The 57,671-nt window shown below is 43.0% G+C and carries 51 protein-coding genes (2 of these 51 only partly in view); 34 read left to right on the forward strand and 17 right to left on the reverse strand.

Annotated elements, in window-relative coordinates; genetic code table 11:
* From G5S32_RS20165 to G5S32_RS20215, 11 genes are all read right to left on the reverse strand, one after another.
* Nucleotides 1-1,386 carry the 5' portion of a tripartite tricarboxylate transporter permease gene (locus G5S32_RS20165; RefSeq protein WP_165313925.1) on the reverse strand. It extends 582 nt beyond the left edge of the window, so 1,386 of the gene's 1,968 nt are visible here — the first part of the coding sequence; its start codon is at nt 1,384-1,386; its stop codon lies off the left edge, out of view.
* 71 nt (nt 1,387-1,457) lie between these two features.
* On the reverse strand, nt 1,458-2,534 hold the full coding sequence (locus tag G5S32_RS20170) for a Bug family tripartite tricarboxylate transporter substrate binding protein (protein ID WP_165313926.1): 1,077 nt from the start codon (nt 2,532-2,534) through the stop codon (nt 1,458-1,460).
* A gap of 105 nt (nt 2,535-2,639) precedes the next feature.
* Nucleotides 2,640-3,701 carry an ABC transporter substrate-binding protein gene (locus G5S32_RS20175; protein WP_165313927.1) on the reverse strand — a complete coding sequence of 354 codons (1,062 nt, stop codon included), beginning with the start codon at nt 3,699-3,701 and terminating at the stop codon, nt 2,640-2,642.
* The gene (locus G5S32_RS20180) at nt 3,691-5,088 is read right to left on the reverse strand and encodes a sensor histidine kinase (protein ID WP_165313928.1); all 1,398 of its coding nucleotides are present in this window, start codon (nt 5,086-5,088) and stop codon (nt 3,691-3,693) included. The genes G5S32_RS20175 and G5S32_RS20180 overlap by 11 nt, the downstream gene beginning before the upstream one ends.
* Nucleotides 5,085-5,756, reverse strand: coding sequence for a response regulator transcription factor (locus G5S32_RS20185; protein WP_165313929.1), 672 nt, complete (start codon nt 5,754-5,756; stop codon nt 5,085-5,087). The genes G5S32_RS20180 and G5S32_RS20185 overlap by 4 nt, the downstream gene beginning before the upstream one ends.
* Nucleotides 5,757-5,866: 110 nt before the next feature.
* Nucleotides 5,867-6,700, reverse strand: a complete 834-nt coding sequence (locus G5S32_RS20190; RefSeq protein ID WP_165313930.1) for a class III extradiol dioxygenase family protein — start codon at nt 6,698-6,700, stop codon at nt 5,867-5,869.
* Between the two features lie 4 nt (nt 6,701-6,704).
* Nucleotides 6,705-7,058, reverse strand: coding sequence for a protocatechuate 4,5-dioxygenase subunit alpha (locus tag G5S32_RS20195; RefSeq protein ID WP_165313931.1), 354 nt, complete (start codon nt 7,056-7,058; stop codon nt 6,705-6,707).
* 9 nt (nt 7,059-7,067) lie between these two features.
* Nucleotides 7,068-7,937 carry an amidohydrolase family protein gene (locus tag G5S32_RS20200; protein WP_165313932.1) on the reverse strand — a complete coding sequence of 290 codons (870 nt, stop codon included), beginning with the start codon at nt 7,935-7,937 and terminating at the stop codon, nt 7,068-7,070.
* Nucleotides 7,938-8,016: 79 nt separating this feature from the next.
* Nucleotides 8,017-9,102 (reverse strand): 4-oxalomesaconate tautomerase, encoded by a 1,086-nt coding sequence (locus tag G5S32_RS20205; protein WP_165313933.1) that lies wholly within the window; start codon nt 9,100-9,102, stop codon nt 8,017-8,019.
* Nucleotides 9,095-9,769, reverse strand: coding sequence for a 4-carboxy-4-hydroxy-2-oxoadipate aldolase/oxaloacetate decarboxylase (locus G5S32_RS20210; RefSeq protein WP_165313934.1), 675 nt, complete (start codon nt 9,767-9,769; stop codon nt 9,095-9,097). Before G5S32_RS20210 ends, G5S32_RS20205 begins: the two co-directional genes overlap by 8 nt.
* 16 nt (nt 9,770-9,785) lie before the next feature.
* Nucleotides 9,786-10,811 (reverse strand): amidohydrolase family protein, encoded by a 1,026-nt coding sequence (locus G5S32_RS20215; protein ID WP_165313935.1) that lies wholly within the window; start codon nt 10,809-10,811, stop codon nt 9,786-9,788.
* A 154-nt stretch (nt 10,812-10,965) separates the two neighbouring features.
* On the opposite strand from G5S32_RS20215, the gene G5S32_RS20220 reads away from it, so the two are divergent.
* The 13 genes from G5S32_RS20220 to G5S32_RS20280 all read left to right on the forward strand — a co-directional run bounded on the left by G5S32_RS20220 (nt 10,966) and on the right by G5S32_RS20280 (nt 25,945).
* Nucleotides 10,966-12,195 carry a LysR family transcriptional regulator gene (locus tag G5S32_RS20220; RefSeq protein WP_165313936.1) on the forward strand — a complete coding sequence of 410 codons (1,230 nt, stop codon included), beginning with the start codon at nt 10,966-10,968 and terminating at the stop codon, nt 12,193-12,195.
* Nucleotides 12,196-12,332: 137 nt separating this feature from the next.
* Entirely contained in the window at nt 12,333-12,827 is a 495-nt protein-coding gene (locus G5S32_RS20225) for a hypothetical protein (protein ID WP_165313937.1), read from the forward strand.
* A 42-nt stretch (nt 12,828-12,869) separates the two neighbouring features.
* Nucleotides 12,870-13,820 carry a Gfo/Idh/MocA family oxidoreductase gene (locus G5S32_RS20230; RefSeq protein ID WP_165313938.1) on the forward strand — a complete coding sequence of 317 codons (951 nt, stop codon included), beginning with the start codon at nt 12,870-12,872 and terminating at the stop codon, nt 13,818-13,820.
* A 138-nt stretch (nt 13,821-13,958) separates the two neighbouring features.
* Nucleotides 13,959-14,993: a TRAP transporter substrate-binding protein gene (locus tag G5S32_RS20235; protein ID WP_165313939.1), complete on the forward strand. Its 1,035-nt coding sequence runs from the start codon at nt 13,959-13,961 to the stop codon at nt 14,991-14,993.
* 24 nt (nt 14,994-15,017) lie between these two features.
* Complete coding sequence (locus G5S32_RS20240; protein ID WP_165313940.1) at nt 15,018-15,611, forward strand: TRAP transporter small permease; 594 nt, start codon at nt 15,018-15,020, stop codon at nt 15,609-15,611.
* Nucleotides 15,611-16,906, forward strand: coding sequence for a TRAP transporter large permease (locus tag G5S32_RS20245; RefSeq protein ID WP_165313941.1), 1,296 nt, complete (start codon nt 15,611-15,613; stop codon nt 16,904-16,906). Before G5S32_RS20240 ends, G5S32_RS20245 begins: the two co-directional genes overlap by 1 nt.
* 12 nt (nt 16,907-16,918) lie before the next feature.
* Nucleotides 16,919-18,184 carry a 4-hydroxybenzoate 3-monooxygenase gene (gene pobA / locus G5S32_RS20250; protein ID WP_165313942.1) on the forward strand — a complete coding sequence of 422 codons (1,266 nt, stop codon included), beginning with the start codon at nt 16,919-16,921 and terminating at the stop codon, nt 18,182-18,184.
* A 31-nt stretch (nt 18,185-18,215) separates the two neighbouring features.
* Nucleotides 18,216-19,475, forward strand: coding sequence for a gallate dioxygenase (locus G5S32_RS20255; RefSeq protein ID WP_165313943.1), 1,260 nt, complete (start codon nt 18,216-18,218; stop codon nt 19,473-19,475).
* A gap of 168 nt (nt 19,476-19,643) precedes the next feature.
* Complete coding sequence (locus G5S32_RS20260) at nt 19,644-20,345, forward strand: response regulator transcription factor (RefSeq protein ID WP_165313944.1); 702 nt, start codon at nt 19,644-19,646, stop codon at nt 20,343-20,345.
* Nucleotides 20,338-21,747 (forward strand): sensor histidine kinase, encoded by a 1,410-nt coding sequence (locus G5S32_RS20265; protein ID WP_165313945.1) that lies wholly within the window; start codon nt 20,338-20,340, stop codon nt 21,745-21,747. Before G5S32_RS20260 ends, G5S32_RS20265 begins: the two co-directional genes overlap by 8 nt.
* Entirely contained in the window at nt 21,747-22,859 is a 1,113-nt protein-coding gene (locus G5S32_RS20270; protein WP_165313946.1) for an ABC transporter substrate-binding protein, read from the forward strand. The genes G5S32_RS20265 and G5S32_RS20270 overlap by 1 nt, the downstream gene beginning before the upstream one ends.
* Before the next feature lie 201 nt (nt 22,860-23,060).
* Nucleotides 23,061-23,999: a TAXI family TRAP transporter solute-binding subunit gene (locus G5S32_RS20275; protein ID WP_165313947.1), complete on the forward strand. Its 939-nt coding sequence runs from the start codon at nt 23,061-23,063 to the stop codon at nt 23,997-23,999.
* A gap of 11 nt (nt 24,000-24,010) precedes the next feature.
* Entirely contained in the window at nt 24,011-25,945 is a 1,935-nt protein-coding gene (locus tag G5S32_RS20280; RefSeq protein WP_165313948.1) for a TRAP transporter permease, read from the forward strand.
* A gap of 116 nt (nt 25,946-26,061) precedes the next feature.
* On the opposite strand, the gene G5S32_RS20285 is transcribed toward G5S32_RS20280, so the two are convergent.
* Together G5S32_RS20285 and G5S32_RS20290 are read right to left on the reverse strand one after the other, a co-directional pair.
* Nucleotides 26,062-27,330 carry an ABC transporter substrate-binding protein gene (locus tag G5S32_RS20285; protein WP_165313949.1) on the reverse strand — a complete coding sequence of 423 codons (1,269 nt, stop codon included), beginning with the start codon at nt 27,328-27,330 and terminating at the stop codon, nt 26,062-26,064.
* Nucleotides 27,331-27,437: 107 nt separating this feature from the next.
* Nucleotides 27,438-28,772: a glycoside hydrolase family 28 protein gene (locus G5S32_RS20290; RefSeq protein ID WP_165313950.1), complete on the reverse strand. Its 1,335-nt coding sequence runs from the start codon at nt 28,770-28,772 to the stop codon at nt 27,438-27,440.
* 495 nt (nt 28,773-29,267) lie between these two features.
* Between G5S32_RS20290 and G5S32_RS20295 the strand changes: the two genes are divergently transcribed.
* From G5S32_RS20295 to G5S32_RS20315, 5 genes are all read left to right on the forward strand, one after another.
* Nucleotides 29,268-30,413 carry a hypothetical protein gene (locus G5S32_RS20295; protein WP_165313951.1) on the forward strand — a complete coding sequence of 382 codons (1,146 nt, stop codon included), beginning with the start codon at nt 29,268-29,270 and terminating at the stop codon, nt 30,411-30,413.
* Nucleotides 30,414-30,750: 337 nt separating this feature from the next.
* A complete protein-coding gene (locus G5S32_RS20300) occupies nt 30,751-32,751 on the forward strand; it encodes an alpha/beta hydrolase-fold protein (RefSeq protein WP_165313952.1) in 2,001 nt (666 codons plus the stop codon).
* A gap of 23 nt (nt 32,752-32,774) precedes the next feature.
* Nucleotides 32,775-33,230: a hypothetical protein gene (locus tag G5S32_RS20305; protein ID WP_165313953.1), complete on the forward strand. Its 456-nt coding sequence runs from the start codon at nt 32,775-32,777 to the stop codon at nt 33,228-33,230.
* Between the two features lie 182 nt (nt 33,231-33,412).
* Nucleotides 33,413-33,781, forward strand: coding sequence for a VTT domain-containing protein (locus G5S32_RS21680; protein ID WP_343033185.1), 369 nt, complete (start codon nt 33,413-33,415; stop codon nt 33,779-33,781).
* Between the two features lie 160 nt (nt 33,782-33,941).
* The gene (locus tag G5S32_RS20315; RefSeq protein WP_165313955.1) at nt 33,942-34,310 is read left to right on the forward strand and encodes a DUF4405 domain-containing protein; all 369 of its coding nucleotides are present in this window, start codon (nt 33,942-33,944) and stop codon (nt 34,308-34,310) included.
* A gap of 53 nt (nt 34,311-34,363) precedes the next feature.
* Here the strand turns inward: G5S32_RS20315 and G5S32_RS20320 are convergent, their stop codons facing one another.
* Nucleotides 34,364-34,789: a DUF1090 family protein gene (locus G5S32_RS20320; RefSeq protein WP_165313956.1), complete on the reverse strand. Its 426-nt coding sequence runs from the start codon at nt 34,787-34,789 to the stop codon at nt 34,364-34,366.
* A 272-nt stretch (nt 34,790-35,061) separates the two neighbouring features.
* Here G5S32_RS20320 and G5S32_RS20325 point away from each other — a divergent pair, with 272 nt between their 5' ends.
* Nucleotides 35,062-36,828, forward strand: coding sequence for a tannase/feruloyl esterase family alpha/beta hydrolase (locus G5S32_RS20325; protein WP_165313957.1), 1,767 nt, complete (start codon nt 35,062-35,064; stop codon nt 36,826-36,828).
* Nucleotides 36,829-36,889: 61 nt separating this feature from the next.
* Nucleotides 36,890-37,684 carry a MerR family transcriptional regulator gene (locus G5S32_RS20330; protein WP_165313958.1) on the forward strand — a complete coding sequence of 265 codons (795 nt, stop codon included), beginning with the start codon at nt 36,890-36,892 and terminating at the stop codon, nt 37,682-37,684.
* A gap of 58 nt (nt 37,685-37,742) precedes the next feature.
* On the opposite strand, the gene G5S32_RS21660 is transcribed toward G5S32_RS20330, so the two are convergent.
* The gene (locus G5S32_RS21660; RefSeq protein WP_165313959.1) at nt 37,743-38,351 is read right to left on the reverse strand and encodes a sugar O-acetyltransferase; all 609 of its coding nucleotides are present in this window, start codon (nt 38,349-38,351) and stop codon (nt 37,743-37,745) included.
* Nucleotides 38,352-38,583: 232 nt separating this feature from the next.
* Between G5S32_RS21660 and G5S32_RS20340 the strand changes: the two genes are divergently transcribed.
* The 3 genes from G5S32_RS20340 to G5S32_RS20350 all read left to right on the forward strand — a co-directional run bounded on the left by G5S32_RS20340 (nt 38,584) and on the right by G5S32_RS20350 (nt 42,348).
* Nucleotides 38,584-39,591, forward strand: a complete 1,008-nt coding sequence (locus G5S32_RS20340; protein ID WP_207621643.1) for an alpha/beta hydrolase — start codon at nt 38,584-38,586, stop codon at nt 39,589-39,591.
* Between the two features lie 242 nt (nt 39,592-39,833).
* Nucleotides 39,834-40,574 (forward strand): recombinase family protein, encoded by a 741-nt coding sequence (locus G5S32_RS20345; RefSeq protein WP_165313960.1) that lies wholly within the window; start codon nt 39,834-39,836, stop codon nt 40,572-40,574.
* Between the two features lie 376 nt (nt 40,575-40,950).
* The gene (locus G5S32_RS20350; RefSeq protein WP_165313961.1) at nt 40,951-42,348 is read left to right on the forward strand and encodes an aminopeptidase P family protein; all 1,398 of its coding nucleotides are present in this window, start codon (nt 40,951-40,953) and stop codon (nt 42,346-42,348) included.
* Nucleotides 42,349-42,405: 57 nt separating this feature from the next.
* Here G5S32_RS20350 and G5S32_RS20355 read toward each other — a convergent pair whose 3' ends face one another.
* Nucleotides 42,406-43,329: a DMT family transporter gene (locus G5S32_RS20355; protein ID WP_165313962.1), complete on the reverse strand. Its 924-nt coding sequence runs from the start codon at nt 43,327-43,329 to the stop codon at nt 42,406-42,408.
* A 91-nt stretch (nt 43,330-43,420) separates the two neighbouring features.
* Here G5S32_RS20355 and G5S32_RS20360 point away from each other — a divergent pair, with 91 nt between their 5' ends.
* Nucleotides 43,421-44,329, forward strand: coding sequence for a LysR substrate-binding domain-containing protein (locus tag G5S32_RS20360; protein WP_165313963.1), 909 nt, complete (start codon nt 43,421-43,423; stop codon nt 44,327-44,329).
* A gap of 351 nt (nt 44,330-44,680) precedes the next feature.
* On the forward strand, nt 44,681-45,577 hold the full coding sequence (locus tag G5S32_RS20365) for a LysR substrate-binding domain-containing protein (protein ID WP_165313964.1): 897 nt from the start codon (nt 44,681-44,683) through the stop codon (nt 45,575-45,577).
* A 102-nt stretch (nt 45,578-45,679) separates the two neighbouring features.
* Here G5S32_RS20365 and G5S32_RS20370 read toward each other — a convergent pair whose 3' ends face one another.
* Nucleotides 45,680-46,336 carry a nitroreductase family protein gene (locus G5S32_RS20370; RefSeq protein WP_165313965.1) on the reverse strand — a complete coding sequence of 219 codons (657 nt, stop codon included), beginning with the start codon at nt 46,334-46,336 and terminating at the stop codon, nt 45,680-45,682.
* 200 nt (nt 46,337-46,536) lie between these two features.
* Here G5S32_RS20370 and G5S32_RS20375 point away from each other — a divergent pair, with 200 nt between their 5' ends.
* The 9 genes from G5S32_RS20375 to G5S32_RS20415 form a co-directional block, all read left to right on the forward strand.
* Nucleotides 46,537-46,944 carry a hypothetical protein gene (locus G5S32_RS20375; RefSeq protein WP_165313966.1) on the forward strand — a complete coding sequence of 136 codons (408 nt, stop codon included), beginning with the start codon at nt 46,537-46,539 and terminating at the stop codon, nt 46,942-46,944.
* A gap of 84 nt (nt 46,945-47,028) precedes the next feature.
* The gene (locus tag G5S32_RS20380; protein ID WP_425509213.1) at nt 47,029-48,408 is read left to right on the forward strand and encodes a TolC family protein; all 1,380 of its coding nucleotides are present in this window, start codon (nt 47,029-47,031) and stop codon (nt 48,406-48,408) included.
* Between the two features lie 13 nt (nt 48,409-48,421).
* Nucleotides 48,422-50,161, forward strand: coding sequence for an efflux RND transporter periplasmic adaptor subunit (locus G5S32_RS20385; protein ID WP_165313967.1), 1,740 nt, complete (start codon nt 48,422-48,424; stop codon nt 50,159-50,161).
* Nucleotides 50,158-53,295, forward strand: a complete 3,138-nt coding sequence (locus G5S32_RS20390; RefSeq protein WP_165313968.1) for an efflux RND transporter permease subunit — start codon at nt 50,158-50,160, stop codon at nt 53,293-53,295. Before G5S32_RS20385 ends, G5S32_RS20390 begins: the two co-directional genes overlap by 4 nt.
* A gap of 31 nt (nt 53,296-53,326) precedes the next feature.
* Nucleotides 53,327-53,908: a copper-resistant cuproprotein CopI gene (gene copI, locus G5S32_RS20395; RefSeq protein ID WP_165313969.1), complete on the forward strand. Its 582-nt coding sequence runs from the start codon at nt 53,327-53,329 to the stop codon at nt 53,906-53,908.
* Nucleotides 53,909-53,976: 68 nt separating this feature from the next.
* Nucleotides 53,977-54,552 (forward strand): c-type cytochrome, encoded by a 576-nt coding sequence (locus tag G5S32_RS20400; protein WP_165313970.1) that lies wholly within the window; start codon nt 53,977-53,979, stop codon nt 54,550-54,552.
* A gap of 53 nt (nt 54,553-54,605) precedes the next feature.
* Complete coding sequence (locus G5S32_RS20405) at nt 54,606-55,046, forward strand: DUF411 domain-containing protein (RefSeq protein ID WP_165313971.1); 441 nt, start codon at nt 54,606-54,608, stop codon at nt 55,044-55,046.
* A 291-nt stretch (nt 55,047-55,337) separates the two neighbouring features.
* The gene (locus G5S32_RS20410; RefSeq protein WP_165313972.1) at nt 55,338-57,107 is read left to right on the forward strand and encodes an ABC transporter ATP-binding protein; all 1,770 of its coding nucleotides are present in this window, start codon (nt 55,338-55,340) and stop codon (nt 57,105-57,107) included.
* Between the two features lie 41 nt (nt 57,108-57,148).
* A protein-coding gene (locus tag G5S32_RS20415; protein WP_165313973.1) for an ABC transporter ATP-binding protein crosses the window boundary here: on the forward strand, nt 57,149-57,671 show its 5' end (the start). It continues 1,205 nt past the right edge of the window; only the first 523 of its 1,728 coding nucleotides appear in the window; it begins with the start codon at nt 57,149-57,151; its stop codon lies beyond the right edge, outside the window.

A 57,671-nucleotide genomic window follows, 5' to 3' on the forward strand; every position in this document is an offset into this window, starting at 1 on the left:
TTTGTAAAGGAACGACCAGCCATCAAACTGTACGGCTTGGTAAAGATAGTTTTCCATCCCTGATGCTAAAACGTAACCAATCAAAAATGCAGGTCTTGGCCAGCCAAAGCGTTTAAGCAATATGCCAAGTACGCCCACTACGAATAACGCAGATAGATCGCTCAAATCTCGAGTTGCTTGGAACGCGGCAAAACAAATAACCGATATCATAAATGGTGCAAGTATCGCGTACGGAATGGTAGTCAGTCTCGCAACCCATTTTGACATCAACAAACATGCGCCTGCGCCTAGCACATTAGCTAAAGCCAACGACCAGATAATGGTATAAGTAACATCGAGATGGGTGCTGACCATTGATGGTCCTGGTTCCAAACCAATTAAGATCATCCCGCCAAGAAAAACTGCCATACCACCAGAGCCGGGAATACCAAATAGAATCGTTGGAATTAATGCACCACCTTCTTTCGCGTTGTTTGAGGATTCTGGTGCAATTACTCCTCTCACGTCACCTTTGCCGAAATTGCTTTTATCTTTACTAGTTTGAATCGCGTGACCGTAGGAAATCCAGTCAACAACACTGCCACCCAATCCTGGTAACGCGCCAACCATACAGCCAATACAAGCGCAGCGAAAAGCCAACCATTTATGAGCAATGAGATCTTTGACACCCGCAATCCAACCACCGCCTAGGCTAGAAGCTTCAGCAATCGACTTTCTCTGGCGAAGCAGTTCTACAATCTCAGGAATCGCGAAAATACCCAAGCCAACAACAACTAACGGGATGCCGTCCATTAGATATTCAATATTGAAATACAGGCGAAATTCACCTGTAGCTGGCGCGCCACCAATTGTGCCCAATAATAAGCCTAGACAGCAGGCAGACATCCCTTTTACTAAACTGTTCCCCGCTAACCCGCCAACCATACTTAGGCCAAGTAATGTCAGCATAAACAGCTCTGCAGAACCGAAAGCTAGAATCACTGGGCGTGCAATTAAAACGAATAGAGTAAGAACCAGAGCACCAAACAGACCGCCAAACAAGGATGCAGAAAAAGCGGCAGAAAGCGCGCGCGCAGCTTGCCCTTTCTTTGCCATAGGAAAGCCATCTAGTACTGTAGCTTGAGAGCCACTAGAACCGGGGATTCCCATCAAAACTGAAGTGAATGTGTCTGATGTAGGAATTACTGCCACTAAACCAATCAGCATAGCTAAAGCTGAAGTTACATCCATTCCATAAATAAAAGGCAGCAATAGAGATAAACCGGCAATTCCCCCCAAGCCAGGAAATATCCCTATTGCTAAACCTAAAACCACACCAACACAAAGAAAGAGCATATGCTCCATAGAAACAACTGCATAAAATGCAGACACAAATACATCAAACATGGTTGCACCTATAACGTACGAAATACACGATTTCACTCAATGTGAAACCGTGTATACAACAGCAAGAACAATTAAAATTTGACGTTATAGTTTTTCGTCAACCAACTTTGGATCCATGCTTTGTTTTCGTCTGACAGGCTGAAAATCATCTTCACGGCTGGTTCGATGCTTTTACCCACAATTTGGTCATAATCACCGATAGCATTACTTGCTTCTTCTTTGAAGCCTGGTTGACTGGCAATCTTAACCATAGTTTCACGGTAGGTGTTTAATGTATCTGCTGAAGCATCTTTCGGTAGGAACATAATCTTTTGTGCAGCAAAGCCAGCAATGAAGAAAGTTTTCCATACATCGTACACTTGGCCTTCTGGCTTCTTACCGTGAACCATTTCATACACTTCAGTGAAGGTTGGTAGGTCTGGGAAAGAAGGATCACGAACGATGTTGCCGTTGTCATCCAAAATACCCCAAGTTAGCAGCGGCAACGCTGTGCCTTGATCCACTAAAGGTTGAACTTTTTGAATGTAAGGAGCTGATGTTTGGTAGTCAATATTGACTTCGCCACGTTCAAATGCCAAGCGCCCTGCACTACGGTCCATACCAAAAACTGGTTTTATTTTTAGTCCTAACATGTCCATTGCGAGTAGTGGTACTAAATCCAGCGATGTTGGTCCCAAGCTTGGGAATGCTAGTTCCGTGTCTTTTAATTTTGCTAAGTCTTTTGCATCCCTAATCCCTAACTCCGGATTGATGTACAAAACACCGCCTGTTGGTGTTGCAAACACGGCTTGCCAGTCTTTAGGTTCGTAACGTGCACGTTTATCGCCAAGCAAATAGTAGAAAAGTGTAGAAGCTGTTGAGCCAAAGATGTTTGTACCATCGCTTTTTGCACGAGCGTCGAATTGGTTAGCACCGTTAATAGAGCCGCCACCAGGAATGTTCTTAATAACCACCGTCGGATTGCCAGGCAAAGACTCAGTCACCTTAGGTAAGAAAAAGCGTGCCCATACATCTGTGCCCCCTCCTTCTTTAAACGGAACGATCCACTCAACTCGTTCACCGGAGAAATCTTGTGCCATTGCAGTTGTTGATATTGTAGAGACAGATAAAGCTATGCCAGCAGCTAGCCCAAAAACTAGTTTGTTCATTGTAGACCTCGTTTCTTGTTTTATTATATTCGGTCGCATTTTAAGCAATGAACCTTGCAATAACCTTACTAAGAAACATTTTCCTAACATTGAATGTTTGACGCGTTAAAGCTTTAATGAGTTGTCCCATTCTTTAAGTAGCAAGCTTCTTTTTGCTTGATCCGTCAACAAAATCAGCGGTAAACCAAAAGTAATGGGGATCAAAGGACTGTGTTTTGAACGACGTAATTTATTAATAGCACTACTACTTGATGGCGCGATTCTTACAGGAATCAGACTTGATTGATTAGCGAGTATAGTCTGCCCTTTATCTGACAATAAATAATCAATAAAGGCGAAACCTTGATTTGGTCTCTGTGCCTTTTTAGGGACTAGCGCACTGCGCAATATGACAGACGTATAGTCAGAAGGCAGAATAACCGATAGCTGTGAATTCACCTCCGCCCATTTCGAGGCATATGAGCCGAGTACATTATACGCCACATAAATTTCTCCATTTGCTAATGCCTGCAACATACTGGTGCTGTTTGGATACAGTTTGGCACTGCGAGCGCCGAACACTTCTAACAATCGTCCGTACATTCGTGATTGCTGGCTGTCGTATGCCCACGTCAGATAACCAAGTCCAACCGTATCCATATCCAATAAACCGATCTTCCCATCGAAGGTATCACCTTTATCTCTAATTAAATCCAATAGCTCTTTACGGTTTGTCGGCAAAGGGAAATTGCCCAATACATTGTTGTTAATAGCTATAGCAACTGGTTCATAGGTAAAGGCAAAAACCTCATCTCGCCACGCCGCCCATTCGGGTAATTGACTGATATTGCTAGACTCATATTCCTTAGCAAAACCATCATTAACCAGTTTGATTTGCAGATCCATAGCAGGACTCATTAGTACATCAGGCCAATCACCAGTAGATTTGACGTAGTAGTCTAATTCTCTTGTACTGAACTCTTTATACAAGATGGTAAGGTTGGGATTCTCTCTCAAATATCCTTCGAATATGGGTTGTATGGCATCGAAATCTGCTGCGCCATAAATTTTAAGTTGGGTCTGTTTCGAACCTAAAGGATTTGGATTTTCAATATGGTAGATATCCTCCGCGACAGAGACACTGCTTAACGTAATCAAAAACGTTAGTACTATTGTTCTAACTTTCATATTCACTTTCTCGAGGAAAAGCCACTTCGACGATGAGTCCAGTTGGCGCATTATCTTTCAGACATAAACTTGCGTTATGGTGTTCTGCAATTTCTTTTGCAATGGCTAAACCAATCCCCGTTCCCGGTTGTAAGTTATTGCTCCCACGATAGAAATATTCCAATACTCGTTCTTTCTCTTCGTCTTTGATTCCCTCACCACTATCACGAACTTGCAGCAGGGCTTGCTTTCCGACACAAAGCAATTCAACCTCAACAACCGCATACTTTGGACTGTATTTAATTGCGTTCTCGAGTATGTTTCTAACCATCTGTCTCAATGCATATTCGTTACCATGTAACTTAAGTTCTAATCCTTCACTTAAATAAGCGATTTCAACTTCATCTTTAAGTGCCGTAATCGCAATATCTCGGCACACATCAACGACTAATGCTGAAAAGTGCACTTGTTGATTCTCATCACTCTGGAATCGATGGACTAAATCTGCACGACTTAATAGTTGAGAAATCATAATTGTGAGTTCATTGCTACACGACACAATGTTGCCTAGTTGTTCTTGCCTAGCTTTTTCATTGGTTTCTGTAAGTGCGCTTTGCGCTTCTAAACTAAGCCCAGCTAATGGTGTTCGAAGTTGATGTGCAGCTTCACTACTAAAACGCTTTAAGCGCTCTAATGTTAATTGAAGTTGAGCCATAAAGAAGTTGATAGAGCGAATTAGAGGCGTAATCTCTCTTGGAACAATAAGATTGATTGGTGATAGATCTACCGATGATCGCGAGTCTAGCTCTTTTCGAATCTGCTTTAATGGACGCAAAACAAACCAAACACCCATTAATATCAGCGACAGAGACACAACAAAAATCACAATAACAAACTGCACCACAAACAGACGCATTTCATGGGCAAGTTCTGCTCTTGCAAGTATGGTTTGCCCCAACGTCAGAATGATGTAGTTATCAAAATCGCTATCGAGCAAACGTTTTGTGACTTGAATAAAACGCGTCGCTTCACCGCTATAGTGAGCGTCATAGTATTGAATTTTAGCTTCTTTAACTTCGTCTGTATAAGGAGCCAAAGGAAGCTCAGGATAGCCTGTCAGCAATTCACCCGAGACCGTTTTGATTGAATAGAATGCCCGATCTTTTTTTGCCATAGACAACATTTCGAAGGCTGAGACAGGCAAATCAATCTCTATTTCTCCATCAACCAAATTGACATTTTCTGCCATTTGCAGCGCTGCCCCCATAAGTTGTCTGTCATAAGAGATGCGCGCTGCGCGCTCCCCGTAAAGCCCAGCAGACCAAAAAACTAAGCAACTCATGATGAAGAGCACCAATGCTGTTACTAACCAAATCCTCTGACGAATCGAATAGCTTTGCGCAATCATGGTGTGCTTTCCACAACGTAACCTAATCCGCGCAGTGTTCTTAAACTGAAGGTGGAACTCGATGAGAGTGATTTACGCAGTCTTGCAATATAGGTTTCTACCGCACTTGGACTTGGTGCATCGTCATAAGTATAGAGATGATCTAATATCGCGCCTTTACTCAATACCCTGCCCGTATTTGACAGCATTAAATCTAGTAACCGGTACTCAGTATGTGTAAGACTGACCGGTTCTTCGTTGATGAATACCGCGCAAGCCTGCCTATCAACGATCAGATCACCATGTTCAATTTTGTCATTTGCTAAGCCACGGCTTCTTCGGACTAAAGCACGACATCGAGCTTCTAGTTCTTCAAAATCAAAGGGTTTGGTGAGGTAATCATCAGCGCCCAAATTCAGTACGTTAACTTTGTCTTCCAATTGAACACGGGCAGTAAGGACTAATACAGGCGTAATGACCCCTCTTGCTCTAAGATGTTTTAAAACATCTCTCCCATCGATTTTAGGCATGTTGAGATCTAAAATGATGAGGTCATAAACCATTGACTTGAGAAATTGCTCCGCAATATGTCCATCTAGGGCAACATCCACTACAAACCCAAGCTTAGATATTTTGTTGGATATGGATTTAGAGAGAACTAGGTCATCCTCAGCAAGTAACACTCTCATAATTCAGTATCTCTTTATCTCGTCCGATGAAATTAAAGCGGTAATCCAGTAAAAGCCTTAACGCCGCTTACCAAATTCACCGCTTTACAGTTTGTTGTCGTATTTAATGGCTACTCAAGCAGCAGCAAACCAGCACCAGTATTGGAGATTGGAACATGGTAGTTGCTGTGTTTAACCTCTAAAGTTGGATTTAGCACACCGCGCATACCTAACCACATGATTAGCTCAGGCCCTTGTGAACCCGCTTGTTCAACGAGATCGCGAATCGATAATTTGGTCAATGCTTCAGGTTCATTTACGATTTTGTCCATGCAGTAAAGGTCGAACTCTTTATTAATAAAACCTGCACGCTCGCCATCCAACTGATGGGACAAACCGCCCGTCCCTAAAACAACGACTTTTAAGTCTTTGTCGTAGCTACGAACCGCATCACCGATCGCTTTACCCAAATCGTAACAGCGCTTTGGCGATGGCATTGGATGCTGCTCTACGTTGATACAAACAGGAATGATCTTCATATGATCATAATGATTACCCGGCCACATAAGTTGCATAGGTACAGTTAAACCATGGTCGACCTTCATCTCTTGGCATATAGTGATATCGAATTCGTTATCCACCAACTCATTACAGATATGCCATGCCATTTCCGATTCACCGTGAATGGTTGGAATAGGTTTAATACCCCAACCTTCATCAGAGTTGTGGTACTGCTCAGCAACACCAATAGCGAAGGTAGGCTTCTTATCGATGAAGAATTCTAAACCGTGGTCGTTGTAAAAGATGATCGCAACATCCGGTTGCTTCTCATTTAGCCACTGACGAACCGGCGGATAAGCATCAAAAAACGGTTTCCAATAAGGAGTTTGCTCTAGCCCTTCATCAATTGCGCGACCAATTGCGGGTATGTGTGAAGTGGTGATACCACCGAGTATTTGCGCCATGGTCTTATCTCCCTGCATCAACCAGTTTTTGTTTAAATGCTTCTAAACTCATTCCAGTTTGTAGAGCACCAATGTCTTGCATGTTCATGCCAAGCAAACCTGCAAATTTCGCGAGGTAGTAAATGTTGCCGCCTTCTTCAATTAGCTTTAGTACATCACGATCGTGTACTGCTTTCTTTTGCGCTTCTGTTAATCCGAAACGATCGCAATACGCCATTTCATCTTTAAAAAACTCTTCACGAGCTGATGCTTCGTTAAAGGTGTAACACATTTTGTTAAGCCCATAGCCTTTGCGAGCCATAGCGCCGTCGAAGAATGTAGTTCCGAATACAGGTACTTCGTTTTTTACGTAAGCCATAGCTGCCTCCTACTCCCAGTAAAGTTTCATCGGGTTATCAATAAGCAAGGCTTGTTGCAGTGCTGGCGTCGTTGCAATCTGTGGAATGACATCCACAAGATGACCATCATCCGGCATATGTGATTTCATGTTCGGATGCGGCCAGTCTGTTCCCCAAAGAACTTGGTTGGGGAATTTCTCGACCAACAACTTGGCGAAAGGAACCACATCGCTGTAATCCGGCGGCGTTTGAGTTAATCGTTCTGGGCAACTTACTTTTGTCCAAATCTGTGGATTATCCGCAAGCAGTTTTACAAACTTCTGGAAGTTAGGGTGATCAACACCTAAAGCAACATCAGGGCGCCCCATGTGATCGATAACAATTTGTGTATTCAACTCAACAAGGAATGGTGCTATGTCATCGAAATCCTGCGCCTCGAAATACACCACAATGTGCCATCCAAACGGTTTAATTTTGTCGGCAATACCTAAGAAAACTTCTTTTGGCGTTGCGTCGACTAAGCGTTTTACGAAGTTAAAACGAACCGCGCGAACACCCACATCGTGCATCTTTTGTAGTTCTTGCTCAGTAATATCAGGAGAGACCACAGCCACACCACGAGCAAGTTCGCCTGCATATTCTAATGCATCAATCAGCGCTGCGTTATCTGTACCATGACAAGACGCCTGTACAATCACGTTACGGCTGAATCCTAGATGGTCGCGCAGTGCAAACAACTGGTGTTTTGAAGCGTCACACGGTGTGTATTTTCGTTTAGGTGAATACGGAAATTGTTCGCCTGGTCCAAATACATGGCAGTGCGCGTCAACAGCACCCGCAGGCACCGAGAATTTTGGCTTACTCGGCTGTGGATGAAAAGGTAGGTAATCTTTATCCATGTTCTAAATCCTTCAGTTTTATAATTTTTATATGTTGATAGCGTCTACTGCACTTGCTAACCCATAAGCACAGTCAGGCTTAATGCCCGAACACAACACCATCAAACAATTTGCGCGCCGTTCTAAGTATCGCCGCGCTTTTCACGTTATTGGTTTCATCTAACTGCATCACCACGCTCAACTCTCCGGTCGGGTGCTCGATGCTTAAAGTCATTTTGTTTTCTAAAGAAAACGTAGATGCAGTTTGCAAATTGGCGATGCGTTCTGCCGGCGAACCTTCAAGCAAACATGCCGTAGCTACACTAACTGCACCAAGCACACCAATTGCGTCATGGCATCGGTGCGGAATAAAGGTGCGAGTATTCAGTGTTCCGCCCTGCGTCGCTGTACTAACAATACTTAGCTTAGGTACAGACAAAGCGCTCACATCACCAAGGTTCATCATTGGCCCCGCTTTTAATCTCAAGGCTTCCAGTTGCGAACGTAACTCTTTGTTTTCTTCAAGTTGTTGCGGCGATTCGTTACCACGTAACCCAAGTTCATCCGCAGCAATCACAATCACGGGCATACCGTTGTCAATCAGAGTGACATTAAGACCGTTAATCTCATCGACGGCGTTTCCAGTTGGGAGTAATGCCCCACAACTAGAACCGGCAGTGTCTTTAAATTCAATTTCGATTCGACTCGCAGTACCTGGTACGCCATCAATACGAGCGTCACCGCGATAATTCACTTTGCCATCTGGAGTTGGTACACGACAAACGGCGTATTGCCCAGTATTTTCCATGTAGACAGTGACATCGGTAACATCACCTGTAGCTGACACTAACCCTTTTTCAATCGCGAAAGGCGCAACTCCTGCAAGTATGTTTCCGCAGTTTTGCTTGTCGGTAACAATTGCTTGGTCGACAAACACCTGTAAAAACAGGTAATCCACATCTGCACCTTCACGTTCCGATGGTTTTACAACTGCGACTTTTGAAGTCAGGGGATTAGCGCCCCCCATCCCATCAATCTGTTTTACATCAGGCGAACCCATGATTTGCAGCAAGAATTCATCACGTTCGCTTTCTACTTGTGGCAAATCAGACGCCAAGAAGTAACCACCTTTAGATGTACCACCTCGCATCCACAAACAAGGCGCAGACAATGGATAATCAGACATATTTCAGACCTTCTTTTTCTAATCTGCCACGCATGTCGTATACATCAAGACCCAGTTCACCGTTGGCAAAACGAAGGCGTTTTTGCTCTTCAAAAGCTTCACGAGCACGCGCTGCTTTCAGCACTTCAACAGCCTCTTCACTGCGAACCACACACACGCCGTCATCATCTGCAACGATCACATCACCGGCATTAATAACTTCATCTGCGCAGACAATGGGCACATTCACTGAACCCAAAGTGGCTTTGATTGTACCTTGAGCAAAGATATGTTTTGACCACACAGGGAAGTTCATACCTTTGAGAACTCTTACATCACGCACACCTCCATCGATGATCAAACCTACGACACCGCGTGCCTGAGCAGAAGTCGCTAGTAAGTCACCAAAGAAGCCATGATTCGAAGGAGAAGTAGGCGCGAAAACAAGGATGTCACCCGGTTTACACTGTTCGATGGCAACGTGAATCATCCAGTTGTCACCGGCAGCACCAGAAATAGTGATTGCAGAGCCAGCTACTGATACATCGCTATAAATCGGGCGCATGTAATCAGCCAGAAGACCTTTACGACCTTGAGCTTCGTGAACCGTAGCAACACCACATTCAGCCAAACCGCGAATGGTTTCTTCGTCTACACGTTCAACGTTTTGTACAACTAAGTTTTTCATCGGATGTATCCCTTCGTTATGCTTTGTTGAGGATGGAATCTAAACGACTAAATACACGGCGAGCGTTGCCTGAGAAGATTTGCTCTTTCTCATCAAGGCTCAACTTGGTGTTTGCATCGATATAACGTTTAGTGTCATCAAAATAGTGACCTGTTTCTGGGTCGATACCACGCACTGCGCCAATCATTTCAGAAGCGAACAGAATGTTTTTCACTGGTAGAAGATCAAGCAGCAAATCGATACCTTTTTGATGGTACACACAGGTATCAAAGTAAATATTGTTCAACACAGATTCTTCCAACGGTGGCAAGCCCATGTCCTGAGCGATACCGCGGAAACGTCCCCAGTGGTAAGGCACTGCGCCGCCGCCATGAGGAATGATGATTTTTAACTCTGGGAAATCTTTGAATACGTCAGACATCAGCAATTGTGAGAACGCGGTAGTGTCTGCGCCTAGGTAGTGTGAACTTGTGGTGTGGAAACAGTTATTACAAGCCGCACTTACGTGAATCATCGCTGGAACATCAAGTTCAACCATCTTCTCGTATAAAGGATAGAAACTGCGGTCAGCAAGCGATGCATCTTTCCAAAAGCCACCCGTTGTATCTGGGTTCAAGTTACAACCAATGAAACCCATCTCTTCTACACAACGAACGAGTTCTGGAATCGACTTACTTGGTGTTACACCCGGTGATTGCGGTAACTGAGCAACAGGAGCAAAGTTATTTGGGTATAAGTCACACACACGGCGAATCAATTCATTCTGATGCTCAGTCCAGTAACGGCTTGTGTATTCGTTACCAATGTGGTGTCCCATCCAGCTCGCGCGTGGAGAGAAAATAGTGAGATCGGTGCCACGCTCACGTTGTAGACGCAGTTGGTTGCTATCGATACTTTCGCGGATTTCATCATCACTGATGTGCATCACGCCCTTTTCACCTTTATGAGTCGGGTCGCTTTTTAATGCTGCTTTTTGCTTATCTCGATACTCTCCTACTTGTGGCGGAGTCGTCGTGTAATGTCCATGGCAGTCAATGATCATACTTTATTAGCTCCCTGTTTCTGATCCATGCAAACTTTAATGAGTAGGTTCACAGTATTTACACTCAGTTAACTTTTTGCCATTTCATTTTGAAACAATGCTATTGAGTTTTGATATAGTCACCTTAACCAATCCATATAAAATTGCGCATGCCATGGAAAAAATACCTAACTTAAGACACCTCGTTGCTTTTATTGCAGTGGTAAAACATGGAAGTATTAATAAAGCATCGGAGAGTATCTTTTTATCTCAGCCAGCGATCACTCAAGCGCTGGCAAAAATCGAAAAACAATTGAAAACTGCGTTGTTTGAAAGAAAGACAGACGGTATGAGCCTAACAAAAGAAGGTGAGATATTTCGCTTTCGCGTAGAACGGGCACTGGACATCTTAAGCCAAGCCATCAAACGCAGTTATCACCTTGATAAGAAGACCGCTTCTACGCAAACCGCCAGCCTATTTGCAGTTACAACCACCCAGCTAACAGCCTTAGTTGCGGTATCTGAGGCTCAAAACTATTCAGCGGCTGGGCGCAATATAGGGATATCCCAATCATCCCTGTACCGAGCTTGCAAAGATTTAGAAGATTATTTAGGTTCGGTTCTGTTCGAAAAAACCAGCTTAGGCGTCAGCCCAAGTAAAACAGCGCAAAACCTGAGTCGTGATGTAAAGCTGGCATTTAATGAGATATATCAAGGCATTGCAGATATTAATGCCAACAATAATATTAGCTCAGGCAGTATCATTGTCGGCAGTTTGCCTCTTGCTCGAACTTGCATTCTTCCACAAGCTATCAATCAGTTTACTGAGCAATATCCAGACTTTAACGTCAGTGTGGTAGACGGTATTTACGAGGATTTACTCGACCACTTACGTCGAGGAGAAGTTGATATCATCGTAGGTGCGTTGCGCTTTCCCGTCCCTTCTTATGATGTCCATCAAGAAACATTGTTCTTTACTTCAAACGTCATCCTAGCTAGGAAAAATCATCCTCTAAGCCTGAAGAAAACGCCAATTACACTCGATGATTTGTGTGAATATGGCTGGGTAATATCAAGAACCAATACCCCAGGCAGAACTATGTTTGAACAGATATTCCAGCGTAAAGACCATACACTGCCAATTCAGATCATTGAAGCAAGTTCGCAAATGTTGGTTAGAGAAATTCTGATGGGGAGTGACAAACTTACTATGTTGCCAAAACATCAAGTCCACAGAGAATTAAGCGATCAACTGTTTGATATTATTGACTACGACACAGAGCAGAACAAACGGGCAATCGGTATTACCATACGCAAGAGCTGGCAAGGCACAACACCGCAGGAAGCCTTCATTTCAACCATTAGACAAATAGGTTTATCCCTCACTGACTTATTAGAAAAATAGATAGCCAATTCAATATTGGCTATTCAAATTTTGAATAGCCATTACTAATTTCCTATTTTCCCTCCTTCAATCCAATTGCTAATGTTTTGTTAACGCGAATTTACAGAATAAGAACCTACTCTTGATAAGGGACATGTATGCCAAAAATTTCACGACTAGCCTTCATCGGTTTTGGCAATACAGCAGAGTCGATGCTTAACCTTGGATTGAATAGACCAGACCGAGTAATCACAGCGTTTGATCCTTCCGCTTTGGAGTCAAAAACCTGTAAAGCACAATTAGAGCGATTCATTGTCTGTGGTGTTCAAGGTTGTTTCTCGGTATCGGATGCAGTGAACAGCGCGCATCTGGTTTTAGTCTCAGACGGTAATGTCGATTTGACCCCTTGGGTCAGTGAACTAGAACAACACATTAAACCTGGGCAGATCGTCGCGGATTTGAGAGCGCCATCTGAGCAAAAAAAACAACTTAAGAACGGTGTGGAAAACGTGAAAGGCATCTATATAGAAGGAGTGCTAAGCCAAGAGGACAATGCACTTGCTATTGATAGTCATCAGATTTCTATGTTCAAGGATATATTCAAGTCACTTGAATTTTTCCCGAGTAATATGGTTTTAAGCCAATCGAATTAAGTACTTAATGTTTAACTCAACAAGTAAATACAAGGAAACGTTATGAATATTTGTGTAGTCGGAGCAACTGGCGCATTTGGTAGTAAACACCTTGATGCTCTAAAGCAGATTGATGACGTAAAAATCAGCGCTCTCGTAGGTACAGAAGCCGACAAAATGGCAGCTTTAGGTGAGCAATACCCTGATGCCGCGATCTGTCATAACCTAACAGAAGCTCTACAACTTAATACTGTTGATGCTGTCATTCTTGCAACACCGACACAATTGCATGCAAGCCAAGCAATAGCGTGTTTAGAAGCAGGTAAACATGTATTGGTTGAAATACCTATGGCTGACAACGTTGAAGATTCACGTCGCCTAGTTGAAACGCAAAAACGTACAGGGCTTGTAGCAATGGCCGGCCATACACGCCGTTTCAACCCAAGCCATCAATGGATTCATAACAAAATCAAAGCCGGTGAACTGCACATCCAACAAATGGATGTACAAACCTACTTTTTCCGCAGAACCAATACCAACGCAAAAGGCGAGCCGAGAACTTGGACTGATCATCTGCTATGGCACCACGCTTGCCACACGGTAGACCTGTTCCAATACCAAACCGGTGAAGAATCGAATCGTTTACAAGCGATGCAAGGCCCTGTTCACCCTGAACTGGGTATCGCGATGGACATGTGTATTGGTATGAAAGTGCCATCGGGTGCGATTTGTACTCTTTCTCTTTCATTTAATAACGATGGTCCATTTGGCACTTTCTTCCGTTACATCTGTGAAGAAGGCACCTATATCGCTCGTTACGACGATCTTTACGACGGTTACGACAAACAAATTGATCTGTCAGGTGTGGCTGTATCAAACAACGGTATTGAGCTTATTGACCGTGAGTTCATCTCGGCAATTAAAGAGGGACGCGAACCAAATTCTTCAGTCGCACAGTGCTTAGGCGCTATGGAAACACTACATAAACTAGAACAACTATTACAAAACGACTGATAAATAAAAAATTTGCTCTTAATGGATATCCAATAAGAGATTAAACCAAAACAGAAACAAAGAGTCAGCCAACCGAAAACCGGTTTAACGCCTGTCTAGGTTGTAAAAATACACCAATAACAAAGTATGGATACGAACATGAATAAGATAACTACCCTAACCTACGCTTGCGCACTGGGTGCGATGTTGTCAGCTGGTACTGCTTCAGCTGCTGACGTAACACTTCGTTTTGGTCACTTCTGGCCAGCGGTTTCTGCTGCGCAAAAAGACATCTTCGAAAACTGGGCGAACCAAGTAAAAGAAGATTCTAAAGGCCGTATCAACGTGGAAATTTACGCCAGCGCTATGCTTGCTAAGCCACCAGCGCAATACGATGCAGTAAGCCATCAAATCATTGACGTAACGGCGACAGTACAAGGCTACACAGCTAACCGTTTCCCGCTTACTCAAGTGGTTGAACTCCCAGGTGTGGTGAAAAATGCTGCGCAAGGTTCTTGTGTAATTCAAACTCTTTATAACGAAGGTTTGATCGCTTCTGAATACAAAGATACCAAGCCGCTATTCCTGTTCACTCACGGCCCAGGCATGCTGCACACGAAAGGCAAAAAAGTTGAAAAGCCTGAAGATCTAGCAAACCTACGTATTCGCCGTCCAACTTCTGTAGTCGCAAGCTTACTTGAGAAATCAAAAGCACTACCTGTAGGTATGCCTGCTCCTGAATCGTACCAATCAATGCAACGTGGCGTGATCGATGGTGTAGCACTTCCATGGGAAGGCGCAACAGTATTCAAACTCAACGAACTTGCTGACAACCACACCGACATCGGTGGTCTTTACTCTCTATCTTTCATCGTGACGATGAACAAAGACGTGTACAACCGTCTGGATTCAGAGCTTAAAGCGGTTATCGACAAAAACTCTGGCATGGAATGGTCAATCAAATCTGGGCAATCTTTCGACCGTCTTGATGAAAAAGGTCGTATGGAAGCTGAGAAAATGGGCGACAACATCGTAACAATCAGTGACGCGCAAATGAAAGCAGACTGGAAACCAATGTTGGATTCAGTGACTCAAGAGTACATCCGCGATCTAGAAGCTAAAGGGTTGCCTGCACAAAAAGTTTACGACCGTGCTCTAGAGCTATCTAGCTCTAGCTGTGCAAACCCTGCTTAAACGTACGATGTTGGGAGTTACCTCATGACTGTACTCAAAAACTTCATCAATCGAATTGCATACGCCATGCACACGTGCAGCGGAGTACTGCTGATTGGAATGATGTTAGTCACTTTAGTAGATGTAGTGACACGTACACTATATGGTTTGAGTGATGGCAGCATAGCCCTCACATTTATAGGTGGTGTAGAACTGATTAAGTATGGCTTGTTGTTTACCGTACTCTTCACTCTACCCCAGTCTGTTGGTGACTCTCAGGTTATCGTTGACCTCTTTACAGAGCAAATGTCTGAGAGAACCAAAGTCTACTTAGAGTCTTTTTATCTACTTGGCTTTGCTCTGTTAGGAGCTGGTATGACTTACCGCTTTTACCTCGCCATTGAAGGCGCAGTTTTAAGCGGAGAAACAACTCAAGATCTGATGATTCCTATGCCATGGATTTATCGTGTAGTCGTTGTTGCTACTACTGTTCTAACACTTCGTTGTTTGATCATTACTTGGGATCTTATCCAAAATCATCACCACAACACTGAAGAAGGCAAATCACAGAAAGCTTCTTCTCAAGAAAAAGCTTCTTCTCAGGAAAAATCCCATCATCAACATAAAGAGGTGTTGTAATGGACGCATCAATGATCGGCTTCATCTGTATTGCAATCATGCTGATTTTGATTGCATTTAGAGCTCCAATTGCTCTTTCAATGGCAGTGACTGGCTTCGTTGGCTTTACTTCCATCGTCGCTTTCCAACCTGCGGTTGCGATTTTAGACAGCGCACCTTTTGATGCGCTATCCAACTACAGCTTCAGCCCAATTCCAATGTTTATTCTTATGGGCGTTTTTGCATCGAAAGCGCGTATGTCTCAAGAGCTATTTAATGGCGCGAAAACCATGTTTGGCTCATGGCGCGGTGGTATGGCTTTAGCGGCTGTCACTTCGTGCGGCATTTTCTCTGCGATTTCTGGCTCTTCATTGGCAACAGCAGCAAGTATGTCTCGCGTAGCATTGCCTGAAATGAAAAAGAACGGTTATTCCCCAGCGTTAGCTGCTGGCACACTCGCTGCCGGTGGTACGTTAGGCATTATGATCCCACCTTCTATCGCATTGCTACTTTACGCATTGATTACTGAACAATCCGTTGGCGACATGTTTATCGCTGGCGTAATTCCGGGGTTGCTAGGTTTGGCACTTTACTGTGTGGCGGTTGCTGTAACCGTATGGTTGTTCCCTCAGTTAGCAACACCGGGAGAGAAAACCACACTAATGCAAAAGATCGTTGGTTTGAAAGGTCTGCTGCCATTTAGCTTAATTTTCGCATCAATCATCACAGGTATTTACGCTGGTTTCTTTACCCCAACAGAAGCTGCGGCAATTGGCGCGGCACTAACCATGGTTATCGCCTTTGTTCGTGGCATGACTTGGGAAATGTTTAAAGATGCGGTCAATGAAACCTTATCTATCTCAGCAATGATCTTCTTTATGATCATCGGCGCGGAAATCTTTGGTTTCTTCCTATCTGTTTCGCGTATCTCTTACTCGCTAGTCGACTACGTAAACAGCATGAATCTGTCTCCTTATATGGTGCTGTTTGCTGTACTCATGCTGTTCATCCTATTGGGTTGTGTTATGGACAGTATTGCAATGCTGTTATTGACTGTGCCAGTGGTATTCCCGCTGATTCAAGCGGCAGGTTTCGACCCAATTTGGTTTGGTATCGTCGCCGTTATTACGGTTGAAGTAGGTCTGATTACACCGCCCGTTGGCATGAACGTCTTCGTTATTAAATCCTTAGACAAAGAGCTCAACATCGGTGACATCTTCAAAGGCGTTATTCCGTTTGTTATCTCAGACATAGTTCGCCTTGGCTTGTTGATCGGCTTCCCTTCACTGGCTTTAGCACTAATCCCGCATCTATAAATGGAGTTGGACATGAAAACCTTAACTACTAAAGTTGCCATCATCGGTGCAGGTCCTTCCGGTTTATTACTGGGTCAGTTGCTAGCGAAACAAGGGATAGACAACATTATCGTGGAGCGCACCTCTGAAGAACACGTTCTAGGACGCATTCGTGCAGGCATATTAGAGCAAGGCTTTGTTGATCTGCTGCGTGAATCTGGTTGTAGCCAACGCTTAGATGACGAAGGCATTGTTCACCACGGTTTTTACATCAGTGTCGAAGGTCGTAAAACTTACATCGATATTAAAAACCTTACCGACGGTAAAGTGGTGACCTGCTACGGACAAACCGAAGTAACACGTGACTTAATGCAAGCTCGTAAAGATTCACAGCAAATGAGTTTTTACTCCTCGCCAGTAACCAGCATTGATAACCCTGAGCAAGGCAAAGCGACTGTCTATTTTGAACACCAAGGTGAGCCTTATCAGATCGAATGCGATTTCATTGCAGGTTGTGATGGTTTCCACGGTGTGTCTCGTCCAAGCATTCCTACGGAAATACGCACCGAATACGAACGTGTTTATCCGTTCGGCTGGCTGGGATTACTCGCTGACACACCGCCTGTCTGTGATGAGCTGATTTACTGTAAACATTCACGTGGTTTTGCGCTTGCAAGCCAACGTTCTGAAACTCGCTCACGATACTATCTGCAAGTTCCTAACACAGAAAAGGTAGAAAACTGGAGCGATGAGAAATTCTGGGAAGAGTTAAAACGTCGCTTACCAGAACATGAAGCGCAGAAACTGGTTACAGGTCCAAGCCTAGAGAAAAGCATTGCCCCACTTCGCTCTTTTGTGTGTGAACCGATGCAGCACAACCAATTGTTCCTTGTCGGCGATTCTGCTCATATCGTACCGCCTACAGGGGCGAAAGGCTTGAACCTTGCCGCTTCCGACGTTGCGGCACTGTATCAAGCTCTAACCGCTTATTATTCGGGTCAACCACGTGAAATATTAAACCAATATTCCGAAGTGTGTCTTCGTCGCATTTGGAACGCAGAGCGTTTTTCATGGTGGATGACGAACATGCTTCATCACTTTGATGGCGACCAAAAGTTCCAACGTGCTTTCGTTGAGAAGATGGCAGATTCCGAGCTTGAGTTTTACTTACAAAATGAAGCGGGAATGAAGCTCATCGCAGAACAATACGTAGGCTTACCCTACGAACAAATAAAACCTGTACCTCAGCCCAACGCATCTATTGATGCAAATATAAAACAAGAAAAAATAAAACAATAAGGACCTTGCTACTAACAAGGAAATAGCAAATATGGCCAAACTTATCGGAGGCATTGGTGCCTCACATTCGCCGACTATCGGCTATGCCAAGGACAATAACAAAGACAACGATCCTGGTTGGAAACCGATTTTTACTGGTTTCCAAGTGGTTCAAGAGTGGGTAGAAAAGCAGAATATTGATGTGTTGTTTATGATCTTTAACGACCATATCACATCGTTCTTTTTTGACCATTACTCGCCTTTTGTACTGGGTGTTGATGATGAATACCGCCCTGCCGATGAAGGTGGTGGCGCTCGTAACTATCCAGCGGTTAAAGGTCACGTTGAACTCTCTCGCCACATTGCACAATCGCTTGTTGCAGATGAATTTGATCTATCAGTGTTCCAGAAAAAGCCTCTTGATCACGGCTGTTTCTCACCACTTTCGATGATTTCGCCTCAAGTAGATGGTTGGAAAGGTCACATCGTCCCGCTGCAAGTCGGTGTACTTCAATTTCCTATTCCTAATGCGAAGCGTTGCTACAAGTTAGGTAAGAGTTTACGTAAAGCGATTGAAAGCTTTCCAGATCCTGAACTACGTGTTGCTGTTGTGGCGACAGGGGGCTTATCACACCAAGTGCACGGTGAACGATGTGGGTTCAACAACGTCGAATGGGATCAACGCTTCCTTGAGTTGTTGGAACATGCGCCTGAAGAGTTAGTACAAATGCGTTTGGCTGAGTACGCAGAGCTAGGTGGTATGGAAGGCGCGGAAGTCATTATGTGGCTTATCATGCGTGGTGCGCTGTCTGACAAAGTTAGAAATGTTCATAGCTCCACTTACCTACCTTCAATGACTAACATCGCAACGGTTATCTTTGAAGATTTAGGCACAACCCCTACAGAGCAAGAACAGGAAGCGCATCGCGAGCACATAATTCACGAATTAGTGGGTGTGGAAAAACTAGAAGGTACTTACCCATTTGATCTTGCTCGTGCTCATAGTGCTTACCGTCTAAACGATTTCTTACACCGCTTGATTGAACCGCAGCACAGACAACGTTTCAAGTCAGAGCCACAAGCGCTGTTTGAAGAATACGGTTTGACTGCCCAAGAGCAAACTATGCTGACCGAACTGCAGTGGATTGAAATGATTCGCTATGGTGTGAGCTTCTTTATGCTGGAAAAACTCGGCGCTGTTGCTGGAGTTCCTAATCCTCATATCTATGCTTCAATGCGTGGTGAGGATATCGAAACTTTCCAAAAATCTCGTAATGTTTCGATGAACTATTCAGTGTCTGGCGGTAAGTAGGATCTGAATAAAACAAAGCGCAGGTCACAATCCACCTGCGCTTTGTGATTCAAGCTAAATTTCAATAGCTTGTCTAATCTTTGAATTTGTTCTTGTGCCAGCATCATATTAACCTTGCACTACAACGTTATATGGCTCCATCAAAAACAAATAGAAAGTGAGTTTTATATGCGCATATTAGTCATTGAGGACGACTCTGTACTAAGTGAAGCGATTACCTACCGAGTAAAGCGCCTTGGGCATGCTGTCGACCTTGCAACGACGGGTTCAAGTGCAGAAACGATGTTGCAACAACAACCTTACGACCTGATTCTGTTAGATTTAAACCTGCCTGATGCCAATGGCGCGACTATTCTCAACCACCTGCGCCAGCAGAAAGTTAACACCCCTGTTTTGGTGGTAACTGCTCGTGATCAAGTCGACGACCGCATTCAACTGCTTGATCTCGGCGCCGATGATTACATTACTAAGCCTTTTGATTTTGGTGAGTTAGAAGCACGCATCCGAGCCTTGTTACGACGCAGCCAAGGACAAGCTCAAGATGTGCTTGAATTTGGAAATGTCTGCTTTGACCACAAAAAGTGCGTCATTCGCATTGATGACCAAGAGTTTGAGCTAAAACAACGTGAGTTTAGATTGCTGGAAATCTTTATGGGTCATCCAACTCAGGTGCTGAGTAAAGAAGTGTTAATGGATCACCTCTATAGCTTTGATGAAAACCCTAGCCCTAACGTCATAGAAATCTACGTCGCGCGTTTACGTAAACTGTTAAGCCATAGCAATATCCAGATTCGAACCATTCGAGGTTTAGGCTACTTGTTGGAAAAACAGGTGCTAGAAAAGCAACTGCTGGAAAGACAGGATGGCTAAACGCAACACCTCTATTCGCCGCCAACTTTTTGTAATGACGTTTCTTGTTCTAACGCTTATCAATGGAATCGCGATATGGACTGCAACCCTTTATGCAAAAAAGGCAGCGAACGTTTCTTATGATCGTTTGATCCACGGTGCCGCATTACAAATCATCGAGAACATAAACTTACTAAATAGCCAGATAGTGGTTGATTTGCCCGTTTCTGCTTTTAAAACATTGGCCTTAGCGCCAAACGATCGTGCCTTCTATGCGGTTACAACCTTAGATGGTCTATTTCTCACTGGTTATAAAGATCTTCCTCAACCCTCTGAATTACCTTCTCCGATTGCCGTACAAAACAGTGCGCTACTTACACCCAAATATTACAACGCAGAATACAAAGGTAATGAGGTTCGCTTCATCACGCTGTCCAAACAGCTAATTGAGGCGGACAACAGTGAAAACGTTCTGGTCACACTTGGACAGACGACTCTTGCCCGAAGTCAGCTCGCGAATGAAATGGGTAGCTTCGTTATACAGTTTCTGATCGTGTTTTTTTGTGTCACCTTCTCATTGTTGATGTTCGGAATTTGGCGCGTTTTACGTCCGCTAAAATCGTTAAAGAAAGCCATCGATTCACGCCACTCAACGGAACTGACTCCATTGAATACGGATGTTCCGGTTGAAATTCGCCCATTATTGGAAACCATCAACTTCTTTATGTCTCAGCTCAATACCACCTTAGAGCGCCTTAAACGTTTCACATCAGAAGCTGCACATCAGTTGCGCACACCATTAGCAGGGTTAAACCTACAAGCACAAAACGCCTTAGTGGAAAAAGACGAACAAATTAGACAAAAGCAACTGTTAGACATCATTCAAAGTAGCTCATTGCTTTCAGAAACCGTTCATCACTTACTGAATGAAGCATCCGTTACACACAGACTAAGAAGCGAAGCCTTCACTATGATTTCATTAGACACCATCACCAAAGACGTGTGTCGAAGCCTAGTCATTTGGGCATTGGAATCCAAAGTTGAAATTGAGTATCTGGGCGAGATTGAAGCACACATTTTGGGTGATGAAGTGGCACTGACACAAATGCTGCGCAACGTAATAGAAAATGCGGTTAAATACAGCCCACAAAACAGCTTAGTGAAAGTCAGCTTATACAAAGATGAAGGTCGAATTTGTTTAAGTGTGGCAGACCAAGGTATCGGCATTTCCGATGAAGACAAACAGCACGTATTTGAGCGTTTTTATCGAAGTAAGCACAATCAAACAACAGGTACGGGAATCGGTTTGAGTATTGCCAAAGAAGTGGCGAACCACCACCATGCCCTATTCCTGCTTGAAGACAATCAGCCAACAGGCTTGATTATTAAAGTGCTTTTCCCCCAAGTGGAGGAACAAAGCTAATGGGTCGAACTTCATTATTTTCTTATGTTTCTCGTGTTTGCCTATCACTAAGTATTGTGGCATCCAGCCTAACGGTTGCATCTGAAAAACATATTCTTAAACCCATTTTGGAGACAGGCCGCTTAGAGACCAGTAATAGAGTCATCAACATCTGGGGTGTGGCAAATTATCCGGCTATCGAACCAGTTTTATTGGACTTTCAAAAGCGTACCCCCGACGTTGCCGTTCATTACACAGAGTTCAATACCAATGAGCTCTACCAACAAGTCTCAAATCTTCACTCGGGAAGCGTTGACGTTCCCGATCTTGTGATGAGCTCTGCGATGGACTTGCAATTTAAGTTAGTTAACGACGGTTACGCACAGCCCTATGATTCGCCCCAAACACTTGCTTTGCCTAGCTGGGCTAAGTGGCACAATGAAGTGTTTGGTTTTACCTTCGAGCCAATAGTTATCGTCGTCAACACTGATATTTTAGGCAGTGAAGAGTTACCGCGCAGTCGAGAACAATTGCTTTCTTTGATTAGAACTAAAGGGCCATTAGTGGATGGAAAAATTGGTTTAAGTGACATTGAAACCGTAGGACTTGGCTATCTCACTTGGTTTCACGACTCTCAACAATCGCGAACTTATGGTCGATTACTAGAAGCGTTCGGTACGCACCATGCTCAGCTCTACCCGAATAGCTCCAGCATGCTAAATGCACTACTCAAGGGCGAAATTTTCATCGCATACAATCTTGTGGGGTCTTACGCTTTCGAATGGTCAGAACAACACCCTTGGATAGAGACGATTATGCCTACCGACTATACGTCCGTCATAATGCGTACCGCTTTCATCTATCGCCATGCTAAGCATCTCGATTTGGCTCGACAATTTTTAGATTACTTATTGTCTGTAGAAGGGCAAAGTCAGTTAGCACAAAACTCTAGCTTAATCCCTTTATCAGAAACTGCAGAAGGTAAAAACAGCCGCGCCATTTTGCAACGTAAACCCCATGGTATTTTCCGCCCAATTCCCTTTGGCTTACCGACGCTTGTACAAACAGATCAAGCCAAGAAACAACTGCTATTGGAAGAGTGGCATAACGCCATGTCAAAACACAGTAATTGAAAGATTAACAACTGATTGCACATGATTGTTCTTCTTTCTTTAGAAGGAACTTATGCAAGGATCACAAAAGCGAGATGTTATGTAAATGTTAATCCGCCATGAAAGGTTCATGAAAGGTTCAAGCGATATATTGCCTCCATGGTTAGAGCGTTATTTAACCATTAAAAATTATAAAAAGACTATTCCAATAACGAGGCACAAATGAAAAAGAACATCCTACTTGCAACGGCGCTTGCCGCCGCATTGACTTCGACGTTTTCTCTCGCAGCTGATCGTATTTCTATCGGTACCGGTGGTACAGGTGGTCTATTTTACGTGATTGGTGCTGGCGTAGCGGAAACCCTTAACAAACACTTAGATGATACAACTGCTCGCGCAGAAGTGACTGGCGCATCCGTTGAAAACAACCATCGAGTTGCTGCTGGCCAAATGACGCTTGGTCTATCCTCTTCATCGACTCTATTTGAAGCCAAAAATGGTCAAGGTCCTTTTGAAAAGACCGGCGCTTTAGATGTCGCAGCTATTTCATATCTTTACCCAGCCGTTCTACAAATCGCGACTATTGATAATAACGGCATCAACTCATTTAAAGACCTTGTAGGTAAACGCGTAAGTATGGGGCCTCCAGGGAGTAATGCTGCTGTTATTGCAACGCGATTACTTGAAGAATACGGTGTCTACGGCGTTATCGTTCCTCGTTTTCTTTCATACACTGAAGGGGTTAAAGCACTAGTGAATGGTCAGGTAGACGCGACGGTCGTGCTTGCTGGTGCACCAACGTCATCACTTATCGACTTAGATTCTCAGGTAGATATGAAGCTTCTGTCTGCAGATGAAGATAAGGTCAATAACATGATCAAGAAATACCCTTTCTATCAAGTTGCCCAGTTGAAAGAAGGGACTTATCCAGACGTTAAACAACCCGTTACCGTGATCAATGACCCAGCGATTCTATTCACTAGTGGAAAAGAAGATCAGACTAAGGTTTACAACATTACTAACGCGATTTTCTCTCATCTAGACGAATTGAGTCAGGTGCATCCACAAGCTAAGTCTATTCAGCTAGATACAGCACCGAACACACCTATTGCTTTACACCCTGGTGCGCAAAAGTACTTTGATCAAGCAAAAGCTAACTAGAGGCACTCCTTATGAAGCAGACAACCTTTGCGAGTCTGCTTCTTCCAACTGATTATTTAGGTCGGAAGGAGCAGCTAGTTGTTTCCATAGTATTCAGCGTATTAGCTGTCAGTATCGCCGGTCTTGTGCTGTATGGAGCATATTACGGCGGTATCACAGCTCTGCTTTTACGTTCTTCGTTTTTCTCCCTCGTCGCTTGTGCCGCTATGATGTTCTATGCAGCGAAGCAACGATCATCTCTCGTACGAGGGAGCTTTTATCTCTTGTCGTTGATAGCGTTAATTCCCGGTCCTTATCTGTGGAATACTTATATCGACATCATCATGCGTGGCGCCATGTCTGTACCCGATGATATCTGGGTATTTTTAGCGCTAGTTTTAGTCGTGTTTGTATTTGTAAAGCTCGCGGTTGGTTATACGTTAGTGATACTCATGACCACAGCATTTCTCTACGCGCATTTTGGCTATTTGATCCCGGGTCAGTATGGACATGGCGGTTACGATCTTAATCGTCTAACCTCAACGCTGTTACTATCAACCGAAGGGGTTTATGGCGTACCGATGGGCGTTGCCGTTGAATACATCTTCTTGTTTGGTCTGTTTGGCGCCATCTTAACCAAAATCGGTACTGGTGAAGTCTTCGTGGATATTGCACGTGGGTTAACGGGTCGTGTGCAAGGTGGCCCAGGTCTGTCTGCCGCACTTTCCAGTGCTTTACTTGGCTCATTAAACGGAAGCGCCGTTGCTAACGTTGTTACCACGGGTACTTTCACAATTCCTTTGATGAAACGTGTCGGCTACAGTCCAAAGCTCGCAGGAGCGATAGAAGCCGCTGCCTCTTCTGCTGGTCAAATCATGCCACCTGTTATGGGCGCTGCTGCTTTCCTTATGGCAGAAATGATCGGTATTCCGTATGCGGAAGTGGCGTTAGCGGCATTAGTACCAGCGCTACTCTATATTCTGGCATTAATGGTCTCCGTACGTTTGGAAGCCGGTCGTTTAAATCTTCAACCGGACACGGAAGCGGGTTGGGAGCTGCTTAAAGCCACATTAAAATCTAAAAGCTATTTGTTGCTACCTCTGTTCGCCTTAGTAGGATTGATGATTGCAGGTAAATCACCAACGCAAGCGGCTGTTATTGGTATTGTGGTTGGCCTTGCAATTAGTCCTTGGAAAAAAGCGACTCGTGTTAACTGGATTGACTTAATTGAATCTTGCAAAGAGACACTGACAAACACGCTACCGATCGTTGCTGCGGTTGCTTCAGCTGGTATTGTGATTGGCATTCTCAACCTAACGGGTATGGGATTAATGGTGTCGGGTTTGATCATTGAAGTCGGTGACGGAAACCTATGGAGTGTTCTGCTGTTAACTGCTCTAGCCTCATTCATATTAGGGATGGGATTGCCAACTTCAGCAGCGTATTTGTTACTTGCAGTGTTGGTTGCTCCGGCGATGACGCAGCTAGGAATGGAAACACTCTCTGCACACATGTTCATCTTCTACTTTGGCTTGGTGTCAGCAATCACACCACCTGTAGCACTAGCAGCTTATGCAGCAGCCACTATTTCTGGAGCTTCTGCAAATGAAACAGCTGTCGAGTCGATGCGATTGGGTTTTGTTAAGTTACTGGTGCCGTTCCTGTTCGTCACCATGCCGGGAATTCTGTTGATAGGTGATTCACTGAGTATCTTTATCGCAATTACCCTCGCGTCACTAGCAACAGTTTCTATGAGCATTGGTTTCTCTGGTTGGTTGGGTATTCCATTAACTTGGGCAAAACGATTCGGCTTTGTTATTGCAGCAGTGCTGATTGCATGGCCAGAAGCGGCCAGCAATTTCGATACTCATATCGTTGTCCTCCGCCTGACAGGTTTAGCTGTATTTATCGCACTTAGCTTTGTGCTAAGTCCGCTTTGCAAGAGATGCAAAACCCAAACAGCTTAAACAAGATTACAGAGATAAGTAAAAGGCACCCTAAGGTGCCTTTTTGATTAATGGTGATTTAAATTTTACTTCAAGCTCAAATATCAGCTGCTTAACCTGTTGTCAGGACTTGCTTTTTAACGTGTTAAACGAGCCAACATTCGATTTGCTTTACTGATGAAACTTTTCGCTGCTTTTTCAGGAGTTGATTCACCGTAGTCAATCGCTTGAAGTTCTTCACTGAAAATATCGATTAACTGCGCATTGTCGGTGTACGGCGTTGAGGCGATTATTTGAGGTAAAGATAGTGCTTGCTGGTAACCAGCAAACGCTAAATTAGATTCGTCTAGTGTGCCTTCACTCTTAAGTACCTTCATACCTGAACTGCTCAACGGTATACCACGAGTTAATCCCAATGCTTTGATACCATCCGTGTCGTTAAGCAGGAAGTTTATTAGTTTAGCCGCTTCTGCAGGATGCTTGGAATTTCTCCCCACTGAAAACATCATTGACGGACGAGATAGCAGACCTGCGTCTTTAGCACCTTTAGCCATCGGGTAAGGAGCTAGGTCTAAAGTTAGATTGTCTGTATATTTTGTGATAGCGGAATCCCACATATATACGCCTCCAAACTCGCCACTGAGCCATGGGCGCATTTCGTACAAATTCGCTTTACCATAAGAAGCAAACTCTTTAGTCGATGGGAATACATGATTATTCACTTGCTGTACATACAGTTTGAAGAAACTGGTCATCTCTTCAGGAGTGAAGTTAATTTTTCCATCTGTCGACAATATGTCTTTGTTCATGGTTTGAATCATGTATGAACGATTCATCGCAAACACGTCATGCGCTTCCAAAACAATTGGGAAATATTTGTCACCGAGTTTCGATTGGAAAGCTTTACCCGCAGCCATGAGTTCATCCCAGTTATTGGGATAAGCTACTCCTGCCTTCGTCCAAGTGTCGTGATTGTAAAAGAAAACGCGTGAAGTCATGCTAACTGGAATACCGTTTAACTTATCGCCAAACGTTACTGTGTTTAACGCCGCCGGTGCAAAGTTTTCTAAAGCGATTTCAGGTTTGACCTTTTTAAGATCATAAAAACCATTACCGTCTTTAGAAAAGATTGGCATCCAGTTTAAATTTGTTTGCATAACATCTGGTTCAGTGTTTCCCGCAATCTGTGTTGTTAAGCGAGTCAATGCCCCATCCCATCCAGTGTATTCAGCTTTTACTTTTATATCAGGATGGGCAGCTTCAAATCGCTCAATAGCTGCATTTGTTGCTTGATGTCGTTCGTTCCCTCCCCACCAAGACATTCGCAGTTCAATCTCTGCAAACGCACTCGCAGATATAATGGCTAATGTTAATGACGTAACGGTCGTTACCAATTTAGTTTTCATGAACTCGTCCTTATTTCCATTACACAATTATTTCACGTACATTTACCATATTAATATTGCCTATAACTAATACAGAAAACATTAATATCTTTTATTAAAAATAACTATCACTTGACTATATAAATATCATTATCTTTATTCCAAACATTACTATCAGAGTTTTCTCGGATTACCTTTAAGTTATTAACCTCAAATTCAGTAACACCAAAGGAATAAATAGCTGGAATACCATTCTTATATATTTCCACACCAAAAGGTTTTTTTGTTTCAGGATTAATTTTATAGCTATTATCTAGTCCCATCCCTGTGGGTGTATCTGGATTACACGGTGGACGAATATCGTAATAACCAAAATCATCATGATCTGTGTGAATTTGCGTTAATGTTATCCCATTAAATTCGATACCTGACACCGCATGTTCAATTTCACTGTAAAGACTAATCGCCCCATGGCATTCACCAGAAATATTTGAGAAAGTAATATTTTCAATATTCCCCGGTCTAATTGCTGGATCTCGATATCTTACACTGATACCAATTGGCTCAGCTTTTCCCCAATGATGAGGTACACACAAACGACTTTCGAAAATAATATTTGAAAACATCATTTGACGTAGATTTCCACCGTCTCTAGATACCAGTGCAATTGCACGATTCGAATCAAATATGGAAATGTTGCTGACAAGTACACTTTCTACATTGCCGAACGTTTCCGTTCCCACTTTAATTGCAGCCCCACGAGAACGGATTACGCAATTGGTTACTGTCACATGCTTAGTATCCTGGCATCCTTGCACCTTCTTTCTGGTGGTTTTAATGCAAACGCCATCATCCGCCGCGCTAAGGAAACAGTTCGCTATCCGTACATACTGACAACTATCAATATCAATAGAATCCGTGTTGGGTAGATATAGGTGATTGTTTACCTTAACGTTGTCTATAGCAACGTTGCTACAACACACCAAGTGTATAGTCCACATCGGAGAACGCTGGATAGTGAAGTCATTAAGTGTGACATTGTCACACCCTTCCAACACAAGCATTCTTGGGCGCTCAACTTTAGGCATACGATAGCCAGCGTCATCAGCATGTTGAGAGAACCATTTTGAATCTTGACCTTCTATCAAACCTTTACCGCAGATCTTGATGTTACTTTTCCCCTTAGCATACAGAAGAGCCCGATAAGAAAGTTCAGCCATAGACTGTGTAGTGATGTGGTAATAGTCTTCAATGTTTTCACTTGCAACAATCTCAGCGCCAGCCTCTAAACTCAGCACTAGATTGGATGGCAAACTGAGACTTGCACATAAGTATCGACCTGCAGGGATTCTTAACTCTCCGCCTCCAGCAGATTGAATGGCATCAAGTTTTTTTTGTATTTGTTCCGTGACTAAGTTTTCTGCAGAACGACATATTTCTGGGTCATCTAGATATATAAACATTTATTTTCTTACCTTAATAGCTATAATCAAAATCTCGATATTCGTCATGTGCTTATAAAAATGAAAAAAGTGCCAAATTTTTTGATGGAATTAAATACTCAATTCATATGGGATTGGAATTGGTTTACCAATTGCGTGTCCCACGCAGAACAATTTGGTTACACAGGCATAATTATTCACCAGCAAGAACTACTCTCTATTATTGTTTCTCCATCAAAAACTTCTGTTCATGCGCATAACGAGAATTTAATTCATCAGAGAAACCACGCACTTCATTATTTAAAAAGAATTTCCGAATATCTATCGAATAGAAAACTCTCATTTTGGCTTCAAGGTGAAGCAACCCCACAAGATGATATAGTCAATCGAAAATTTCCTGAATTTAATTCAGACAACCCTTTTAATGATAATTTTTGGACAGAGTTTTATTCATCGTTCCTAAATTCTATCTTTAATTATGTACCCAAATTTGATGGCATAATTCTGAGTTTAACTATGCCCGACTTTCAGCCTGATAATTGGCATGACTCGTTGCATCAAATGTGGCAGCAGCTGCGTCAGCAAGGAAAAAAGCTCGTACTGCGAGATTTTATCGACACCGGTTGGCCAAGACGCCAACTTCCTTTAATTCTTTCTAAACTACCAAACGATGTCAGAGCATCTTTCAAACCAACAGAGTTAGATTTCCATCCTGGGTTCGCAAACCATCCACACATTGATATGGTGCCAAATAACAAGAAATGGCTCGAATATGATTTGTGGGGCACAGGATACGGTTGGTCATTTCTCCCTTGTTACTTATCCGATGAGATCCAACAGCGTATTAACTGGGCAATGAGTCTTGAAGGTGAAGGCATAGAAGCCATTACAACCCGAGTGTGTTGGCAATGGATGCCCAGCAGAACAACCTTTGACTCTATAAACCTTATTAATCTGATTGGATTAAGCCTCTTTCACTCTGGTGAAGAAAACCTAAATACACAACTGGAGACCGATTGGCTCAAAATGTCCGGTGTGCATTTTCAATCTTCAATTGATAAACAACTTTTCTTCAATTCTATTCGCTCAAGTCACTCTTGGTTTATGAGTACTCCTAACATTCTTGGGCGTCGTTTACATTATCAAAGTCAGATTCCTCAAAGCCTTGCTCACGCCCGTCAATTAATGCACATGGATACTCGTAGTGCCAGATGGCAACTCTCTTTTGAGCCATTTTTGCCAGCAGACGACAAAGCGACTGGGCAGAAACAACGAGAACTTGTCTCTCTAGAGAAGGAAAATGCATCCTTCATTGCTCACTCTGAACTGCATCGTTTAATAGCTATGAAACCGACTGTCTTTGATCCTCATGGCTATTTCGAACAAGCTTTGGATGCTTGGAAAATTGCCAACATCTATAGCGAAATGTTCACTGCGGTATCACTCTCAACGACAGAAGCTATCTGGAAAGAGCAGTATGAATCTACCAATGGTAGTACCTCCAATCAGCAGCTTAAATCGCAAAATGAACTTCTAATACTCGCTGACAAATTAGATCATTTCTGCCAATCACGTAATGCACCGACTGAATTGACTTTACCTTTATTGCTCAGCGCAGAACGACTAGCCGACTTTGCCTATTCACTCACCATCAGTCCGTGATTAATAAGTTATCTCACCACATTCTTTTTTGCATAATCACCATTGAGTAATTTAGTCGGAAAAAATAACGAACCACTACAAACGTGACCTCAGCCAAAGATTATTAAAGTTTAGTGTTACTGACATCACAGTCACCACTAAAAAAAGTGTGAGTTAAGTAACTTTGGTAGAGAAAGCCGTCTCTATTCGATCGATTTACTATCCTAAATGTAAAAATACGTAAGATTGATGTATCAATATATTTGATGCAGTTAAATTATGAACTAGAAAATATATGAACAGTAATTCAACGTCATAGCTTGTGGTGCATCACACTCCATGCCTGATAGAGGACTTTATGAAACCAATTCACGCGCTTACCTTTTCACTTCTTGCCGCCACTCTCTTTTTAACTGGATGCGAATCTAAAGCCCCTGAAACTACAGGTGCAGAGTATGTAGCACTTTATGAAGAGGCTAACGCACTTGGTAAAGATACCGAAGCACTCTCCTACCTTAAAAAGGCGGCTGAAACGGGAGATGCAACTGCGGAATCTCGTCTTGGAGACGCTTATTTGCATCAGCGTTACGGTCTGAACAACCCAACACTAGGCTTTACCTATGTGCAAAGCGCAGCGGAAAAAGGCGAAGCCAGAGCCATGACCAATTTAGGGATTCTTTATCTAAATGGTGAAGTAGTTGAACAAAACTACCCCCTCGCTTATCAGTGGTTCGAAAAAGCACATGCCAGTGGGGATATGAAAGCTCCACGCTATTTAGGGATCATTTATGAAAAGGGATTGGGCAAAACTCCAGACTATGTAAAAGCATCTACTTTTTATAAAGCCGCTGCGGATAAAGGTGACATTACCTCTCAGTACAATCTGGCACATCTTTATGAAGCTGGCTTAGGTGTGGACCAGAGCTGGACTAAGGCGATAGATCTTTATGAACAATCAGCTACTCGAGGGGATATCATCAGCATGCCAGCAATGGTTGCACTCGGTAAAATCTACGAAAGCGGAACTGGCGTTGAAAAAGATGTTGAGCAAGCATTAGTTTGGTACAACAAAGCCGCTAATCTTGGCGACCAAGAAGCCAAAATTAAAGTAGGTCAGTATCAATACCCCAATAGCCCTTACATAATGAATGTAAATACACTCGTTAAGGTAATTGGCGATGGCCAAAAAGTCGCGGGGGTTGCTATTGAGTACAGCTCTAATATCGATTCAAGTTCACTTCAATTAATTGATTTTCATGTGAGTGGTAGAGAGATCACATCCGTATATCTCAGCAAACAAGCCGTTTTAGGTCTCCCTATGGATAGCGGTTCATTCGTGATTGTTGAGCTAAAAACAGACATTGATCCTGCTAGTAGCCAAATGGGTGGAGGTCCTCAAGATCAAGCGAAAGGCAGCGGGAGTTCTAATCAAGGACCGGGACCAGGCGGACCGAAAATGGGACAAATTTCAGATAAGCCAGCTGAAGCCGTGACTCTAACTAGCAGTATCTCTCAGGTAGGTGATGTTTCACTGACAGATGGAACGCTGGTGAAATCAACTAAAGAGGTTCTCAATAGTAATCACACTCTTAATCCTGACATTGCAGATTTTCAACAATTGACCTTTCACGATAGTCAGTTCAACAAAGATCTGATGTACAACTTGTTCGTTCCCAAAAATTACGATCCGAAGAAGTCTTATCCTCTAGTGCTATTCATGCACGATGCGGGAGTGGTCAGCAATAATCCGATTGAAACCCTAACGCAAGGATTAGGTGCAGTTGTCTGGGCTTCAGATAAAGACCAAACGCTGAATGAGAGTTTTGTACTTGCGCCGCAATATACCTCTGTAATGACAGACGATACAGGCGCGGTATCTGATGACATGGATATCACTGTTAATTTGATTAAAGACCTAGTGACCAAATATTCCATCGACACAAATCGACTATATAACACAGGGCAATCGATGGGAGGAATGATATCCATTGCTATGGATATCAAATACCCAGACTTATTTGCTGCATCTTTGCTTGTCGCGTGTCAGTGGAACCCTGACTTAGTTGCACCGCTCGTAAACAAACCGCTTTGGATCATCGTGTCCCAAGGCGATACAAAAGCGAATCCAGGAATGGAAGCGATTACCAGTGTGCTTGCGCAGAATGGAGCAACAATAGCTAAGGCTTCATGGAACGCTGAAGCTAAGCCTAGCGAACTGGCAAACAATGTGGAGCAGATGCTAAGCAAAAATGCATCGGTCAATTATTCCGTATTCGATGGCGGTAGCCATACTTATACTTGGCAATACGCCTATTCGATTGAAGGTGTACGCGAATGGTTGTTCAAACAACATAAATAGCGTGCAACATATTGAGATTTAAAATGGCTAAATTTTTCAGTGTCATCATCAAGTTACTGACTGGTGTGTTTATTTCAGCGGCGCTCACTCTGCTGCTGATTATGTTCACGCCCAGCATATTTAACAAAGCTCTCGGTCTATGGATTGAAACGTTACCGAGCTTTAAATATGTCAGTTATCAAGTTACCTCCAAACAGGAATTGGCGGACCGTTTTGGTCTAGAAACAAAAGATGATGACGTTGCTCTATTTAGTCAGCTACAAGACTCATTGCCTGATACCAAAGATAAAAGTTCGCCGTTTTTTAGATTTTTAACCGTACACGCATACCCTACTCCCTGTAGTTTCACGCTCATTGGTATCCACCGCACGATTGATGTCACATGGCAAATTGAAGGACTTAGATGTAAAGGCAAAGAAGCGTGTGAGCTAGCAAAAACTCAGCAAATCTGCCCAGACAAAAAGAAGCATGACAAATGAGAGAGAAAATTAAACTGTTATGCTGGTTAACTTCCGCAATATTAGCGATCTACGGGATGCAGCAAATCTATAGCACCTATAGCTTAGGAGACATGCAGCATATGATTAGCCTGTATTTTATCCCAATATTAAGTTGCTATATTGTTCTCATATCTATTCGTGGGATTCTCTTTATACCGACTATGCCGGTCATACTCTTGATGGCAAGTGCCGTAGATAATGTTTTAATGTTAGTCGTTACACTAACCGCAACTTGCTTTTCAAGTTACCTTGTATGTATCGCGGTCGACTATATGGGGTTTAAGTCTCGGATTGAAAACATGTCATCTAAATCTGTTAAGAAAGCGCAAAGCTGGGTGCAGAATTATGGCATTGTTGCGATTGCAGGGTGGGCTTTTTTCCCATTTGTGTTTACTGAAATCATCGTTTATTTAGCAAGGATTGCCGGAATATCCAAGCAGCAGATCATTCTATCCGTTGCTCTCGGAGAGGGATTAATGTTATGTCTTTTAGTTTACATTACCGATTGGTTTATTAATCTTACAGCATAATCATAAAATACAACTCACGCCAATATATAAACTAAAGAATTAAAATATGAATACTTTTGTAAATTAACAATTGGCTGATGTAAATATATGTAATTATAATTAACCCACAAAAAATAACCTTTATATTTATAATGTTTATTATATTAACGAGGTTAGGTATATGTTTAAACCAACACAAAAATCATGGCTAAGTCCCTTTTTGATGATCACTTATATTGCAACATCAATCACAGGTGTATTGATGTTATTTCACATAAAATTCCCAGGTTTATATCCCGTACATGAGTGGGTTGGCCTTGCATTTGTAATTGCTGGCATCATCCATATCGTTTTAAATTGGAAAATGTTTGCTTCCTATTTTAGTAAACTCAATTTAAGAGCAAATGCTACCTATGGCACTGTTATCGCATTGGTTCTCGTGGTCGTTATTGCTTTTGCAATTCCTTCGAATGGACACGGTGATCACAGTAAATATCATGCGAATGCAGGCAGCACTTCACAATCGCTAGCCATTCCAAAACAATCTTAAACAAAAAAGCTAGTAGAATCTCTTATCTACTAGCTTTTCTTTAACATTCACAATCACTCAACAACCTGCATTAACTGCAATTTTCGCTGATATTCGTCCGTTACTTTCTGAACTTTTTGCTCATATTTTTCTTTGGCTCGAGCAACTTTGTCCGCTTTCCCTTCTGCTTTGGCCTCCGCTAAGTCATCTTCATACTCATCTAACGCGTCATCCAAATCTTCTTTATATTCTTCTCTAAGCTCTTTTAAATCAGCTTGATATTCAGCAGAAGTCAAATTTGGATTTTGTGCACAACTGTCTTTCACATGTACTAAAGAATTTTGCAAACCTAATATTTTAGAAACATCTCCATATTCTTTTGCTTTTTCTAACTCAGATTCTTTTTCACATATTTTACGTTCACATCCGGTTAATACTGAACAACTGGATGCTGATTGTGCCGCAATCGTTGTCCCTGATAATAATAGTCCTGCCATCATGCATGTTAATATCCTTGGACTTAAAGTTATTTTTCTCTTCACTTTGTATCTCCTATTCATATCTCATTGATAAATATATATATGAAGACAATAGTAATGGTTAGAGCTACTCTAAGGTCAATTCAGAAAGCTTAAATTTACTTTTATTTACATCCAAATAGATTGCTTAAATTTAATTAATAACATTGTTTTAATTTGATTGACATTAGAGTTACTCCAACCTTTAGACTACATTGAACTATGAATTATTGAATCACATAAGGACACATTCAATGAATGGTCAATTCTTTATATCGTTAATGGCCTTTGTCGCTTTGCTTTCCGGCTGCGCACACGATGAAGCAACTAACACAAACAACAAACCACTAGATGTTGCTTCTTCACTAAACATCGTTCTCCCTGTCAAAAATTGTAGTGAGCTTTTAAGTACAGACCTTACCACTATCGGCGGTACAGGGAGCAAAGTAACCAAAGCGGATATCATTATGGATTCAAGCGGTTCATCGTGCGTAATTGAAGGTCTATTAGCTCCAGAAATTGGTTTTAAAGTTCAACTGCCACTTGAGTCATGGACACAGCGATACATGCAACTAGGCTGTGGTGGTCTTTGCGGCCGTGTCGGTTTGATGGTGAGCGCGGCTGATAGCTGCCTTGCAGTGAAAAACAATAGCTTTGTTCTGGCATCTACCGATATGGGTCACCAAGGTGGAAGCGGCGATTTTGGTGAAGATCCTCAGAAACGAATTGATTTTGCCTATAGATCCATGCACTTAACGTCTGTTGCAGCAAAATCTCTGATTAAAGAATTTTACGGGCAGGCGCCTCGCTATTCTTACTTTAATGGTTGCTCTGATGGTGGACGCGAAGCACTTATGGAAGCGCAGAGATTCCCAGACGACTTCGATGGTGTTATTGCTGGCGCGCCTGCTATGAATTTCTCAGTACAAAATTCCTTTCATCATGGTTGGCTAGCTTTGTCGAACTTAGATGAAAATGGCAACGCTATAGTACACGCAGATAAGCTCCCACTGCTGCATAAAGCGGTACTAGATTCATGTGATACGTTGGATGGTTTAAAAGATGGCTTAATTCAAGACCCACGAGCTTGTAACTTTGACCCTAGTGTTCTTCTTTGTAAACAAGGACAAGAGACTTCGACATGCCTAACAAGAGCCGAAATACAAGCTGTTACTAATATCTATAAGGGTCCTCATGATAAACAGACTGGGCTCGCTTTAGCCCTCGGCGCTCCTATGCGCGGTTCAGAACTGTCATGGCCCGGAGTGTTCGTTCCTATGCAAGGAAATGAAGATATTTTTAGTAAACGTGTTGCAGAAGAAGCATTAAGCGGCGTTATTTACAAAGAAAACCCAGAGAATTTTAAACTTACCGATTTGAAATTTACTGAAGCGGAATTTGAAAAAGTGAGTGCTTTATATGGCCTGTACAGCGCGGTAAATCCTGATCTTGCTACCTTTAGGTCTCAAGGCGGTAAGCTGATTTTATGGCATGGTTGGTCAGACCCACACATCTCACCAATCAATAGTATCGCTTACTATGAAGCTGTACAGAATCAAATGGGTAAAGATGAAACTGAGAGCTTTATGCGATTCTATCTATTTCCAGGTATGTACCACTGTTTCGGTGGTGATGGCCCCTATCAATTTGATTTGGTAACACAAATGATGCGATGGGTTGAGCAAGGCATATCTCCTTATGAGATCATTGCAAAGCAAAGTAGCCAACCTGAAACCTTCAACGGCGCAGGAGCACCAGAAGAAAACGTAGATAAACCAGCTAAGGCTTTACAAAATACGCCTTCATTAGATCGTTCAAGACCGGTTTACCCATATCCATATGTGGCAAGTTATAAAGGTATAGGTTCGATCAATGAAGCAGATCAATTTGAAGCTAAATTAGGCAGTACAGGTCCAGAGCGCTATATCTGGGCAGGGGAGAAATTCTATCAACCCAACCAACAGTTAAAATGCCAAGTTGATAATAACCAGTTGAAATGTTCAGCTTGGAATCAAATGTAGTAGTATAAGTGCCCAGTTAAACAGGGCACTTTAACACTAGAGATAACTATGGAGCATACTCTTGCAACGAACCTACACCATTAAAGAGTTTGAAAAAGTCACAGGCGTCAGTGCGCATACATTGAGGTACTTTGATAAAGTGGGGTTACTCAGCCCTGCTCGACTAGATAATGGCTATCGCACCTACTCCTTAAAGCAAGTATCGATTGCAGAATTTATTACCCTGCTACAACAGGCCATGTTCAGTAATGCTGAGATAAAGGAAATATTAAGTAACTACAACTCTCAACAAACCATTGAAAGTCTTAAAGTTAACCAAAAGAAACTGCGTGATGAAATCATCAATTTACGTAGAGCGCATGGTTTTATAAGTGAACACATTGCTTATCTTGAACAACTCAGCTCCGTTCGTGAGAAACTTAGCGTACCATTTATTGAACAAGCAAAATCAAGAACTGTTGGCTTAGTACAACCTGATCTAGTAAGAGACATTGTCGATTTCTTTGACACTGTCGATGAAATTATTCTAGAACCCACATGGCCACACTTTTTCACTCACGGCATGCTCGTCGATACACGTAAAGTAACCGAAGCAGGCTATCCGCTAGAAACGATGTACGTCGAAAACAGCAAAGTCGCTAAAGTACACTCACATACCATACCTGCTGGACGTTATCTCTGTATGTATTGCGACCAGAGTATGGAAGACAATCCACACGCTATAGAGTTGATACGACACGCACAGCAAACTGGATTTTATTACGAGCCGTTTTTATACATCGAGAAAGTCAGCGGCCCTGTGATTGAAAAAAGAAAACAAGATTTCTTAGTCAAGCTTATGCTAAAAGAAAAATAGCATTCATTCGGGCCACTGGCTCATAACCGCTAGTGGCTTATATATTCATAACTGACCGCTATTCCCAGACATCAAGCCTTTCATCTCGGAAAAAGAATTCTTTATCCTTTTCGCCAATTTCACGAATCACTTTACATGGCACGCCAAAAGCAACACTGTTTTCTGGAATGTCTTTGGTAACCACGCTACCAGCTCCAATTACACAGTTATCGCCAATAGTAACGCCCGGCATTATTTGCGCACTAGAACCAATCCACACATTGTTTCCTATATGTACAGATCGGTTATACACATAATTGTTCTTACGTAGGATTGGCAAAATTTGATGACCAGATGTCGATATAACCACGTTTGGCGCGATCATGCAGTCGTCCCCAATATAGATATCCGCATCATCTACAAAGGTCACGTTTGAATTGCAATAAACCCCTTTTCCTAAATGCACATTTTTACAGCCCCAGTTAGCATTCACCGGAGCTTCTACATGTGTTCCTTCACCAATTTCAGCAAACATTTCTTTTAGAAGAGTCTCTCTTCTTGCAAAGTCGGTCGGACGAGAGTAGTTAAAGTCATAGAGCTTTTCTTGGTAAAGAAATTGATTGTCTTGCAGTTCTGGATCATCGTATCTATAAACCAGCCCTTTTTCCTTTCGTTGTTTATTGTCCATGGGAATTCCATTGATAGATTGCAAGTTTGACGTCAGTCTGTAGGCAAATTAATCGGATTAAAGTTAACTGAGTCAACAGTTTCACCCACCATTATCGATAAGTAATGTTTCGTTTAATCAGCCTTTTGCTTTACTTCACATATTTGTTTATTAGCTCATTGACCTTAGAGTATCTCTAACCCTTATGGTTTGCACTCCAATAGCTCAATAACTATTCCAAAGGCTGTGAAACATGAAGACTATAAAAAGAATAAGTACCTCCCTCGCATCGGTTGCCTTAGCTGTGGCCGCCGTTCCTAACGTTATGGCAGATGTCAAAATGCCTAGTGATTGGAACGGACCTAAAGTTATGGGACCACCACAAAGTGCTAATGCTTGTGGTGAAGCGCCTGATATCACCCGAATTACACATAAATACCTTGATGTCGCATACGCGAACATTTCCGATGCTCAGAAGATGGACATCTTTCTTCCGGAAGAATGGAAACCGCAATACCCTGTTATTATCAATGTTCATGGTGGTGCATTCTTTGGCTGTGACAAGATGGACAACCAATTAGTACCAGCTCTGTATGGCTTAGGAAAAGGCTATGCCGTGGCAAATATTAACTACCGACTAAGTCCAGAAGCTAAATGGCCTGCTCAGATCAACGATGTTAAAGCCGCGATTAAGTTTGTACGTGCAAATGCGAAAAAATTCAGTTTTGACCCTAACAAAATTATCCTAATGGGTGGTTCAGCCGGTGGTCATCTCGTTGCACTTGCTGGTGTTTCTGGCGATGTTAAAGAGTTAGAAGATCCAAATTTGGGCTACCTAGATATATCGACAAAAGTTCAAGCCGTAGTAGCTTGGTATTCTCCGATCAACTTCAAAACTACGGATAAGCAGTGGGAACAAATTGGCATTAAAGGTCAATTGCATGAACCTTTAGATTCATTTGAATCATTCTTGCTTCGTGAAGAGCTAGGTAAAGCTTCAGAGGCAACCTTAAAGACCTTAAATCCTGAAAACTACATTACCAGCGACGCACCACCTTTCTTACTTCAACACGGATATAAAGATGAGGTGATCCCTCGCCTGCAAAGTCAGGAGTTTGCCGTCAAACTTGCTGAAGCAATTGGCAGTGACAATGTTGAATACAACTTGTTGATGAGCTCAAACCATGCCGAAGACAAGTACTTTCATACTGAAAATAACTTAGAACGCAATTATGAGTTTTTAAAGCGACACATTAAATAAACCAAATAAAGTGTTCTGACTGCGGCAGTAATGATTTCCCCCAAATCTACTGCAATGGTCAGAACATTTTTCAATCCTCACACCTTCTCATAACTTAATGTTTAATGGCATTTTTTCCATTTTTCACTCAATTCATCTAAATTAATTTAAAATTTTATTGGCTCATATGGTTGATTGGTTCATTTTTTAGATCTATTATGAGCCATAACATAATATGAACCAATAAACAAAAAGGAGTCTTTATGACTACAACTTATGGATACATTCGTATCTCTCCAAAAATTAATGATATAGACAGTCGAATAGAAGCGTTTTCCAAATGCAATGACAGTATTCAATTAATTACGGAAACAAAAATCCGTGGTGGCGTACCACTAGCAGACAGACCTGCATTTTCTGAATTGGATAAAAAGCTAAAACAAGGTGATCAGCTCATTGTGTGGTGGATTGATGAGTTGGGTAAAGAGTTTGCAACTTGCGTTAACAACGTAAAATCACTCATTGATCGTGGTATAACCATAAAAACCATCGTTCAAGATTTAGAATTCAAACTCAACGACCAAATCACAGATGCTCTCGTAAAAATGATGCAAGGGTTTTCAGAATCTGAAAAACATCGTCGACTTTTCGCAGCTGAGTTGGGTCGCCGCTCATTAAGAGGAGATAAAGACAATTGGAAAGCAAAATTCCGTGGACGCCAACGAGATGAAGGAAAACATCAGGAAATCGCTCAAGCTCTATTTGAAGGTAAAACACTTCAAACCGTAGCTGAAGAAACTGGCGCAAGTATGTCTACAGTAAAACGTGTTAAGGCGAAAATTAAAGATAACGATGAACTGGGTCATCTTAGAGGTAGAGGCCGTGTACATGGCGGACGAGGGAGAGCTGGGCACGAATCGACAGATAACGGAGAAAGGCGTTTCGGTCGACATAGAGGCATTGGTCGCGGCCATCCTGATAATCAAGAAACCAAAAACGACTAAACTTTAAAACTCAATAGCTCTTCAAACCCTGAACTGTAGAAAGAAAAAAAGCGTCCTGTCTAGACGCTATAAAAAGTGCAAGAAGAGTTAAGCAATAGGTAAACATAATCTATTTTAACGCTAGGAATGATAAGTACTCAGTCTTACAGAAAGATGAAAGGATGATGTAACTTTGATGAAGCATAAATTTTCCTAGCGTTTGATTCCACGCCAATATACCTATTTCCATCGGCACTCTCCACGTGAACAAAAATGTTTAGCTCGGTTTCTAATTTTTAGGCACAATCGTTCCATAACGCCCACATTCACTGTTAATAAAACCAAGGCGTAACACGTACTTCCCTAGAATAAAACTAAACAATTTGAGTACCGATTTATGCAAATAAGAAACAACACCTTTCAGCTTGAAACGGTAGAACAGCCAACTATTTTCCATGATGTAAAAACAACTCTTCTAAGTGATGAAACCATTCAGTCCCGCGCTAAAAAGTTAACCGAGCTGATGAAAGCTGAATCTTTGGATGTATTGGTAATATATGCAGACAAAGAACACGGCAGCAACTTCGAGTACTTGAGCGGATTCATTCCTCGTTTTGAAGAAGCGCTAATGATTTTGAAACATACTGGCGAAATCACTTACATCATGGGTAATGAAAACCTCAAGCTTGTTCCTCATGCAAGACTTTCAGGTAAGTGTCTTCATGCACCCGTTTTCTCATTACCTAATCAACCGATGGATGGAGATGCACCACTTTCTGAAACACTTGTAGCAGCAGGCATTCAACCAAATCATAACGTTGGAATAGTTGGCTGGAAGCTTTTTACTGGGACACATATTTCAAAACAAACCCAGTTCGACATTCCGTATTTTGTGGTTGAAGCAGTCAAAGAGATAGTTCCAAACACGCAAATCTTCAACGCCACACACCTTTATATTGCGCCGGGCATTGGCGCCAGAACGATAAATAACGCCAACGAAATTGCTCATTACGAATATGGAGCTAACCTTGCTTCAAGCGCAGTACTCACGGCTCTTAACGCTATCGAACTCGGTAAAAGCGAAAAAGAGATTGGAGCTCAGCTCTCTTTAAGCGGTCAGCCTAACAGCGTGATCCAAATTGCAGCGACTGGAGATCGCTTCGACCATGCACAGCTTTATCCGCGCGACAAAATCATTTCGTTGGGTGATAAATTCTCATTAACCACTGGATTTAAAGGCGGTTTATCCAGTCGATCCGCTTATGTGGTAAACAATGAAAAAGAGCTGCCGCAACAAGTCTGCGATTATGTCGAAAAAGTAGCGACGCCCTACTACAACGCCGTCATCCATTGGTTGGAGAATATGCAGCTCGGCGTCTGTGGTAAAGATATCTATCAACTTATCGACACGGTATTGCCGCGCTCAGAATATCACTGGCATTTAAATCCGGGTCACTTTGTGGCTGATGAAGAATGGCTGAGCTCACCAATGAGCCCAACTTCAGACGTCGACCTATGTAGTGGAATGATGCTGCAAATTGACATCATCCCGTCTATTGCTGGATATGCTGGTGCAAGTATTGAAGACACCATAGGCTTAGCCGACCATGAATTACAGCAGCAAATACACCAAGAATATCCAGATCTTTGGAGTCGTATTGAATGTCGCCGAAACTACATTAGAGATGTATTGAACATCAATCTACCCGAATGTGTGTTACCCCTATCCAATACCGTCGGATATTTACGACCATACTTGTTAAATAAGTCAAAGGCTTTGATCAGGCAAAAGTAAGTGTTGAAGGCGCTATTCGACCAGGAATAACGCCTCTGTAAGCTTCATCCAAAATCTTTAAACTTGATGCGCTTTAGTATGAAAAAAGTGCTTAAATACTTTTGCAGCAAAGCTGTTCATCAGTGAAGCAATGATGATCAAAGCAATCCCCACAACCTGATAGTGAGAAAAGGTTTCATCAAAGAACAGTACTTGCCATATTGCTGTGAATAGTAGGTTTGTGAAAATCAGTGGTGCAAGTTGAGAGTTACTGTCTGCAAGCTTATAGGCTTTTGAGCGCAAAATTTGATTCCCAACCACAGTGATTGACAGAACAAAGAGGCATCCCCAAACCAATAGATTATGTTGTGGCTCGAGTAATATCTGAGTATCCATATCTGACAAACCGAAAATAAACGATAAAGGCAGCACCGCTATCGCAGCGATAAGAAAAGTCCAACTGTTCAGAACCGCTGGCTTCACTTCGCGCTTACTTGCACGAAACAAACTCACTTGTGAACCCGCATTGAATAAACCAGCACCTAAACCGAACAGCAACTCAGGTCTAAACTGAATTCCGGTCACATCACCAGCCAGCAACAATACGCCAGCGAATGTTGCTACTAAACCAAACTTGGTTTCTGTCTTTATATTTACTTTGAAAAATAGCTTTTCCAGTACAGCAATAAACAGTGGTCCAGTACCAAATAACACCGAACTTTCAACAAGTGTTAACGTGTTAAGTGATGCGATAAAACACAGTTGGCATGCCGCAATACAAAGCCCTCGTATAATAATTGGCTTTAATACTGTTCGCGGTGGTAAAGGCAGTTTAGAAACTGCGACCATGGCAAAAAGTAACAATGCAGGCATTAAGAAACGAAGGAATGTTAAAAGCTCAATTCCCATCATTTCGGTAAGTTTTTTTAAAATAAGCCCAGTTAACGACATACTAAAAGTTGATATGAGCATATAAGGTACGGCGCGATTCTTAAACAACATGATATCCCCCTATTGACGCGCTCATAGTAGAGCAATGACAACAGAGATAAAAACGAATATATTTAAACAAACCTGTTAGATAAACTTACATATGAATAGACGACCACCTCTTAAATCACTCTACGCATTTGTTGCGGTAGCAGAGGCAGGAAGCATGACGGAAGCTGCAGGTCTGCTTAATGTTAGCCATTCTGCAATTAGCCAAGCGATCAAAAGCTTGGAATCGCTTATTGAGCAACCACTATTCCTACGCATAGGTAGACAGGTTCAACTCAATGCGGTGGGTCAGAAATACTACAACGATATTGCGCCAGCTTTGAAAACCATCATGGATGCAACGGACGCCGTCACACAGCAGCCGCAATCCAACCGAATTACACTCAACATGATCAACTCTTTAGCGATTCACTGGTGGGTTCCACGCGTCGACAACTTTCAGCAATACGCACCCAATGTCGATATTCGTCTATCAAATTTGGTGGGACCGTTTGACCTAAACCAAGAAGGCGTCGATGTCGCCATCATTCATGGCAAAACGGATGAATGGGAAGACTACTATTGTGAAAAACTCGGTGATGATGAGCTTTTATTGGTTTGCAGCCCAGAGCTACTAGATTTAACGCAAGAGACACCAAGCCCAGCTGAAATGCTTCAACGTTACCCAGCAATTTATGCAGAAAACCTAAGACGAAAACATGACTGGAGTGTCTGGTGTCAAGGCAACGAGCTCCCCGTCCCGAAGCCACAACGCAACTTAAACTTCATTGCGTCGATACATGCTGTTCAAGCGGCGATTCGAAAGTTGGGGGTATTCGTTACACATCGTCTTTTCGTTCGCGATGAAATCAAACATGGGCTATTGGTAGAGATAGGTACACCTGTGAACAACCCTCATCAGCAGTTTTTCTTCGTGTGCAAACCGGAGAAACTGCGCAATGAAAACGTCCTTACGTTGAAATCATGGCTAAGCAAAGAGTTTGATGATGCTAAATCAAACTAGAGCTTGTTGTTAAGTTTGTTTTCGCTCTTCTAGTACATAGGTGGTGAACATATTGCAGTTTCCAATTAGCTCTCCTTATAAAAACTTTGAATAGTGCGAAGTTGCTTCCCGTTCATCTGTCAAACCGATGTCTTTTTTCATATGGGAGCTTAACGCACTTGTACTGTTTTCCCACTCAGGATCACTCTTTCTAAACCAATTAAATAGCTTGAAATAACTGAATTTAACCTTTGTAATTTTACCTATCATTTGCATAATTTTGCCTTGCTTCCATTTGCGATAGGAATATTATCTGAGCAACACGAATCGGTTACGAACAACCGTTTATTACAGGAACTATAAGCTCAGGTTATGGACAAACGACTACGTCATCTTTCCTCACTTCGCTATTTTGAGTCTGCCGCTCGTCTGAAAAGCTACAGTAAGGCTGCCGATGAGTTATACGTCACTCAAGCCGCTATCAGCCAAAAGCTTCGTCAGCTAGAAGAGCAATTAAAGTGCAAACTGTTTATTCGTCGTGGACGAGAAATGCATCTGACTGACAAAGGTCAAATTCTGCATAAACACATCGATGATGGTTTCAAACAGATCATTACTGGGCTTAATCGCATACAAAATGAACCATTAGAAGGTTTACTGAACGTCAGTGCCCCCCGCTCCTTTGCTACACGTTGGTTGATGCCAAGACTGTGGAAGTTCACCATGGAATATCCACATATTCCGATTAGAGTGCAGAACATCAAAGAGATCGACATTCGTCATACCGAAACCGATGTTCTCATCTGGCAAGGTCAAGAGAGCGTTCAACATCTCGAACTTGAGCAAGAAACGCTGTTTGAAGAAGCGATTTATCCTTACTGCTCACCGCAGCTTGCTGAATCGATGAAGTTCGAGCGGCCTGATCAGCTTCTAAAATGTTGGTTAATAGATTTCCACTCAGCTTCTTTTAGTTGGGATCACTGGTTCGCAACAGCTCAAGTCAATGCAAAGCGTGAAAGCCTGCAATGGATGGAAGTCAGTACGTTTGATATGGCGATCAACGCGGTTGTCGCTGGTCACGGTGCTTGTTTAGCCACAGAGAGTATATCGGCAGATTTCGTCGAACGCGGGTTGTTAGTGAAGCCGTTTGACATCGGATTAAAACCAGGAATTCGTTATTCATTGATTAGTGATCCGGCATCTTCAAGGGCTTTGAGAAGTAATGCATTTAAAGCATGGTTGAAGAAAGAGCTTATGATAAAAACCTAAGCACAGGCTGAGCAATGTGTTTTTCAGATAAGTATCTGTCAGTAACGCTGATCGACATTAATGACAGATAGACATTACTGACAGAAAAAATAGCGACTTAACTTATAACGTAGTAACAACGTCTTCCATCGACAAACGCGATTTAGGTAAGCCATGGTTATAGTCTTCACCATCTTTGTGGTAGCCAATCGCTAGGGCTACTTCACACACGTGTCCATCGAGTTCTTGTTTAAACTCTTCACCAATCATCTGTGAATCAACACCTTCCATCGGCGTTGAATCAATACCTAGGCGAGCCAAGGTGTGCAGCAAGTTACCTAACGCAATATAAACCTGAGCTTTAGTCCAACCGCTGTTGAAACCCGCTTGGTCGGTATTCGCTTCAGCGAAAGCATAAGATCCCATACGCGCATCGAATTTCTCTGGCGACAGACGACCTGCAACCACTTCTGCATCTAGGCGTTTAGCGTATTTTTCTTTAGTGAACTTTGGATCGTACGCCAGCAAAATTGTATGAGAAGCAGCCTTTGCATGATGTTGGTTGAATTGATGCTTATTAGCAAAAGTATTGTAGAAACGCTGCTTCGCTTCATCACTTTCAATAACAATAAATTTCCATGGCTGAGAGTTAATCGAAGAAGCTGAAAGACGCACTGCTTCTTTAATCACTGCCATATCTTCCTGAGAAATACGTTTCTCTTCATCATATTTCTTGGTTGTGTAGCGCTTGCTTAGATCTTTGATAATTTGATGAGACATTACTGCTCTCCTTAACACCAATTATTAAAGGCACGGTTTGTATCAGCACAGCCACGGGCCTTGGAATGAGCTCTATAATATCGACTTAACAAATAATTGGTATGGCTTCTTTGTTTTAAACGTTTAATTGTACTTAAGATATTGACCTTACCCTAGGGGAAGGCTTTATAGTCTAGCCAAATCTTCAATAGCGGTTCACCATGCGACTAAACATCATTTCAACAACTTGGATCACCATTCTGGCATTAGCAGCTCTGCTTGTGTCGGGTGTTGCTACAAGTGCAGGAATGATGAACAGCTCTATGTCGCATGCCATGCAATCTACTTCAGCGCTTTGCCAGAGCCAGCAGATGTCATCACATCACAAGATGCAAATGGAGCATCATTCTGAATCTAGTGCTGATTTGGTCATTAACCAAAGCCAATGTGAAATGTCTACAGATATCATTCATAACTGTTGTGATACCACTTGCGCTTCAGCTGCCGCTATTTTGATTGTTCCTGATGAATTGCTGACTGCAATGACTTCCCTCGCCCTATTTTCGTCACCTAAATCCGGTGATGTTATTCATACCACCAGAAGCCTCGAAAGACCGCCCACAGTATAAATCCATCTCTAGATCTTAGGTTCCGCACGTAACTGCGGAAGTATTCCCGTGCGCATCTTGCGCTCAGTGATGGATTGAAATTTCGTGAAAATTAAACAATGCCTTTTGGCACTGTCTATCAGTGCTGCGGTGTTAACGTCAGCTGCCTATGCCGGCGAGCCACTTGCTAGTGAGAACGCTCAAGGTAGCTTAGCGTCAACACCGGACAAAACACTTGTTCAACTTATTGAAGCTGCGCTTTCCAATGACAGTGCTCGCCGCCAATACTACGCAGAAGCGCAAGCAATGCGAGAAACAGGCAAAGCCAGCGCGACTCTAATGGACCCAAAACTAAAGTTCGGCGTTACAGGTCTACCTACCGATAGTTTCGCTTTCGATGAAGACCCAATGACCAATATTACCGTCGGATTAATGCAGCAGTTCAACCGTGGTGATACCTCAGATCTCAACGACAGAAAAGCCAGTCAACAAGCCGGAGCATTAGAAGTTAAGGTTGCGGCTAGAGAACTGGAAGTCGCTAATGCCATCACCCAAATTTGGCTTGAATTAGGCTACCAACAAGTTGCTAACCAAGTTCTGCTTGAGAACCGCACCTTGATGAGTGAGCTTGAAAACTTCATCCAAACCAATTACTCGATTGGCAAAAGCGAAGCTCAAGATTTGATTAACGCTCAACTGCAAGTCACTAAGTTGGATGAGAAGATCCAAGCCAATGAACAAATGCAACAAAGACTTGCTGCTCAGCTCTCTGAGTGGCTGGGCTCAGACTGGTTGTTAAATAAAGGTTCGTTAAAAGCAACTAATCAACTTAACTGGGACTCATTACGAGATATTGAAAATGCTGCCAGTAGCCGAAATTACTATTCGCTACTCAATCAAAACCCAACAGTGCAAATGCTTGATGCTTCAATAGATGCACGTCGCACTCAAGTCGACATTGCTCGTGAGTCATATGCCCCACAGTTTGGTGTTGAAGTGATGTATGCCTATCGCCAATCAAACAATATGCGCGGTGAACCTGCCTCTGACTTAGTCAGTGCCTACATCACCATGGATATCCCTCTGTTTACTGGGAACAAGCAAGATAAAGACTTAGCTGCAGCCCAGTACCAAGTAGGAGCAGCTCAGTCACAAAAAGATACTTTACTCAGTCAAATGAATGCCAAAGTCAATGCTCTACTAATTGACAAGAACAACCTCGCTCAGCGCCTTGAACGCTTTGAATCTACCTTGTTACCACAAGCGGACTCTCGTGTGAAAGCAACCGAAAGGGGTTATCAGAACAACACGGCTCAGTTTAATGATGTGATTTTAGCCACTCGCGATGAGCTTGCATTGAAGCTGGAATACCAGCGCCTCATCACCGATTTGAATCTGGTTAACAACAATCTGTCTGCACTTTTAAATAGCTACAGCTATCAGGTAGATAAACCAGAAATTTCCATAACATCAGAGCAGCAATAACGAGGCATAAATAATGAAAACACTTCACGTTACAACACTTGCGCTTGTTATTGGTGCAGCAATGGGCTTTGGAGCTCAAACTCTTTTGTCCCAGACAGACATGTCAAATCACACTGCGCAATTGGGCGAGAGTGGTATCAATCAAGCTCAATCCAAAGATGAACCACTGTACTGGGTCGCGCCGATGGATCCGAACTACAAGCGTGATAAACCGGGTAAATCACCGATGGGGATGGATTTGATTCCTGTTTATGCAGATGACTCAGCGCAAGATAAAAAACCCGGCACAGTCACCATCGATCCAGCGGTTGAGAATAATCTCGGCGTAAAAGTAGCGTCAGCCCAAATCACACCATTGTCGCCAAGTATTGAAACCGTTGGCTATATTGCCTTTGATGAAAGTCTGCTGTGGCAAACCAACGTACGAGTAGCAGGTTGGGTAGAAAAACTTAACGTTAATGCTATTGGCGACAAAGTTAAAAAAGGTGATGTGCTGTTCACCTTATACTCCCCTGAATTGGTTAAAGCACAAGAAGAACTGATTAATGCTTACCGCACGGGACGAGACGGACTCGTTAAAGGGGCAACTGAAAGGTTGGTTACTTTAGGCGTTGACCGCCAACAAATTCAATCGATCGTTAAACGTGGAAAAGCATCACAAACCATCGATATCAAAGCCAAATCCGATGGCGTCATCGCCAGCTTAAATGTACGCGAAGGTGGTTATCTATCTCCAGCTCAAGCCGTGATTAGCGCAGGTCCTTTGGAAAATGTCTGGGTTGATGCAGAAGTATTTGAGCGCCAATCTCACTGGGTTAAGGCGGGTAGCAAAGCCAAGATGACATTGGATGCGTTACCGACTAAAGAGTGGCAAGGCGAGATTGATTACGTCTACCCTATTTTAGATCCTAAAACTCGCACCCTGCGTTTACGTCTTAAGTTCCCGAATCCTCAAGGGGATTTAAAACCCAATATGTTTGCCAACATATCGTTGCAACCTGTGACGGATGAATCCGTACTGACTATCCCTAAATCGGCAGTAATTCGCTCTGGTGGTATGACTCGAGTAGTTTTGTCTGAAGGTGAAGGCAAATATCGTTCTGCACGAGTTCAGATAGGAAGAGAAGCTGGCGACAAAGTAGAAGTGCTACAGGGTCTGACAGAAAAAAGTAACGTTGTCACGTCTGCGCATTTCTTACTGGACTCTGAATCAAGCCAAACAGCGGATCTAGCGCGTATCGACGGTATTTCAAATGACAAAGGAACAGCGAACAGCCAAAGCGTATGGGCAAAAGGTGAAATCAGCGATGTTCTAACCGCATCTCGCACGCTCACCATCAACCACCAGCCAGTTGCTGAGTGGAACTGGCCGGGTATGACGATGAACTTCACCGTCAGTGACGATATTGATTTCAGCGCATTAAAAGCAGGTCAAGCGATTGAGTTTGAATTGCAAAAAACACCCGATGGTCAATATCAAGTTATTAACCTTAAATCCGATGGCAGCGTGGTAGCTGGTGAAGTTTGGATTGAAGGTGATATCACCATGTTGATGCAAGATTTCGGCATGATAACCCTGCAACACTTACCTGTTTCCGAATGGAACTGGGAAGCGGGTGAAATGAATTTTACCGTTGACCCGGACATTAAACTGAATGGTCTGGAGGAAGGTGATCGCGTACGGTTTCTAGTGCAAAAGCAGAACAATGACTACGCACTAAAAAGTATTGAGCGAATGGGAGGCAAGCAATGATCAATGCCATTATTCGCTGGTCTCTGAAGAACCGCTTTATGGTTCTTCTGGCTACCGTTGCTCTTATGGCTGGCGGCTTATTTAGCGTTAAAAATACTCCTGTCGATGCTATTCCTGACCTGTCGGATGTGCAGGTTATTATTAAAACCAGCTTCCCGGGACAAGCGCCACAGGTAGTTGAAGACCAAGTCACCTACCCGCTGACTACAGCCATGCTCGCTGTACCCGGAGCTGAAACTGTACGCGGCTATTCGTTCTTTGGTGACTCCTACGTCTACATCATTTTCAATGATAAGACAGACATGTACTGGGCTCGATCTCGGGTACTGGAATATCTCAGCCAAGTAGCGCCTAAACTGCCTGCAAACGCAAAACCAACCCTAGGTCCTGATGCCACAGGTGTGGGTTGGGTGTTCAGCTATGTACTGCAAGATAAGACAGGTAAGCACGATCTGGCACAGCTACGCAGCCTGCAAGACTGGTTCTTAAAATACGAGCTACAGACTGTCGATGGAGTGTCAGAAGTTGCGACGGTTGGCGGTATGGTCAAGCAGTATCAGATCCAGATTGATCCAGCCAAGCTTCGTGCGTACAACTTGACGCTCCAACAAGTCAACATGGCGATTCAAAACGGCAACCAAGAGACAGGCGCATCGGTTATTGAAGTGGCTGAAGCTGAACATATGGTTCGCACCACTGGCTATTTAACCAATATTGAAGACATTCAGGCTCTACCGCTAAAAGTGACCGACAAAGGTTCACCACTGCTGCTTGGTGACATTGCGGACATTTCATTAGGTCCACAGATGCGTCGCGGAATTTCAGAACTCAACGGAGAAGGTGAAGCGGTTGGAGGTGTGATTGTGATGCGCTTTGGTGAAAACGCCAGTCAAGTCATCGACAACGTCAAAGCTAAATTGGAAGAGCTACAACGTGGTCTTCCTGATGGTGTGGAAATCGTTCCAACTTATGATCGCTCTACCCTGATCAACGCCGCAGTTGAAAACCTTTGGAAGAAGTTAGCGGAAGAGTTCATTGTGGTTGCAATTGTGTGTGCTCTGTTCCTGTTCCACATCCGTTCTTCACTGGTTATTGCTCTTAGCCTGCCAGTCGGGATCTTGTCTGCATTTATCGTTATGCATTGGCAAGGTATCAACGCCAACATCATGTCGTTGGGTGGAATAGCCATAGCTATAGGCGCTATGGTGGATGGCGCGATAGTCATGATCGAAAATGTGCACAAGCATATTGAACGCACACCACTGACGGATAAAAACCGCTGGCAAGTCATTGGTGACGCCGCGCAGGAAGTTGGACCACCACTGTTTTTCTCGCTGCTTATCATTACGTTAAGTTTCGTTCCCGTGTTTGCGCTTGAAGGTCAGGAAGGGAAAATGTTCTCTCCACTAGCCTTTACCAAAACATACGCGATGGCAGCTTCCGCTGGCTTAGCTATCACGCTAGTTCCTGTGTTAATGGGTTATTTTATTCGAGGGAAAATCCTTCCTGAGCACAAGAACCCTGTAAACCGTGCGTTGGTCGGCTTATATCGCCCGCTACTGAACTTAAGCCTGAACTATCCAAAATCTGTACTCGTTTTGGCATTGGCTCTAATGGCTTCTGCTTACTATCCAACCAGCAAATTGGGCAGTGAGTTCATTCCGCCATTAGACGAAGGCGATTTGATGTATATGCCAACGACTTATCCGGGCATTTCAATCGGTAAGGCTCGTGAACTATTACAGCAGACCAATAAGTTGATCAAGACAGTACCTGAAGTCAAAACCGTATGGGGCAAAGTGGGACGCGCCGACACAGCAACCGATCCTGCGCCACTCACCATGATTGAAACGGTTATTCAACTTAAACCTCGCGAAGAGTGGCGTGAAGGTGTGACGACTGAATCGCTACGCAAGGAACTGGACAGCCTGATTCAGTTTCCGGGTCTGACCAACGCTTGGGTTATGCCGATAAAAACGCGAATCGACATGTTAGCGACCGGTATCAAGACACCGATTGGCATTAAGATCGTAGGTCCTGAGCTTGCAACAATCGAAAAAATCGGTTCGCAACTCGAGCCAATTCTTAATCAAATCGAAGGCACAGCTTCTGTTTACGCAGAGCGTGTAGCAGGCGGTCGATACGTTACTGTTGATATCAAACGTAAAGCAGCCGCTCGATACGGGTTAAACATCAAAGACGTTCAACAAGTGGTATCAACCGCTGTCGGCGGTATGAATGTGGGTGAAACGATTGAAGGTTTAGAGCGTTACCCTATTAACGTTCGCTATCCACAAGATTACCGTGATTCTGTTGTGAAACTGCAAAACCTGCCATTGGTAACACCTAACGGCGCGCGTATTGCGCTGGCTGATGTAGCTGATGTTCGCTACGAAGACGGTCCACCGATGATCAAAACAGAAAATGCGCGTCCAAACGGTTGGGTGTTCGTCGATATTGATGGTCGTGACTTAGGTTCATACGTATCGGAAGCGCAGAAACGTGTCGCTGACGAGCTAAAACTCCCTGCGGGTTATTCACTGGCTTGGTCTGGTCAGTATGAATATATGGAACGCGCAAAAGAACGTCTTAGCGTTGTTATCCCAATTACGCTGACTATCATCACCTTATTGCTTTACTTCAGCTTTAGACGAGTGGGTGAAGTGTTAATCATCATGGCAACCCTCCCACTGGCAATGGTTGGCGGCTTATGGCTGATGTATTCACTTAATTACAACTTATCCATTGCTGTTGGCGTTGGCTTCATCGCGCTTTCCGGTGTAGCGGTTGAAATTGGCGTCATCATGTTGGTTTATCTCAACCAAGCATGGCATTACACCAAACTCAAAGCGCAGGAACGGAATGTTCCGCTAAGCAAAGATGACTTAAACGAAGCCATTCGCGAAGGTGCTGGGCTGCGCGTACGTCCGGTAATGATGACGGTGATTACAGTCATTATTGGTCTGGTACCGATTATGTATGGTCACGGCACTGGCTCGCAGATCATGCAACGCATCGCTGCACCTATGATTGGAGGAATGGCTTCTGCTCTATTACTCACACTGCTGGTTATCCCAGCTATTTTCAAGCTGTGGAAACAGCGTGAAACGAACTCACTCTCGAAAAATGATTAACGAAAAACGATTAACGAATAAGGAAACAAACATGAAAAAGTTAACTCTCGCAATTGCACTGACTATCAGCTCTTCTGTCGCTTTCGCTGCCATGAACAATACAAGTTCAATGGACCCAAATAAAATGGATCATAGCCAAATGGATCATAGCAAAATGAATCACAGTCAAATGGCTCCAGAGAACATGAACAAAGACATGTCAATGAATCATGACAACATGATGAGTATGGATGGTATGTCTGACGTAGGTATGCCAGCAATGGGCTCGAAACCAAATAAAGTGATTCACGTTATGCTCTCTGATGACATGAAAATCACCTTCAAAAAAGAAGTAAAAATCGAGCCTAACGATGTCGTTCAGTTCGTAGTTATGAATACTGGGAAAATTAACCACGAATTCACCATCGGCTCTGTCACAGAACAAATTGAGCATCGTGAAATGATGAAGAGTATGAATGGTCAGCACATGCACGACTCGGGAAATTCTGTCACCGTTGAGCCGGGTAAAGCCAAGCAGATCACATGGCATTTCCACGGGGACAACAACGTTGAGTTTGCTTGCAACATTCCGGGACATGCTGAAGCGGGAATGATGAAGAGCGTGACTCTTTAAATGACCTATGCCCCAAAAGCCAATTTTGGGGCTATTTTGAAAGCATGAATGGAGAACCAAACTCAGACATGAAAATAGCGAACAAAATGCTTATTGGTACTTTGCTTTCCTTGGTTAGTGCCGTATCGGTTAGCGCTGTATCTGAGACCACGACATCACCGAATATCAACGCTGGCGAACAGTTGTTCAGAACCGCTGGTGGATATGGGTGCATTGCCTGTCATGGGCTTTATGCCAATGGTGCAGGTAATGTCGGAGGCAACATTCGCGGCAAAACCTTGGATGACATCAACCACAGTTTGGCAAACGAGCCTACAATGCAGCTGCTTTCCAGCGCGCTTTCCAACATGGACAGGTTAAATTTAGCGGTTTATCTGGAAGCACTAGGGAAGATATCTTTAGTTGAATGGACGATAGAAGACAAAGCGACTTCCTCAACCATTACTATTGAATCCGATACGCCCGCACAGCTGGTGATCTTTAATAAATTATTTGAGCCAGTTGAACTCACACTGCCACAGCTAACACCAGAGCAAACTGTTCAACTAAATCCTTACGAGACAAAAGCGGTAGATTGGATACCAAGCAAAGGTGTTTATACACTTAACTATAATCAAAGCCAATTAACCATCGAAATAAAATAAACGATGAAGATTAAGCGCTGTGAACAAAAATGTTCACACAAGAGGAACGAATTATGAAAACCATACTAAAAGCCATCACTCTTTCAGCACTCACTTTCAGCTTCTCGGTTTTTGCTAAACCGACTATTGAGCTCTATAAATCCCCTACTTGTGGTTGCTGTAAAGAATGGGCAGCTATCATGGAAGATAAAGGTTATGAAGTTAACGTGCATCATCAAAATGATTGGAGTGCAGTGAAACAGAAATTTGGTATGCCAAATCAGTTAATGTCTTGCCACACAGCAGTTATCGACGGTTACATGGTGGAAGGTCACGTTCCTGAAGAGGATATCGCTCGCCTGTTAACGGAGCGTCCAGCAAATATCTCCGGCATAGCAGCTCCGGGCATGCCACAACACTCTCCGGGTATGGCTGCACCGAATCAACCATACAAAGATTTCAACGTGATCGCCTTTGATCAAAACGGCAAACTCTCTTTGTATAAAAAATATTAAGCTTTGTATAAGAAATACTGAACACGGTATAAAAATACTAAGCATTGGATAAGAAATCCTAACCACTCATCTTCTACTGGCTGGGCAAATATCTCGACAAGAGCGTTTGCCCAGCCTATTTCTTTGTTCTTCCTTAGCGAAGATAACTTAACCAAAATTTCGATTTCAAAACGGACGTGAGGTTGGTAGAGTTTATTTCGTACTCGCCTTTCCACCTTTCCATTCAAAGGTCATTGGTCAAGTCTTCCATTCTTTATAGATGTACACCATAAATTATAAGAACACTCAGTAATGCAGTTATATCAACACCTAAAGTGGTTTTTCCGTCAGCATCGTTTTACTTACGCAATCGCGTTATCGATGCTATTTGCCGTCGCTATGCTCAACATGGCGGTGCCGTGGCTTATTGGTAATGCCATCGATAAGCTATTACAAACCAAAGACTTTTCTCAAGCGGAAATCTATTTGTTCGCCCTTTTAGGCGTCAGTATTCTGGTGTACCTGCTTAGATATGGCTGGCGAAGAATGCTGTTCGGTACTTCCTATAAGTTGGGGAATATACTGCGAGAGCAGTTTTATCATCGCCTGCTTCGTCAGGGTCAAGCGTTCTACAACATCCACTCTACAGGTGATTTAATGGCGAGAGCCACAAACGATATTGATGCTGTCGAAGTTGCTGCTGGTGAAGGTATTCTTTCTGGTTTTGATGGGCTACTCACTTTCATTCTGGTGCTGGTCATGATGTTCATCTTCATTGACTGGCAGTTGGCAATTTTAGCCATCATCCCATTTCCATTCATGGGATACGGCTTCTATAAGCTGTCGAATCGAATCCATCACCAGTTTAAAGAGACATTAGATTCTTTCTCTACCCTAAACGAACAAACACAGCAGTCGGTATCGGGTATTCGTTTGATTAAATCTATGGGTCGAGAAGAGATTGAATCAGACAAGTTTTCGCAAATTGCTCAGCAATCTGCGCGCACCACTTACAATGTGCAGCGCTCGGAAGCTCTGTTTGATCCGATAATTCAGCTAAGCCTTGGGGCTGCCCTGTTGATTGCCCTACTCGTCGGTGGTTGGCAAATTAGCGAAGGTCGTTTAACGGTTGGTCAGCTAACCAGTTTTACTCTGTATTTGTCTGAATTAATTTGGCCGATGTACGCATTTGGTTGGTTAATGAACATTTTGCAGCGCGGTAACGCGGCTATTGGTCGTTTAGAGTCATTGTTGAAACTACCCGATTCTGTTGCAGATAAAGGCACAACACTACCAGAAGGTTACGCACTTTCTGTCGACGATGTCACTTTCAACTACCCTGATACAGCGCCTACTGTTTTAGAAAACAGCAGCTTAAAAAATAGCACCTTGAAGCATGTTTCTCTGACCGTAGAGCAAAATCGAGTGTTAGGGATTACCGGAGCCACAGGTTCAGGTAAATCAACCTTACTGCATTTGCTAATGCGCTACTGGGAATCTACCCACGGTAGTATTTCAGTTTCAGGCGTGCCAGTTGCGAATATTCCACTCGCCAATTTGCGAGGTCTGTATGCGTACGTACCTCAAGATGCGTTTCTGTTCAGTATGACCATCATCGAAAACATTCGTATCGGCATGCCAAACGCCACCGATGAAGACGTTTATCACGCAGCAAAACTGGCGGCAATTCACGACGATATACTGCAATTCCCAGAAGGCTATCAAACTCTTGTGGGCGAACGCGGTGTGACTCTCTCAGGTGGACAAAGACAGCGAATTTCCATTGCTCGTGCACTCATAAGCCAAGCACCGATATTGGTATTGGATGACGCTCTCTCCGCCGTCGACATTAAAACAGAGAAACTGATCATTAAGCATTTACAACAACGAAGAGAACAAACTGTTGTGGTGGTAAGCCACCGCTTGTCAGCTATTGAGCACGCCGATGAAATCATTGTCCTTTCTCATGGAGAAATTGTTGAACGCGGGAAACACAATCAACTTATTAGTCTTGATGGTTGGTACTCTCGAATGGCGGCATATCAACAAATGGAACAAGCATTAGAGGAGGATCTGCTATAAAAAAATCATCTTCTAACAACTCAGGATCAGTTAAGCTTCTGATGAGTTATGTCTTTGCTGAAAAGTCACTGTTTATTAAAACATTAATGCTGGTAGTACTGGCAACTGGCTTTGATGTGCTCGGTCCAATGCTCAGTAAAGTGTTTATTGATGAATTCGTTATGCAGAACCACTACCCTGTTTGGCCTGTGGTGGGCGTGATTTCGCTGTTTGTTATCTCAGTATTGCTTGGGACATACCTCAAGTATCAACAAACGCTGCGCTTTTTGGACATCGCACTCAATGCCGTATTGGACATTCGCAAGCGCTTGTTTAAGCATGTTTTGACGCTGCCTGTTTCGTTCTTTGATTACTCACGCACGGGTCAACTAGTCAGCCGAATCACTAATGACACAGAGTCGATCAAAGACATCTATGTGCAGTTTTTGTCGAACATCTTAGCTAACTTAGTGCTACTCATCGGTATCCTGACCGCAATGGCGATTTTGGATCTGCAATTGATGTTGGTGGCTTTGACACTCATTCCGGCAGTTGTCAGCTTGATTTACCTTTACCAAAAGTTCA

The organism is Vibrio ziniensis (assembly GCF_011064285.1).
Classification (GTDB): Bacteria; Pseudomonadota; Gammaproteobacteria; order Enterobacterales; family Vibrionaceae; genus Vibrio; species Vibrio ziniensis.

Bases quoted from the DNA above. Each gene is read 5' to 3' on its own strand.
- G5S32_RS20175 (WP_165313927.1), bottom strand. From the start codon at position 3,701: ATGAAAGTTAGAACAATAGTACTAACGTTTTTGATTACGTTAAGCAGT.
- G5S32_RS20275 (WP_165313947.1), top strand. From the start codon at position 23,061: ATGAAAAAGAACATCCTACTTGCAACGGCGCTTGCCGCCGCATTGACT.
- G5S32_RS20305 (WP_165313953.1), top strand. From the start codon at position 32,775: ATGGCTAAATTTTTCAGTGTCATCATCAAGTTACTGACTGGTGTGTTT.
- G5S32_RS20190 (WP_165313930.1), bottom strand. From the start codon at position 6,700: ATGGCGCAAATACTCGGTGGTATCACCACTTCACACATACCCGCAATT.
- G5S32_RS20320 (WP_165313956.1), bottom strand. From the start codon at position 34,789: ATGATGGCAGGACTATTATTATCAGGGACAACGATTGCGGCACAATCA.
- G5S32_RS20255 (WP_165313943.1), top strand. From the start codon at position 18,216: ATGGCCAAACTTATCGGAGGCATTGGTGCCTCACATTCGCCGACTATC.
- G5S32_RS20230 (WP_165313938.1), top strand. From the start codon at position 12,870: ATGAATATTTGTGTAGTCGGAGCAACTGGCGCATTTGGTAGTAAACAC.
- G5S32_RS20370 (WP_165313965.1), bottom strand. From the start codon at position 46,336: ATGTCTCATCAAATTATCAAAGATCTAAGCAAGCGCTACACAACCAAG.
- G5S32_RS20170 (WP_165313926.1), bottom strand. From the start codon at position 2,534: ATGAACAAACTAGTTTTTGGGCTAGCTGCTGGCATAGCTTTATCTGTC.
- G5S32_RS20385 (WP_165313967.1), top strand. From the start codon at position 48,422: ATGAAAACACTTCACGTTACAACACTTGCGCTTGTTATTGGTGCAGCA.
- G5S32_RS21660 (WP_165313959.1), bottom strand. From the start codon at position 38,351: ATGGACAATAAACAACGAAAGGAAAAAGGGCTGGTTTATAGATACGAT.
- G5S32_RS20360 (WP_165313963.1), top strand. From the start codon at position 43,421: ATGAATAGACGACCACCTCTTAAATCACTCTACGCATTTGTTGCGGTA.
- G5S32_RS20285 (WP_165313949.1), bottom strand. From the start codon at position 27,330: ATGAAAACTAAATTGGTAACGACCGTTACGTCATTAACATTAGCCATT.
- G5S32_RS20265 (WP_165313945.1), top strand. From the start codon at position 20,338: ATGGCTAAACGCAACACCTCTATTCGCCGCCAACTTTTTGTAATGACG.
- G5S32_RS20315 (WP_165313955.1), top strand. From the start codon at position 33,942: ATGTTTAAACCAACACAAAAATCATGGCTAAGTCCCTTTTTGATGATC.
- G5S32_RS20365 (WP_165313964.1), top strand. From the start codon at position 44,681: ATGGACAAACGACTACGTCATCTTTCCTCACTTCGCTATTTTGAGTCT.
- G5S32_RS20260 (WP_165313944.1), top strand. From the start codon at position 19,644: ATGCGCATATTAGTCATTGAGGACGACTCTGTACTAAGTGAAGCGATT.
- G5S32_RS20280 (WP_165313948.1), top strand. From the start codon at position 24,011: ATGAAGCAGACAACCTTTGCGAGTCTGCTTCTTCCAACTGATTATTTA.
- G5S32_RS20195 (WP_165313931.1), bottom strand. From the start codon at position 7,058: ATGGCTTACGTAAAAAACGAAGTACCTGTATTCGGAACTACATTCTTC.
- pobA (WP_165313942.1), top strand. From the start codon at position 16,919: ATGAAAACCTTAACTACTAAAGTTGCCATCATCGGTGCAGGTCCTTCC.
- G5S32_RS20375 (WP_165313966.1), top strand. From the start codon at position 46,537: ATGCGACTAAACATCATTTCAACAACTTGGATCACCATTCTGGCATTA.
- G5S32_RS21680 (WP_343033185.1), top strand. From the start codon at position 33,413: ATGCCGGTCATACTCTTGATGGCAAGTGCCGTAGATAATGTTTTAATG.
- G5S32_RS20340 (WP_207621643.1), top strand. From the start codon at position 38,584: ATGAAGACTATAAAAAGAATAAGTACCTCCCTCGCATCGGTTGCCTTA.
- G5S32_RS20235 (WP_165313939.1), top strand. From the start codon at position 13,959: ATGAATAAGATAACTACCCTAACCTACGCTTGCGCACTGGGTGCGATG.
- G5S32_RS20240 (WP_165313940.1), top strand. From the start codon at position 15,018: ATGACTGTACTCAAAAACTTCATCAATCGAATTGCATACGCCATGCAC.
- G5S32_RS20410 (WP_165313972.1), top strand. From the start codon at position 55,338: ATGCAGTTATATCAACACCTAAAGTGGTTTTTCCGTCAGCATCGTTTT.
- G5S32_RS20210 (WP_165313934.1), bottom strand. From the start codon at position 9,769: ATGAAAAACTTAGTTGTACAAAACGTTGAACGTGTAGACGAAGAAACC.
- G5S32_RS20220 (WP_165313936.1), top strand. From the start codon at position 10,966: ATGGAAAAAATACCTAACTTAAGACACCTCGTTGCTTTTATTGCAGTG.
- G5S32_RS20405 (WP_165313971.1), top strand. From the start codon at position 54,606: ATGAAAACCATACTAAAAGCCATCACTCTTTCAGCACTCACTTTCAGC.
- G5S32_RS20290 (WP_165313950.1), bottom strand. From the start codon at position 28,772: ATGTTTATATATCTAGATGACCCAGAAATATGTCGTTCTGCAGAAAAC.
- G5S32_RS20225 (WP_165313937.1), top strand. From the start codon at position 12,333: ATGCCAAAAATTTCACGACTAGCCTTCATCGGTTTTGGCAATACAGCA.
- copI (WP_165313969.1), top strand. From the start codon at position 53,327: ATGAAAAAGTTAACTCTCGCAATTGCACTGACTATCAGCTCTTCTGTC.
- G5S32_RS20200 (WP_165313932.1), bottom strand. From the start codon at position 7,937: ATGGATAAAGATTACCTACCTTTTCATCCACAGCCGAGTAAGCCAAAA.
- G5S32_RS20390 (WP_165313968.1), top strand. From the start codon at position 50,158: ATGATCAATGCCATTATTCGCTGGTCTCTGAAGAACCGCTTTATGGTT.
- G5S32_RS20245 (WP_165313941.1), top strand. From the start codon at position 15,611: ATGGACGCATCAATGATCGGCTTCATCTGTATTGCAATCATGCTGATT.
- G5S32_RS20355 (WP_165313962.1), bottom strand. From the start codon at position 43,329: ATGTTGTTTAAGAATCGCGCCGTACCTTATATGCTCATATCAACTTTT.
- G5S32_RS20215 (WP_165313935.1), bottom strand. From the start codon at position 10,811: ATGATCATTGACTGCCATGGACATTACACGACGACTCCGCCACAAGTA.
- G5S32_RS20350 (WP_165313961.1), top strand. From the start codon at position 40,951: ATGCAAATAAGAAACAACACCTTTCAGCTTGAAACGGTAGAACAGCCA.
- G5S32_RS20205 (WP_165313933.1), bottom strand. From the start codon at position 9,102: ATGTCTGATTATCCATTGTCTGCGCCTTGTTTGTGGATGCGAGGTGGT.
- G5S32_RS20295 (WP_165313951.1), top strand. From the start codon at position 29,268: ATGCCCGACTTTCAGCCTGATAATTGGCATGACTCGTTGCATCAAATG.
- G5S32_RS20185 (WP_165313929.1), bottom strand. From the start codon at position 5,756: ATGAGAGTGTTACTTGCTGAGGATGACCTAGTTCTCTCTAAATCCATA.
- G5S32_RS20345 (WP_165313960.1), top strand. From the start codon at position 39,834: ATGACTACAACTTATGGATACATTCGTATCTCTCCAAAAATTAATGAT.
- G5S32_RS20180 (WP_165313928.1), bottom strand. From the start codon at position 5,088: ATGATTGCGCAAAGCTATTCGATTCGTCAGAGGATTTGGTTAGTAACA.
- G5S32_RS20270 (WP_165313946.1), top strand. From the start codon at position 21,747: ATGGGTCGAACTTCATTATTTTCTTATGTTTCTCGTGTTTGCCTATCA.
- G5S32_RS20300 (WP_165313952.1), top strand. From the start codon at position 30,751: ATGAAACCAATTCACGCGCTTACCTTTTCACTTCTTGCCGCCACTCTC.
- G5S32_RS20325 (WP_165313957.1), top strand. From the start codon at position 35,062: ATGAATGGTCAATTCTTTATATCGTTAATGGCCTTTGTCGCTTTGCTT.
- G5S32_RS20400 (WP_165313970.1), top strand. From the start codon at position 53,977: ATGAAAATAGCGAACAAAATGCTTATTGGTACTTTGCTTTCCTTGGTT.